Below are 57671 nucleotides of genomic sequence, written 5' to 3'. Positions count from 1 at the left end.
CTTAATATACGGTTGTGATGTGTCATTTAGATGACATTTCAATTAAAAAATAAATAGGATCTGTTGACATTTGCTGTATAAAAAAATAGCGAGATAGTAAAATTCAATCGCCAAACCAAATTCACTACTCGCTATACCTCGTACAATGTTGAATGATCAACACTGGTCTAAGTTAAAAGCTATTCTCGCAATTTTAATATTTATCTCAACTCAAATTTGAGAAATTTTTTTGAGGCAATCCTATATCGTATTAGAACAGGATGCCCTTCGAGAGATTTACCCGAGGTTTTTGGTAATCCAAACTCAATTTTTAAAAAGTACAATCGCTGGTCTAATAAAGATAAGATAATGAAAATATTTAAAATATTCTCAGAGAACGCTGATCGTGAATGGATATTTATTGATGCTACTCATGTTAGAGCACACCAACATTCAGCAGAAATCCCTAATCAGGATATTTCAAAAAGTGTTGGGGGTAATAGTTCTAAAATTCACTTAGCTGTTGACTCTCACGGTAACCCGATCGAATTTATTATTTCAGATGGAACCACCCATGATGTCAAAGTTGCCCCTATTTTAGTCGAACAATTAGATTTAACTGACACTGAAATAGTCTGTATGGATAAAGGCTATGATTCTGAAATATTAAGAGAGCAGATTAAAAATTAAAGTGCTAAAGCGAAACTTTCGAAGCGCAGTTGCCTTAGCTTGTATTTATCTGTGGCTGCCTTTATGAAATGTCAACAGACCCTATTTTTAATTTAAAAATCAAGTATAAATTTTAAACATCCAACGTCTTTGCAGCTTGGTTTAACCTTTCCATTCAAACTCACTAAAAGATTGGTCTTCTTTCAGAGTATTTTCTACCGCTTGCGCCAATTGATTTAATAAACTTTGCTCGGTAATTCGTTCTAGCCAGTCTTGTTCCTCATTTGGGTATGAAGTAATTTCACAAACAAGATGCCCATCTTCACCACGGCTTTGACAGTTTACTGCCAAAGGCAGCGCATGTTGATCTACACTTACAGCGACTTGTGCACCACTCTGCGGCAACGTTTGAAAGCCATAATGAGATAAGTTTTGTGAAAGTAAATTCGCCACATAATTCTGTGCCAGAGTGCAATCTTGTAACTCTTGTTTATTTTCACAATTCGCCATAAATTTTAATTTGCGCATGCTCGAACCCAAAGGCTTTTTTCTTGTATGGGTTTAGCATAAGCAATAAAACGCAAACAGCCAAGCAAAAGCTTGGCTGTTTCAGCATAAAGTCTAGGCTTTGCGACTCTTCATCGCAGCCCCTATCGTTTTGGCTTATTCTGTCACTTGAATATTCAGACCTGCCACACCTGCAAGCTCAGTAAAGGTAGGGAAACTTGTTGCTACTGTTTCTGTACCTACAATTTTAATTTCACCAGAAGTACGCAAGCCTGCCATAGAGAAACTCATGGCGATACGATGGTCATGATGTGATTCAATCTCGCCGCCTGTAAATATCGCTGACCAGTCGCCTGCTTTGCCTTTACCCTGAATGATGATGCCATCGTCAGTTGGTGTGCAGTCAATGCCCATGGTTTTTAAACCATCTGCCATCACTTGAATACGGTCTGATTCTTTTACGCGCAATTCTGCAGCACCTGTCAGTACAGTTTGACCTTCAGCACAAGCTGCAGCAATGAACAATGCAGGAAATTCATCAATCGCCAATGGCACTTGATCTTCAGGAACATGAATCCCTTTTAAAGTACGTGAACCACGAATACGAATATCTGCAATTGGTTCACCGCCTGCAATACGTTCATTTTCCACGCTCAGGTCTGCACCCATTTGTTTCAGAATTTCAATCACACCTGTACGGGTTGGGTTAATGCCCACCGCTTCTAAGGTTACATCTGAATTTTCTGTAATGGCTGCACCCACCATGAAGAATGCCGCAGATGAAATATCAGAAGGTACTTGAATATCTGTACCCACCAATTTACCGCCGCCTTGCAATGAAATACGGTTACCTTCAGTTTTCACTTCATAACCAAATGCACGTAACATACGTTCGGTATGGTCACGCGTTGGTTCAGGCTCAGTCACTGAAGTTTCACCTTCTGCCCAAAGCCCTGCCAATAAAATACCTGATTTCACCTGTGCAGATGCCATTGGCAAATCATAGTGAATACCTTTCAGCGCTTGCGCACCTGTAATCGATACTGGCGGTGTGCCACGTTCACCCGTTGTTTGAATTTGTGCCCCCATTTCACGCAATGGTTTAGCAATACGCTCCATTGGACGCTTGGTCAGTGACGCATCACCAGTCATAACAGAGTCAAACTGCTGTGCAGACAACATGCCTGCCAACAAACGCATAGATGTGCCTGAGTTACCCATATAAATTGGGCCTGCAGGTGCTTTTAAACCTTGCATACCTACGCCATAAATGGTGACCTCACCATTTTTAGGGCCTTCAATGCTCACACCCATATCACGGAATGCCTGCAAAGTCGCCAATGCATCCTCACCTTCAAGGAAACCTGTCACATGCGTAGTGCCTTCGGCAATTGCACCAAACATAATGGAACGATGTGACACAGATTTGTCACCCGGTACGGTAAATTTACCTTGGAAAGTCTTAGCACCCGGCAAAATCGTAAATTGTTGTGTCACGTTATTGTTCTCCATAAAAGGTTTCTTGGCGAGCATATGATTAAAATGCTGTCGTGCCGCTTGTGCATGTCCAAGCAAGCCCATTAAAGCACGCGAGTCTTCTTGTTCAATCAGTTGGCGAATAATCGCGAGTTGACTTTCAAAGCCATCCACTGCTTTTAACAGTGCAGTTTTATTGGCAAAGAAAATGTCATGCCACATTTGTGGATCGCTGGCAGCAATACGTGAGAAGTCACGAAAGCCACCTGCAGCATAGCGGAAAATGTCTAAATTATCTTCCCGATTTGCCAATTGTTCGACCAAATTAAAGGCCATTAAATGGGGAAGATGACTGGTATACGCCAATACCTCATCATGTTTTTCCACATCCATGCAAATTACTTCGGCTTTGGCGCTTTCCCACATTTGAATCAGTTTATTGACTGCCCACGGCGCACTGCTTGGCAATGGTGTCAAAATGACTTTGTGATTGGCAAATAAATCAACCTTGCCTGCATGCACGCCTGTATGCTCTGCCCCAGCAATTGGATGCCCAGGTACAAAACCTGCAGGTAAATGTTCTCCAAAAACCGCTTTGGCTGCAGCCACGACACTGCCTTTGGTGCTGCCTACATCGGTCAGAATCACGTGATCTGCCAAATAAGGCTGAATCTGTCGTAAGACTTTTTCTGTCGCTTGTACAGGCAATGCCAACACCACTAAATCTGCGCCTTGTACCGCATCTACAGGATTGTTAAAGCCTTGTTCAATTAATCCTAATTCCAAAGCATCTTGCAGCGTTTTTTCAGAACGGGTCGATGCCACAATATGCCGACTTAAGTTTTCTGCCAGCATTACACGTGCCAAACTCGAGCCTATTAGCCCGAGTCCGATAAATGCAACTTTTTCAAACAATGGTTGCGCCATGTTTTATGCCTTCGCTTCCTTGCCCAATACTTTGGCTAATGCACGCAGGAACTTGGCATTTTCTGCTTCTGTGCCAATTGAAACACGTAAATGGGTCGTAATACCCACAGGACGTACAATTACACCTTCTTTCAATAAGGCATTAAAAGTTTGACCCGGATCGGCTTCTACATCTACCAAAATAAAGTTAGCACGTGAAGGCACATAATTCAGACGCAATGCTTTAAAGCCTGCTTCCAATTGCGCCATGCCTGCTTTGTTGGCAATACGTGATTTTTCGATAAAATCTTCGTCTTTTAATGCCGCAACCGCAGCCACCATTGCCAAGTGATTGACGTTAAATGGTTGACGAATACGGTTTAAATAATCGGTCACTTCTGCAGAAGCTAAAGCAAAACCAACGCGCAGCGCCGCCAAACCATAGCACTTAGATAAAGTACGGCTCACGATTAAGTTTGGATATTGCTCAAGGAATTTAAGGCTATTGAAGTTCTCTGGAAAATATTCCACATAGGCTTCATCTAATACCACAATCACCCGTGCAGGAACTTTTTGCATAAAGGCTTCAAATTCAGCCTCTTCAAACCATGTGCCTGTTGGGTTATTTGGGTTGGCAATAAAGATTAACTTGGTGTTGTCTTGAATTGCTGCCGCCATAGCATCCAAGTCATGTGAAAAACCTTTGGCAGGCACTTCAATCGCTTGAGCATTAATCGCTTGCGTTACCAAAGCATATACTGCAAAGGCATGTTGGCTGTACAACACTGAATCTTGATCTGAAACGAATGCGCGAGCAAACATTTCTAGCAAATCGTTTGAACCATTACCCAAAGTAATACGGTCATGCGCAAAGCCAAATTGTTTTTGAATTTGGTCTTTTAAAATAAAACCACCACCATCTGGATAGCGACCAATTTCAGCAATTTCTGCTGCAACGGCTTCTTTGACTTTGTCTGAACAGCCCAATGGGTTTTCATTTGAAGCAAGTTTGACGATATCTGTAATCCCCAACTCACGCTCAAGTTCACTGATTGGTTTACCTGGTTGATAAGGCTTTAACTTCGAGATGCCTTCATTGGCTGGGACAAACGACATTTTACACTTCCAGTTGACTAGGTGGTGAATGTGGCGCGCATGACAAACATGCACACCACTAAATTAAATACGGTTATAACACGGCAGCAGGATAAGAACCCAAGACACGAATTTCTTTCACCAATGGACGGATTTCTTCAATCGCTGCACGTACATTGTCTTGCTCGACATGCCCTTCTAGGTCAATGAAGAATACATAGGCCCATTTTTCAGGCAAGGCAGGACGTGTTTCAATACTGGTCAAGCTAATATTGTGCTTCGCAAATGGTGCAAGAATCTCAAGCAATGCCCCTGCGCGGTCATGTGCAGACACCAACAATGAAGTTTTATCATTGCCACTTGGTGGAACTTTCTCACGACCAATCACCAAGAAACGTGTGGTATTTTCTGGGTTATCTTCAATATTGCTATGTAAAATTTCGAGTTCGTAAATATTGGCCGCAATTTCAGAAGCAATTGCAGCAGAATGCCATTCATTACGAATACGGCGCGCTGCTTCTGCATTGGAGCTGAGTGCCACACGTTCTACACCCGGATAATGTACATCTAACCATTTACGGCATTGTGCCAAAGTTTGCTGATGCGCATAAATTTGTTTAATGCTGTCTTTACGAGTGTTTTCTGACACAAGGAATTGGTGATGAATACGCAATTCTACTTCACCAATCACATTTAATGGCGATGATTTAAAGCAATCTAAAGTATGGTTCACCACACCTTCAGATGAGTTTTCGACAGGTACTAAACCATAGTGTGCACTGCCTGCTTCCACTTCACGGAAAACTTCATCAATAGTAAGCAAAGGACGCACAATCGCATCTTGACCAAAATGTTTAAGTACTGCGGAATGCGTATAAGTACCAATTGGCCCTAAAAACGCAATACTTTGTGGCGCTTCAAGTGCCAAACATGCCGACATAATTTCACGGAATAAACGTGCCATGGTCACATCAGACAACGGCCCTTCGTTGCGTTCCATAACATTACGTAAAACTTGCGCTTCACGTTCAGGACGGTAAAACAACGGGCTCTCTTCTGCTGCAAATTTTGCTTTCGCCACCGCTTCAGCAAGTCGTGCTCGACGGTTAATCAGCTGCTGAATCTGTTGATCTACAGAGTCAATATCTTCACGGATTTTAGCGAGATCAAGAGAAGTCGTTGTGTTCTGATCGTCTTGGATCATTGTTATGTCGCCCTTCATAAACATTTTGCAAATAGTATAACAATAGTTAGCTTTCAAATGTTGCGCAATACAACTTTCAGTGTTTCAGATTTAAAAACATACAGTTGATCAAAGCATCACCAATCTATACATTTAAGCCGCAACTTTGCACAACGTACCGCTTAAAACTGGGCAACTATGCTTTTCTTTTTTGCATCTCTAATTCTAAGCGGTGTAATTTTATTTTTAAGTGTAATTATCAATCAGCTCATTGCTTTTAAGTCTGATCAAATTCATAAAAAAAGAGCCAGCACTGGGCTGACTCTGGAGATGATCCTTGATCTTTATTCAATTGGACTTTTAGGCATTGTTTTAACGCCCCAATAAACCACGCGCGACAATTTCTTTCATAATTTCATTGGTTCCACCGTAAATTCGCTGGATTCGCGCATCGACAAAGAAACGAGAAATCGGGTATTCCGTCATATAGCCATAACCGCCAAACAGTTGCAGCAATTGATCGGCAATTTTCATTTGCATATCTGTCGCAAAGCTTTTTAAAGCGGCTGCAGTTTCGACGTCCAGTTTGCCCTGCATATACAATTCGACGTTTTGATTATAAAAAGCAGCGGTTGCCAATTCATCAATTTTAGCCTGTGCCAAAACAAAACGGGTATTCTGGAACTGACCAATGGCTTGTCCAAACGCCTGACGCTCTTGCACATATTGTGTGGTCACATCAATTGAACCTCGAATAGCACCCAATGCAGTAGCTGCAATCGCAGTACGTTCACGTGGCAATTCTTGCATTAAATAGGCAAAACCATGCCCTGCCTGTCCTAACAATTGATTTTTCGGCACTTTGACATTGTCAAAGAATAGCTCTGACGTGTCTTGTGAATGCAAACCAATTTTTTCCAAATTGGTGCCTTTTTTAAAGCCATCTAAATGCGTATCGACCAACATGAGCGATACGCCTTTGGCACGTGCTTGCGGATCAGTTTTTACTGCCAAAACCACCAAGTCTGCATGCTGACCATTGGAAATAAAGGTTTTAGAACCATTCAGTACATAATGATCATCTTGCAAAATGGCATTGGTACGCATGGCTTGTAAGTCTGAACCCGCGCCTGGCTCGGTCATGCCAATTGCACCAACCACTTCACCCGATACCATTTTAGGCAGCCAGTATTGTTTTTGTTCTTCTGTACCAATATGCAAAATGTACGGCGCAGCAATTTCAGAATGACAGGAAATACCTGTAGAAAGTGCGCTATAACCTGCACGTGCCGACTCTTCGACCAACATTAGGGAATAATGCGTTGGAACACCATAGCCGCCATATTCTTCAGGCACATCAATACATAAAAAGCCATTTTCACCTAACAGATTCCACACGCTGCGCGGCATGATGCCCTCACGTTCCCACGCAGCATAATGCGGTGCAATATGCTCCTGCATAAAACGTCGAAAGTTATCTCTAAATAATTCTAAATCAGCATCATAAGCCAGCATATCCAATCCTTTATTTTTCAATTGTTGTTTTCAATAGTATCCATGCTATGCATTTTTATACAGGCTGTCATGTGTTATCCCTACAGATTGTCTTACTTTACAGTCAAACTTTAGTCGTCATTTCAGATATGCAATGAAACTTGTGGCAGCTCGTACAAGCTGAAGCTATGAATAGTGCTGCAAACTGTTGCCGAAGTTTATACACTAGTATACTAGGGTCTGTTGACAATTCGTCTATGTTTGCGGCAACGCATATTTTTTAGCTGATATAAGGCATGGGACAGGAAATTTAGTCATTCTAAATGACTGGCACATAACGCAATAGCAGCAAAAATATGCTCGCCCTGAAAGGCTGTGGCTAAAACTTTCTCAGATTGCGTTATGAAGCTTAGCAATAGACCCACTATTCCCTGCGCTTCATGCCTGATCTGCTCAGTTTTAGCCTACAGCGCAAGTCATTTATGAAATGTCATCAGACCCTAATTTAAATTGATGTCGTGTGAACTCGCTTATGCCAAATACAAACCCCAATAAAAGAAATATTTATAAAGATGTAGAACATCCATTTGCACAATTTATTCGAATTATTGGCAAAGGCAAAACAGGCGCACGTTCACTGACCTATGATGAAGCCTATCAAGCTTTTTCTATGATTTTGCGCAATGAAGTCTTGGACGTTCAATTAGGCGCTTTTTTAATGCTGCTGCGTGTGAAGGAAGAATCTGTAGAGGAGTTGGCAGGTTTTGTGCAAGCCACCCGTGATCAACTGCAATTTAAACCGCTTCAGGTCGATTTAGACTGGTCATCTTATGCAGGTAAACGCAGACATTATCCGTGGTTTTTATTGGCAGCGCTGACTTTAGCAAAACATAACTATAAAGTGGTGATGCATGGTGCTTCTGGGCATACCATCAACCGTTTATATACCGAACAAGCACTGCAATATTTAGATTATCCAATTTGCCAAAATGACCTAGACGTTGAACAGCAATTGGCACAGCGTAATTTTGCTTACTTACCATTGGATGTTATTTCACCGATTTTGAGTGAGTTGATTAATTTACGCAATGTGATGGGTTTACGTTCACCCATTCATACCCTTGCCCGTTTAATCAACCCTTTTAATGCCAAAGCCACCATGCAGGCGATTTTTCACCCTGCCTATCGCAGTTCACATCAACAAGCCGCATTTCAGCTGGGTTATCAAAACAGTGCAGTGATTAAAGGCGAAGGTGGCGAGTTTGAACGCAACCCCGATGCCAAAACTTTAATTTGTGGCATCAAAAATGGCGCTTTATATGAACACGAACTGCCTAAACTGACCGATAACCGCAGCCCTATAGAAGAAGAACTGGATTTGGCAGTATTTAAAGCCGTCTGGCTAGATCAGCAAACTCATGAGTATGGTGAAGTCGCCATTACCGAAACCATAGGTATCGCTTTATATACCATGGGCGTTTGTGATGATTATGCAGTAGCGATGCAAAACGCACAGCAGCTTTGGCAAAATCGTCACAACTAAAACGTCATTGAAGATACAAAAAAAGACACCCATCTCAGGTGTCTTTTTCATCTTTCAATTTTCATGAAAGCAGTTTTGCATCATTTAAACAAAACGAATCGGTTTAAATTCTTCATGCTTGTGATGATCGTCATCACACTGCTCGCCTTCTTCTTTAGTGCCACGGTCAATATAGCCACTACGCTCAGTTTCAGGCAGGTTTTTCATTTCCCACGCATACACTGCTTGCATACAAATTTGACGTTGCTCTTGGGTCAGCGCAACACCATTAGGCCACTTGCCAATTTCAATTGCCGTTTTTAAACGTCCAACAATTTCAGGATCGAGTACGGCAAGCATTTGTTCAATATTCATCATTCATCCTGCTGTTGCATTGATTCAAAATCTTGATTCCACCCTAATTTGGTACGACATGCCATATAGAAGTCATAACCTGGTGGATGTAATAAATTTAATTTATAAGGATGTTTGCGTATATGCAAACTATCTCCGACATTTAATGAAACACTATGTTGACCATCGGCACTGACCATTGGCAACACACGGTTTTCACGAATATTGATTTTAATTTCGCTGTGTCCACCCACCACAATTGGGCGTGAAGACAAGGTATGAGGATGCATAGGCACCAATGCAATTGCATCCATGCTCGGATGTACAATTGGGCCACCACCCGACAAAGCATAAGCCGTTGAACCTGTTGGGGTCGAAACGATTAAACCATCACTGTGCTGACGATAGACATATTGCCCATCAATATTCAGTTCAAAGTCAATCATGTGAACCGACTTACCCGAATGTAGCACCACATCATTTAAGGCAATGGCTTCATAAATGATTTCGCCTTTAGAGCGCACTTCCATTTCCAGTAAAAAACGGCGGTCTGACTGAAAATGCCCTTGCAAAACCTGATCAAGTTTAAAGATTACTTCTGTCGGTTTAATATCGGTTAAAAAGCCTAAACGCCCGCGGTTCACACCAATTACAGGGGTATTGTATTTAACCAAAGCGCGTGCTGCATGCAGCAATGAACCATCACCACCCACCACAATCACCAAATCGACCACTTCGCCTAATAAAGCACGGCTAACTGTTTGGGTATTGTTATAAGGTACAAGTTGAGCAGTGTCAGAATCAAAAACGGGATGCAAACCCAATCCTAAAATATGGTCGTGAATCAGACATAATGTTTCTACAACAGAATATTTGTCTGGACGACCAATCAGTCCAATGTTCCGAAAGTTCTTATGTGAAATTTGCACCTGCGATATCGCTCCGCTACGATTCGACGCCTATCATAGCACTAACCTAGTTGATTTAAAAAAACTTTAGTGATTCAAAATTCTAATTTTTTAGTACACTATTTCTCATCATTTATCGTTATATTATCAAACTTTTTCATACACAAATTTTTCGCAAAATAAGATAACTATAAAACGAGAAAAATCAAATATATTTAAAATTTCTAACAAGCTAAAACAATAAAAAATCTGTATGCTACACACTTCTAACCACATCTTTTTTTACTCTTAAATTCTAAAGAATATATCGGTCATTTTTATGAATCTTAATAAATATTTAGCCATTTACGGAGCAGGAATATTTTTTGCTGGACTTATGTTTTTGGCTAAACATGATTACTTAAATTTCTATCAAGAAAAAGCGCAAGAATTTAACACTAATAAACCCGTAAGTTTTGTTCAGCCTATTGAAAACAAGGTTAGTCTTTCTCAAAACACCCTACCAAATCAGTCAGACAAAAATCTTTTGGAACAACTTAAAGTAGATATAGAAGATACAAAACTGTCCTTCCCTTTGCAAAATGAAGATAAATCAACCTTTATAGATGTAATTCTCATAGATAAAGATGTTGCCTATACCATTATTACCCCGCTAACAAAATCTGATTTTACCGCAGAATATATTCGCTTGATTACTGAAACCAATTGTAATGATGAATATTTGCAACCCTATTTAAATTCAGGTTTTAGTTTTACTTATAAATTTTTTGACCTACACATGAATCGTATCTTGGACTTAAGCACCAACCTTAATCACTGCGAAGGTTTACAACAAGCTAATACTATTTAATTAAATTGAGCATAATTTTTCCCTTCAGTCACAGATTAATTATTGCAAATTCAGTAAAAGCTTCGCATGATTAGCAAAATTTATCAGGATCTTATCGCGATTTATGAAGTCTGAGCGTGGCATAGGCATAATTGCATTACTATTTTGCATCATCGTTATTGGTGGATTTATTGCATTTAGTATCTACTTGATTCGTCTGGATAATATTGTCAGAGACAAATTTGAAGGACAGCGTTGGGATATTCCAGCCAAGGTTTTTGCACGCCCATTAGAAGTGTATAACAATGCACCTGTCAGCCAGACCGACTTTACTCAAGAACTAAAACTGCTTGGCTATAAAAATACAGATAATTACGCTAAATCAGGCAGTTATGTCAGCGATGGTAATACTTTATTTGTGCATACCCGTGGTTTTGACTTTGGCGATAGTGTTGAACCTGAACAGGTTTTAAAAGTCAGCTTTGCCAATAATCAAATTAGTGAGGTGAGTGCCACCAAGCCTTCTAATACAGGCATTGCACGTTTAGAACCGATGTTGATTGGCGGAATCTATCCGCAGCACAATGAAGATCGAGTGCTGATTAAACTGAATAAAGTGCCTAAACCACTCATTGAAGCTCTTATTGCCACCGAAGATCGTAATTTCTATCAACACCACGGCGTTTCAATTCGTGGTACTGCACGTGCCATTGTCAGCAACGTCACGGGTGGCAAACGTCAGGGTGGTTCTACCCTTACGCAGCAATTGGTGAAAAACTTTTATTTAAGCCCAGAGCGCACTTTAAAACGTAAAGCCAATGAAGCACTCATGGCTATGCTGATTGAGTTGCATTACAGCAAAGATGAAATTTTAGAAGCCTATTTAAATGAGGTGAATTTAGGTCAAAACGGTAACTATTCTATTAATGGTTATGGTCTAGCTTCACAGTTTTATTTTGGTATGCCGTTGCGTGAGCTAAACATTTCACAACAAGCCTTTTTGGTCGGTTTGGTACAAGGTCCATCATTATATAATCCTTGGCGCAACCCTGAAGCTGCCAAAAAACGTCGTGACATTGTACTAAACAATATGTTGGTGATGGGTTATTTAAACCAAGAACAATATGAAAAAGAAACTGCGCGTCCCTTAAATGTCATTACAAAACCGACCATTGGCCCTGCCCGTTTCCCTGACTTTTTAGATATTGTCCGCCGTCAATTACGTACTGAATATCAAGAAGGAGATTTGACCAATCAGGGTTTGCGTATCTTCACGACGCTTGATCCGATTGCACAAACCAACGTACAAAATGCTTTTAAAGCATCGGTTGAGCGTTTAAGCAAAGCCAATCCAAAGCGTTTAAAAGAATTACAAGGCGCGGTGCTAATTTCTCATCCTGAAAATGGCGAGTTAGTGGCAGCGGTAGGTTCTACGCAAGATTTTACGGGTTTTAACCGTGCCTTGGATGCCAAACGTCAAGTTGGCTCACTGCTCAAACCAATTATTTATTTAAGTGCGATTGAGTCTGGTCGATATAACTGGGCAAGTCCTGTAGAAGACAGCCAAATCAGCATCCCAATTGATGGTAAATCTTGGACACCACGTAATTATAGCGGCAGCGATCATGGGATTGTGTCTATGTCACAAGCCCTATCTCAGTCTTATAACCTATCTGCAGTTCGTTTGGGACAGGAGTTTGGATTATCTACCTTCCGTAATCACCTCATTAAATTTGGTGTACCAAGTGATGCGGTTCCGCAATATCCATCTATTTTCTTGGGTGCAGTAGATTTATCGCCTATGCAGGTGATGGACATTTACGGTAACTTTGCCACAGGTGGTTTTAAATATCCGACCAAAGCGATTCGCACCGTAGTCGATGCCAATGGACGTTTACTGGATCGTTATGGTTTAACCGTACAACAAACTATTGATCCTTCTGCCGCCTATATTTTGAATTATGGCTTACAGCAAGTGATGAGTTCTGGTACAGGTCGTTCAGCTTACAATAGCTTATCGACAGATTTAAAATTGGCAGGCAAATCAGGTACAACCAATGATACTCGTGATTCATGGTTTGCGGGCTATTCAGGCAATTATTTAGCCGTTGTATGGCTTGGTTTGGATGATAACAAAGTCACAGGCTTAACAGGCTCGTCTGGTGCTTTGCCTGTCTGGAGTAATGTGATGCAGCAATTGCGTCAAAAACCTGTCAACTTACGTCAGACCGAACAAATTCAATGGCATTGGATTGACCGCAGTTCTGGGCATTTATCTGCACAAGGCTGTGAAGGTGCGATGTATATTCCAGTGAATCGTAATAATGTACCGCGTCAGGCAACCGCATGTGGTTTTTCACACTATCAAGTTGAACCCGTTTACCAACCCGATACTGAAACTCAGCAAACAGCTCCTGAAACCAGTGACAGTATCGAAAATTATATCCGTGAAACTGAACCCGTAACAGATGACAATACCGATGGTCGTGTCATCTCAAGTGGCAGTTATATCAATTAAACTTGAGGATATCGGTCAGTTACGCTTATGAAATTATCACGTTTAAGACAAGTTTTTTTCACCACATTCGCTATGGGTGCGATGGCAACGATTGTAGCTTGCCAGAGTTTACCTGAACCGCCTGCTCCTCAGCCTGTGCCTGAAAAACCTAAAACTGTGACGACACCAGAAGGTGTGGTGATTCGTCCTTATGAACGTGAAGAAATTAAGCGTCAATCGTTGCAAGTGGTGGTGCCACAACAAACCGTGCAACAAAAATTAGAGGATGGTCGTAGTTTGCCTGCTTTTCAAAAGTTGATGCAGCAAACCCAGACCGCTTATAAACAAGGTCAATTCAATCAGGCCGAAACAGCAGCTTTGCAAGCGCAGCGACTTGCCCCGCAAGCGGCTGAAACCTATTTATATTTGGCTTTAATTGCCAACCAAAAGAAGCAACCCGCTAATGCAGAAGCCTTGGCACGTCGTGGTTTAAGCTATGCACAAAGCGATGCTATGAAACGTCAATTATGGCTAGTCATTCAAAAAGCAGCACAGCAACAAAATAATGCCAAAAGCCTTGCGCAAGCCCAACAAGCTTTGAAAGATTTGTAAGGACGATAATTTAATAAACTAAAAATCGCTGAGTGTAATTACATCAGCGATTTTTTATTTGCGCAAACTAGAAAAAATCAAATAAAACGTACGCCTGCAATGCCATAGGCATGATGCTGCTCTGCCGTAGCAAAATCATCCTGAGTTAAGCCACCCAAAGCAAAAACAGGAATATCGACAAACTCAGCAATCTGCTGGAATTTTTCCCATCCTAAAGGTGTGGCATCATGATGCGTGGTGGTTACTAAAACAGGACTGAGTAAAATTGCTTCACAACCAATTTGCTGTGCATGTTGTGCCGAAACAATATCATGACACGCTGCAATATAACGCTGCCCAACTTTTAAATCGCCCTTTTGTAATTGCATCAGTTGCGATTGTTTTAAATGAATTGCTGCAATGGCGTGTTGCTGAATCGTATTTAATTGCTTCCACAATTCCAAATTGACAATCACTTGCCCCAGTTGCTCAATGCAATATTCTGACAATTCGACCTTGCATGCAGCATTGGGTTCAACCCGCCAATACAGCAGTTTTTGCTTAGGCAAATTTGCTAAATGTTTTAAATCTTCACTGACTTTAATTGCCTGTTGCCACACTAGTCGTTGCACAATTGCACGATTGGCTTGTGGAAAATTCAGCTCTAAAAGTTGCGGACGGCTAAACCATGTCCAAGGCACTTGAATATCTTTTAATAAAGCTGCGGGTACAGCAGCCTGAAAAATATGCAGATTGACAATCACATCATCATATTCATGGCAAATAATATCAAAAGCATGCCAATGCTGTATGCCAACACCAACTTCTTCAAACACTTCACGGCGGCAAGCATCTACAGGAGTTTCGCCTGCTTCCACTTTCCCACCTGGAAATTCGTGTTTATTGCCCTGATGTTGTTTGGCTTCGCGCCAACCCACCAACACTTTGTTTTGATGAAATAACAGCGCAATTGCCACATGAATATTTGGCTTGGACATGAACCCGTTTCCTTTTCTGCAATGTACGTTTAACTGCAAATTGTAGACTTTTATAAAATCAAAAATAATCCGTTGACAGGCTTATATGATAATGATTATCATTTAAAACAATTCTTACACACCACGGAGTAACTCAAAATGAACGCCCCATTTAACTTATTTTCACGTCATTCAGACACTCAGCATGCCCTACCTATGTTACATTCAAATAACTTGTTTGCGCTAGGACGCGAAATTCGTATTTTGCATGCAGGCGAAGAATATCGTTTACGCTTAACCCGTAACAATCGTCTTATTCTCACAAAATAATTAAAATAATCAACACAATAATAAACGTGGAAACAGCAGTATGAATCAGCGCATACTGCTTTTAAGTTCTGACTTGTTTAATTTTAACTTGCTTCCTAAAACCAATCATATTTACAACTGGGCTTTAGGCAACAAAATACGCACTTTTAAACCACCTTGTTCAGCACGTGAAAATTCAATTTTTCCTGCATGCAACTCTATAATTTTCTTACAAATCGACAGTCCTAAACCAGAACCTTGAGTTTTACTGCCTAAAGCACGGTAAAAGCGTTCGCCCAAACGTGCCAAAACGTCATCAGTCACTGCATGACCATTGTCGGCGATGCAAATTTCCTGCATCAATTCATGCGGTTTCGCTTCAATCCAAATACGTCCTTGAGGTGCTGCATAACGCACTGCGTTGTCAATCAAGTTGCGCAGGCAGCTAAATAGCAATTCAGGATTGCCTTGCACTTGTATCGGTTGAATATCTGACTGAATCTGAATGGCTTTTTCCTGAATAAACGGCGTCAGACTTTGTAAAACTTCCTGCACCAAGTCTGCTATAGATACCGCACTTTTATTTAACGATGCCGCATCTGTCGGGTCTAAACGTGCCAATAACAGCAAGTTTTCCAATACTTGTGTGCCACGGCTGACATCACGCTGAATTTGCTCTAAATCTTGTGCCAACTCAGGTTGTTGTTGGTATTTACGTTTTAGCACCTGCAAACGCAATTGAATGGCAGATAAAGGAGAGCGTAACTCATGCGAAGCATCTGCTGTAAATCGCTGTTCTGCAATTAAAGACTGCTCTACTCGCCCCAACAATTTATTCAATTGCTGCAGCATGGGTTGCAGTTCTTTCAATTCAGGTTGTGTGGGGATAATTGGCGTCAAATCATGTTGATTTTTTTCTGCAATTTGTTGGGAGAGTTGCTGAATCCGCTTAAATTGACGACCAATCATAAAATGCACAATGGCCCATTGCAGCAACCACAACAGCAATAAAATAGCGGCATAGCCCAAACTGGTTGCAGCAATTTCCTTAAAGCGATATTTAAGCGGCTGCACGACAATCACATGCAAGCCATCTTCCTCTGCCACATAGCTGCGCCAAATTTGTCCATCTTGCCAGTGAAATGAAAAACCATGCTCAGATACCACGGCAAGCTGAGGCAAGTGAAGCGGAGGTATGTCTTGTTCATCTTCAGAGGTAGTCAAAATCAGATCATCTAATCCCAATTGATAGGCAATATGAAATTGCTCGCTCAACTCATCGACCTGATTGCCTGCATGGTCACGCAAGTCTGCTCGCAGCAACATATCGGCTATTTCATCCATAATGTCATCATGCACGCGCATGGTTTGGTAACTGGCAACCGCCAATAATAAAATCAGGGCGAGTCCACCCGCCAAGACCGAACTTAAAACGGAGCTTTTAACCAGTTTGGACTGTAAAGAAATGACCTGTTTAGACATGCGGAGATCAAACTGAATTAGTTATCTTGCTGCATACGATAGCCTAAACCTCGTATGGTTTTAATGCGGCTACTGCCAATTTTTTTGCGTAATTGATAAATAAATACTTCAATCGCATTACTTTCAATTTCATCGCCCCATGCATATAAAGACTCTTCGAGCTGTTCACGAGTCACCACATGCTGCGGGTTTTGCATCAGTTTATGTAAAATCTGGAATTCCTTAGCCGTTAAATTGACCTGTTGATCATCCACTTTCACTTGTTTGCTTTGCGTGTCTAAAACCAAGTTGGCAAATTCAAGCTGCTGTGTCGGATGACTTTGCGCATTGCGTAACTGACTGCGTACCCGCGCCGAGAGTTCTTCAAGGCTAAACGGTTTAACCAAATAATCATTGGCGCCCAAATCAAGTCCCTGTACCCGATCTTGAATACTATCGCGCGCAGTAATGAAAATAACAGGAGTATCCTGTTGCTGCTGTCGTAAAGCGTGCAGAATTTCATCACCGCTATTTTTAGGCAACCCACGGTCTAACAACACACAATCATAATGATGCTGCTGAATGGCTAAAATGGCGTGATCGCCACGCTCGACCCAATCGACATTATAACCATCCATTTCCAGCCAGGTTTTAATACTTTCTGCTTGTGATACATCATCTTCAGCCAAGAGTAGTCGCATGCCATCCTCTGTTATTTTTGATGTACTTCAATTAAGAATCTAAGAATTATAAAACCACATCCCTCCTGTGAGGTATGTGGTTTTTCAGTGATGAATGCTGCTTGAAGTAAATCATGCGCACGCATTGAATGTTAGAAACGAACCTGATCGACATCTATTTCAATACGTTTTGCAGGCTTATGATCAATATCCACTTCACCAATTAAGGTAACAGGCGTTTTGGCAGAAACGGCTTTGCCATTCCATAAGTCATCATCAATATCGACCGTAATAGTGCCTGTGTTATCACGGAACTGATATTTTTCATCACCAATAGATTTCACCACATAACCTTTTAACTGCACTTTGCTGTCATCTTTCAGGCTTAAAGCTTGTTTTACAGTTACATTTTGATGTAGTGCTTGGGTGTTAATGCTGTCGTTTGCCATGGTGATTGAAGCCATTGCCATTAAACCTGCCATCAACATTGCTTTCATTGTAAATTTCATTGCTTCACCTTTTTGTGTTGCTCATTTCGTTATGGTGATTAAAACAAAGCAAGATGAGCTGAATCTTAAGATTTCCATTTTTTAAAATTCATCGTAAAAAGTTTGAATCTGCTAATTTAATGGCACGACTCGCAACACTTCCTCTAAAGTGGTCATGCCTTCTAAAACTTTGCGTGCGCCTGCAATACGCAACGGTTCAATGCCCTCTTTTTTAGCTTGCTGACGTAATTCATTTAAATTGGCATTGGCGCTGATGAGCTGTTTGGTATCTAAACTTAACGGCATAAACTCATAAATTCCGACCCGACCTTTATAGCCCGTTTGACGGCATTCATCGCATCCAACAGGTTTAAACACTTGTGCAGGCATTTCCATAATGTAATCGAAGGTCAAATGTTCCCAATCTTTTTCATTTATTGAGCCTTCTTGCTTACAATGCGGACACAGTTTACGCACCAAACGCTGTGCCAAAACGCCTAAAATTGTGGCAGCTGTCAAAAATGGCTGTACGCCCAAATCATGCAAACGAGTCAAACTTGAAGGCGCATCATTAGTATGCAGTGTCGATAAAACTAAATGCCCCGTCAGTGCCGCTTGAATCGCCATATTTGCGGTATCCTGATCTCGAATTTCTCCGACCATAATAATGTCAGGGTCTTGACGCATTAAGGCACGCACACCATCGGCAAAACCTAAATCAATTGCAGTATTCACCTGCATTTGGTTAAAACTCGGTTCTAACATTTCAATCGGGTCTTCAATGGTGCAGACATTGACTTCATCGGTAGCCAATTGCTTTAGCGATGAATACAGCGTGGTGGTTTTACCCGAACCTGTAGGGCCTGTAACCAAAATAATGCCGTGACTATGTGCAGTCAGGGCATGCCATTCATTCAACAAACGACTATCAAAACCCAATTGCTGAAAACTGCGTACCAATACTTCTGGGTCAAAAATACGCATCACCAGTTTTTCGCCAAACGCCGTTGGTAAGGTCGATAAACGCAGTTCAGTTTCTTGTCCTTTTGGAGTTCGGGTTTTTAAACGTCCATCTTGCGGTTTACGTTTTTCGGCTACATTCATACGCCCTAAAATTTTAATCCGTGAGATGACTGCGGTAAGCGTATTGGCAGGCATGTTATAGATGGTGTGCAACACGCCATCAATACGAAAACGTACTTTGCCTGTGTCTTTACGTGGTTCGAGGTGAATATCACTTGCGCCTTGTTCAAAGGCAAATTGCAGCACCCAATCCACCAACTTCACAATATGTTGATCATTGGCATCTGGGTTTTGGGTATCGCCCAATTGCAATAAAGCCTCGACCCCTTTATTTTCACGGTCATGTGCAGAAGATTTTTGTGATGAGTGTACTGCGCGACTCACTTGGTAATATTCGATCAAATAACGCTGTAATTGATCTGGGCTGAGTAAAACTCGCTGAATTTTTTTGGGCAATAAACTATGTTCTAAGTTGGCAACCCATTCTTTTTTATAAGGTTGATCTGTCGCAATTAACACCGCATCTGCAGTCACTTCCACCGCTAAAATACGGTTACGCAGTGCAAATTCCTGCGACATCACAGCTGTTAAAGCAGCAACATCGGCTTTTAACGGATCAATAATATAGAATGGCAAGCCTGATTTATCAGCCAGCCATTGGCATAAACGGTTTAAAGTTAAAGTGGTTTGGGGATGACTTTGATCGACCAAATTAAAGTTGGCAATCCATTGTAACGGATGCCATTTTAATTGATCACGTTGACGATGCGTGGTTTGTACCAAAGCCTGATCACGTTCGGTAATTTTACCATCTTTGACTAATTGTTCTAAGCACCAAGTACTGTCTATTTCAAAATTAAAATTCATTGTTATATGCCCCAAAATCTGGGTTTACTATAGCAGAGTTTGCTTTCAGGGCTGAATGACTTCTTTAATACAGTAATCTTGTATGGTTCGATTAAGCCATAATTTTAGAGTGAAAATAGATTCATAAATGGCGATAAACACAATTCAAATATATGATGTTTAAAATAACACCTTGTATTTGGAATGTTGCTGTGGATTTTCTGACTCCTCCATCTTTGGTTACAACCAATTTTCCCGAACTGCTCACCATGTTTGCAGCAGCACTTGGCTGTGGCTTACTGATTGGATTAGAGCGTGAACGCAGTAAAAAAAATGGACAACATCACCGTTTTGCAGGCGTACGTACCTTTGGAATTTGCGCATTATTAGGTGCCATTTGCTTCTTATTGGGCACGAGCATTGCCATTGTGGGTGCGTTGATTGTTGGGGGAATTGGCTTATATTCCCTCAAAAATCAAGCGGAAGATGACCCAGGTGCAACCACAGAACTGGCCTTCGTCATGACCTATTTTATTGGTGCCTTGTGTTTATGGAATATTCCATTGGCAGCAGGTTTATCGGTCATTTTGACAGGTTTACTCATGACCAAGCACACCATGCATGGCATTGTCAGTCAGTGGATTACCGAAGCTGAACTACGTGATGGCTTGTTTTTACTGGCTTTGGTGTTAATTGCCTTGCCACTGACGCCTAATACTGCACTATGGGGCAATGTGCTTAATCCTTATGTGATTTTAAAATTATTGATTTTAATTCTAAGTGTGCAGGCTTTGGCGCATATCGCCAAGCGTTTACTCTCAAGCAGCAATGCCCTCATGTTGTCTGCGATTGCTTCAGGTTTTGTATCAAGCACAGCAACCATTGCCAGTTTAGGCATGGAAGTACGCGCAGGTCGTGGTGAAGCACGTGCCAACGCAGGTGCAGCGCTGATGTCTTGCGTGGCAACTTTAGCGCAAATGTTGATTATTGTGGCGGGTGTCAATCTGGCGTGGTTTAAGCTATTAATTATGCCCAGTCTGGCAGGCATTGGCATTTTAATTTTGGTCGGCGTATGCTTGCTTAAAAAGCATAAAAATACGACAACAGCAAAACCTGAAGCCGACACCCGTATGTTTAGCCTTAAAGAAGCCGCTATTATTGTGGCGACCTTAACCGCAATTCAAGCCATGGTCTACGGCTTAGAGCAAATGCTTGGCGACGCAGGCTTAATCATTGGTACCTTACTCGCCTCTTTATTTGAGGTGCATGCCGCCATTGCTACTGTGGTGATGCAAGGTCCACCCAGTCAGCAAATGTTGCTGTACGCCTTAATTTTAGGTCTTGTTGCTCATGCAATTTCTAAATGTATCAATGCCGCACTCATTGGCGGCTTACGTTTTGCACTTTATTTCGCACCTACCCAAATTTTGCACATGCTGGCGTTGGTGGCTATTTTATATATGATGGTTTAATCGACAGCGATTAAAACAATTTTTAGGATGTGTACTGCGTGCTGATCGACACGGAAACTGACATCAAAATCTGCAAAATTCATGGTGTAAATTCGTTCAGCATCATCCTGATATGCAGGTCGTGGATCTAAAGACAAGACCTGTTCCAATTCCTGCGCAATCTGTGGCTGTAATACGCCAGATTCGAGCAACTGATTTTTTTGCGCTTCGGCTGTGTCCATCCATAGCACTGTTTTTCTTATGGGTTCATCTTGCGCATAACCACTTTGTGCATCAGGCACAGCATCTGAATATTGAATATAAGGTTTAATATCCAAAATAGGCGTGCCATGCAACAAATCTGCTCCTGTCACATAAACTCGCAGTGACTTACCCACTTTTTTGACCTGTTTAAATTGCACTACAGATAAACCAATGGGTGCAGGTCGATACATGCTGCGCGTCGCAAACACACCTATTTTTTGATTACCACCCAAACGTGGCGGACGCACTTGTGCACGAAAACAGGGGTTTTGCTGTTTCTGTACGGTTGGATGAGCATCGGTTTGGTTTTTATTGTCGTGAAATTGCCAGATTAACCATAAGTGACTAAACGCTTCGATCCCTTGAAATGCCAACACATCGTTATAAGGCGCTTGCATTTCAATATACGATTCGACCTGTACCAGATTTGGTTGACGAGGAATACCAAATTTTTCTCGGTAGGGAGAGTGCATAAATCCGATTATTGGCATTTTTAGATCAGTCTTCATCACTTTTTCTGATAAGCTCAATTAAATATATTCAGTTTATAGAGAATGATTTTAGATTAGAATAGCAAGCTGTTCTAATTTGATAATTTATTGAGACCTTTAATGGCTGCTTTCAACGTCGAAAAGATTACTCACGTACACCACTGGAATGACACTTTATTCAGTTTTAAAACGACTCGCGATACCGCACTACGTTTTAAAAACGGTCAATTTGTGATGATTGGTCTGGAAGTAAATGGCAAGCCTTTAATGCGCGCTTACTCGATTGCCAGTGCTAACTATGAAGAAGAGCTAGAATTCTTCTCAATTAAAGTACCTGATGGCCCTTTAACGTCTATTTTACAAAAAGTAAAAGTGGGCGATGAATTGCTGGTTTCTAAAAAACCTACAGGCACTTTGGTACTGGATGATTTAAATCCTGGTAAAAACCTATACTTACTTTCTTCAGGTACAGGTCTAGCTCCATTTTTGGCAACCATCCGCGACCCTGAAACTTATGAACGCTTTGAAAAAGTGATTGTGGTTCACGGTACACGTTTCATTTCTGAATTGGCTTATCAAGATTTAATTCTAAATGAATTACCAAATCACGAGTTTTTCCAAGAACTTGGTATTCGTGAAAAACTGGTATATTACCCAACCGTTACACGTGAAGAATATCCAAACCAAGGACGTGTGACCACGGCAATTGAATCGGGTGAAATCTTTGAAAAAATTGGTTTACCACGTTTTAACCCTGAAACTGACCGTGCCATGTTATGTGGTAGCCCTGCATTCTTAAAAGATGTTGCAGCATTACTTGACCAACATGGTTTAAAAGAATCACCACGTATGGGTGAATTGGGCGATTACGTGATTGAACGTGCTTTCGTTGAAAAATAAAAGCTGTTGAATCTAAAAAAACCGAGCTAAATAGCTCGGTTTTTTGTCATTAGCATCAATTAACGTACACTGCGACCTTCTTGGTTAGCACGTCCTTCACAGTGTGCACCACCACCAATTACAAACCCACGCTCTGCCTGACATGAACCAATCATACGACCACTCGAATCATAAGTTGTCACTTTTGAAGCACAACCTGTCATCAAAATAGCCGCTGTTAATGCGATTAAACTAGAAATTTTCATTGTATTACCCCTCTAAAAAATTAGTCTTGTTGCAGTGAAATCTGCGAATTATTTGGTATGGTTGGCAATAAACCCGTGCGCTCATCTACTTTAGAATAGTTAATGCCTTGTATGTTGGCACCACCATAACACACAGCTTTAGCCCCCAAAATAAAGCCCTGTGTAGCGACACATGAACCAATCACTTGCCCTGCAGTATCATAAGTCACTACTTTAGAACTACAGCCAGCCAAAGCAATCAGGCTTGCTATAGAAAATAATTTAATTAGTTTCATTTAACCCTCAATTTAAAAAAAATTAAATATTATTCATCGTGTAAATTATTTTTAAATACATCAATTTATTTTTAATTTTAGTTATATATTATTTTTTGTAAATAACAATTTGGAATAACTTATCGTTATTTTTACTTCAAATTTTAAAATTATTGCGACTACAAAAAATTAAAAGCACTCCATCTAAATCACTCAAATCAGATGGAGTGCTTTTTACGTTTATTCTTTATTCTGGTACATTCATTCTTCGTTCAGCCAAAGCTTGCTGAATCACATGATACCCGGCTGTTAAGCCCAAACTCGCCATAATCACGGCTACCACAAGATCTGGAATCAAACTACCCGTACCAAATACACCCACTGCCGCCAAAATAACTGCGAAATTACCAATCGCATCATTACGGCTACATAACCACACCGATTTCATATTCGAATCACCATCTCGAAATGCATATAAAATCAATGCAGTAACCACATTGGCTAATAAGGCGATGATCCCAATAATACCCATGGTTATGGCTTCAGGTGGAATACCCTGTATATAGGCATAGATAACCTTGCCCATCACCACCACACCAAACAAGGCCATCGTGATGCCTTTGACCAAAGCCACAGTAGCACGCCAATACAAACTTGCACTTAACACCGCAAGTGAAATCCCGTAATTGACAGCATCTCCAAAGAAATCCAGTGAATCTGCCCATAGGGATGATGAATGGGCATAGGCACCACCTATCAACTCGATAAAAAACATGCTGAGATTGATCACCAATGCAATCCATAACGCGGTTCTAAATTTACTATTCGGTTTGATTGGCGCAGGTTCATGACTACACGTACATGCCATAGACACACCTTCTTTCAAAATGAAATTGTTTCGATTATGCTCATTTAAAACTATAGACTTAGTCCAAGGTCAAGCATGGCACAATATTTAATTCATGAATTAGCTAAAAAAGTTGGTGTCAGCACAGATACCATTCGTTTTTATGAAAAGAAGCACTTACTCACCCCAAGCTTTCGTGCCGAAAATAATTATCGCTATTACAATGATGAGGCACTCAAACGTTTGATTTTTATTAAGCGTTGCCGTGCTTTAGATATGAACTTAAAAGAAATTGAAGCTTTGATTGAATTAGAAAAACAGCCAAAGCAAAACTGCTGCGCCGTGAATGAATTGATTGATGAACATTTAAGGCATGTAGAAGATAAAATTGCCGAGTTGCAGCATTTTCAGCTACAACTTCAGCAACTTAGACAAGCCTGCATCACACAAACAACTATTGATGATTGTCAGATTTTAAAACGGCTCGAAGCCGAATAATCACTCTCTCAGCCTTTTCTCATGCGGTTTTGCTTATCTAAAATTGAATTATCAAGACTTCTGATTAACACGTTGCGACAACTGCTCGGCAGTTTCCACACGTTCAGAATAACGATCTACCAAATATGCAGATTGCCCGCGAGTCAGCAAAGTAAATTTATATAACTCCTCCATGACATCGACAATACGGTCGTAATAGCTAGACGCTTTCATGCGGCCATCTTCCTCAAACTCTAAAAAGGCTTTAGGAATAGAAGACTGATTGGGGATGGTGATCATCCGCATCCAACGTCCTAAAATACGTAATTGATTGACACTGTTAAATGACTGCGACCCGCCACACACCTGCATTAAAGCAAGCGTTTTACCTTGTGTGGCACGAATTGCACCTGCAGCAAGAGGAATCCAGTCAATTTGTGCTTTAAAAATTGAGCTCATCGAACCATGACGTTCTGGGCTACACCAAACCATGCCTTCTGCCCACGCCAGCAATTCATGTAACTCTTGGACTTTGGGATGTGAAGCATCGCCATCTTCTGGTAAAGGCAAACCTTTAGGATGGAAAATTTTTACCTCAGCACCAAAGTGCTCCAAAATTCTGCCTGCTTCTTGTACCGCCAAACGACTATAAGAACGCTCACGGTTTGAACCGTACATCAATAAAATACGTGGCGGATGGTTCAACGGCTTTGCCTGCACCTGTTCAAAACTTGGTGTAGGCAATAAATCTAAATCAATATTGGGTAATACCATGCTGCATACTCTTAAAACTAAAATGGGCAACGCATGCCCATGTTTTTATCTTAAACCTCAAAATGAAGAAAATTACTTTGAACTGACAATCGACTCATTTTGATAAAACTTTTTACGCAGCCATAAAGACACACTCACCAAAGCAATCAACACAGGCACTTCAACCAAAGGGCCAATAATCGTGGTAAATGCAACGGGAGAAGCCAAGCCAAACGTTGCAATGGCAACAGCAAGTGCTAATTCAAAATTATTCCCTGCTGCGGTAAAGGAAATGGCGGTCGTCCGTGGATAATCATTGCCCATCCATTTGCTCATAAAGAAGCTAATAAAGAACATGGCAACGAAGTAAATAATCAATGGAATGGAAATGCGTAAAACATCCATCGGCAAGCTCAGTACTTCTGCGCCTTTTAGTGCGAACATCGCCACAATGGTAAATAGCAATGCCAACAGACTAAATGGGCTAATTTTGGGTAAAAAAGACGTTTGATACCAATCTAAGCCTTTGCTTTTCACTAAAATCAAGCGTGTTAAAAAGCCCATCAAAAAAGGAATACCCAAATAGATTAAAACAGCTTGGGTGATTGTCCAAAAACCAACATCAATCACTTGTCCTGCCACGCCAAAATACGGCGGCAAGAAACTCAGAAACAGCCATGCATAAGTACTAAAGAATACAATCTGAAAAATACTGTTAAACGCAACTAATGCAGCCACGTATTGGTTATCACCACAAGCCAAGTTGTTCCAGACCAAGACCATCGCGATACAGCGTGCCAGACCAATTAAAATCAAACCTGTCATATATTCAGGATAGTTTTGCAAGAAAATAATCGCCAAAGCGAACATCAAACACGGAGCAATCAACCAGTTTTGTACCAAAGACAACAACAAGGTTCGGCGGTCTTTAAACACTTCTGGCAAAGCTGCGTAATCGACTTTTGCCAATGGTGGATACATCATCAAAATCAAACCAATCACAATGGGAAGATTGACTGTTCCCACACTCATTTGATCTAAGCTTGCCGATACTGCAGGAAATACCACGCCAATCGCAACACCTAGCCCCATGGCAATAAAAATCCATAAGGTCAGATTACGATCTAAAAAAGAAAGTTTGGACTGTGCCATGTGCTTACTCGCAATGTGTTGCAATTGTAGGGTTGATGTGCGTCATCGGGCTGACATCTTGCTGCGCGATAATATTTAAAACAGCAAACGCCCATTCGGGTAAATCTGGGTTCAAACGGTAATACACCCACTGCCCCTGACGTTGATCTAGCAAAATAGATAAATTCCGTAACAACGCCAAATGACGTGATATTTTCGGTTGATTTAACTGCAATTGTTCTGTCAATTCGCATACACAAATATTGTGTTGAGCCATCACCAATTTCAGAATGTCCAGTCGGGTTGGGTCTGACAAACATTTAAAAAAATCAGTTTGATTCATTTTTTATCTGCACTTCAATATTAACTATTGCGAATATACGCATATCCATATATAAATGCAATATTGAAATTTTATCGACCTAAAACGAGTCATTACGCATGAGCAACACCATCAAAATTTTTCATAACCCTGCCTGTGGAACGTCACGCAATACTTTAGAATTAATTCGTAATACAGGACAAGAACCTGAAATTATTGAATATTTAAAAACCCCACCTACACAAGCTGAACTTACTAGCATGATTCAACAAGCAGGTTTAAGCGTGCGCGATGCAATCCGCAAAAATGTAGAACCATACGAACAGTTGCAACTTGAAGGTAGCTCACACAGCGATGCGGAATTAATTGCATTGATGGTCGAGCATCCGATTTTAATTAATCGTCCATTTGTCGTGACCGAGTTAGGTGTGAAACTGTGCCGCCCTTCTGAACTGGTCTTAGACTTGCTCACTCAACCACAATTAAAAAGCTTCAGCAAAGAAGATGGTGAAGTGGTGATTGATAAACATGGGCAACGTGTACGTTAACACGCTTTCATCCATCAGAAATTGATTATAAGCAATCTGTCAAATTGGTATTGAAAGTCCCTTCTCGTGCGTTTTGTATAGCTCAGGATGAGGAACTTTCTATATCAAGATTAGCCCCAGCGTTTCAGCACGAGTTTTCTTCTGAATCCCGAGCTATTTACTAGGTTGAATCCTAAATTTAGATTCATACAATAAAGCCATATTTCTGCTATTGCTTTTTGATCATGACTATTTCCCACGTCACCGAACTTCTCTCTCCTGCTGGTTCTTTAAAAAACATGCGCTATGCCTTTGCTTATGGTGCAGATGCAGTCTATGCAGGTCAGCCGCGTTATAGTTTGCGCGTGCGTAATAACGAATTTGATCATGACAATTTGGCAATTGGTATTCAAGAAGCGCATGAATTAGGCAAAAAGTTTTATGTGGTGGTGAACATCCAGCCGCATAACAGCAAACTCAAAAACTTTATTCGTGACCTAGAGCCAGTGGTTGCTATGCAACCCGATGCACTGATCATGTCTGACCCCGGTCTGATTATGATGGTGCGTGAAAATTTCCCCGACATGCCTGTACATTTATCGGTACAAGCCAATGCGGTGAACTGGGCAACGGTGAAATTCTGGCAAAATATGGGTTTAACCCGTGTCATTCTTTCGCGTGAATTGTCGATTGATGAAATTGAAGAAATTAAAAACAACGTGCCTGGCATGGAAATTGAAGTATTTGTGCATGGTGCGCTGTGCATGGCCTATTCAGGTCGTTGCATGCTTTCAGGCTATATGAATAAACGTGATGCCAACCAAGGCGCATGTACCAATGCCTGCCGTTGGGAATATAAAATTCACGATGCAAAAGAAGATGAAACAGGTGACGTAATTCCTGTCAAAAATCTTTCTGAAACTGCCGATGCAGATGAACAACACATGCAGGCACAGCATCAATTTAACGAGCCTGTGTTATTACAACGTAATGACGAAGATATGTTTGCTGCCGAAGAAGATGAACACGGCACTTACTTTATGAATTCTAAAGATTTACGTGCAGTGCAGCACGTTGACCGTTTAACTAAAATGGGCATCCATTCACTAAAAATTGAAGGTCGCACCAAATCTTATTTCTACTGCGCACGTACTGCACAAATTTACCGTAAAGCCATTGATGATGCACTTGCAGGCAAACCATTTGACCCTGCATTAATGACTCAATTAGAAGGCCTAGCTAACCGTGGTTATACCGAAGGTTTCTTGCGTCGTCATGTGCACAGCGAATACCAAAACTACGAAACAGGTTCATCAAGTTTTGATCATCAGCAATTTTGTGGTGAAGTCTTAGAACGTAATGGTGACTACATTAAAATTGATGTAAAAAACCGTTTTGTAGTGGGCGATTCTCTAGAATTGATGACGCCACAAGGCAATATCTATTTCACTTTAACTGAAATTAAAGATAAAAAAGGCAATCTGATTGAAGATGCCAAAGGTTCAGGGCATATTGTAGAAATCCCTATACCTGCAGATGTCGATATGCGTTATGCCCTGCTGATTCGCAACTTACCAAATTCGACTGCAGATATTTCTGCCTCATCGTTGGCTTATCAAGCCAACTAAGTGGCAATAAACTAAGCGAGTATTGCGATGGCACTCCTGATTACCGACCAATGCATCAATTGCGATATGTGCTTACCCGAATGCCCGAATGAAGCAATTTATGAGGGTGAAAAGGTGTATGAAATTGATGTGGCGCGTTGCACAGAATGTGTTGGGTTTTATGACTATCAAACCTGCGTTTCAGTCTGCCCAATTGAATGTATTATTCCGCATCCTGAGCATGTCGAAACCAAAGAGCAGCTACAGGAAAAGTTTAATCAGTTGAATTTATTTGGACAAAATAATAAGGCTAATTAGACTGAAATGAATCTAACTGCTGTAAATCAAACTGGATGTTAAAAATAAAAAAAGAACTGAGTTGTTAGCCGACTCAGTTCTTAAAACCAAAAATAGAATAAATAAACTTTTAATACTGTGCGATAACGCACTTTACTGAACATAGCGCCTGAGTATTGGGGAACTCAGGCGCTATCTTTTTAGCGAATACAATTTAAGGATGGTTAATCCGCGTATTCAGATGTATTCGTTCAGACTTATTGACCTGAACGGATGATGTAATCAAATGCTGAAAGTGATGCTTTCGCGCCTTCACCTGTTGCAATGATGATTTGCTTGTACGGTACAGTTGTACAGTCACCTGCCGCAAATACACCTTTTACATTGGTTTCATTGCGCTCATTTATCACAATCTCACCACGATTCGTCAGCTCTACTTTTGACTCTTTTAAGAAGTCCGTATTTGGCAATAAACCAATTTGTACGAAAATCCCTGCAAGTTCAACCGTATGCTCTTCATCTGTTGCGCGGTCTTTGTATTTCAATGCAGTCACTTGTGCGCCATCACCAATCACCTCAGTCGATAATGCATTGGTAATTACAGTAGTATTTGGCAAGCTGTTCAATTTGTTTTGCAAGACTTGGTCTGCACGTAATTTAGTATCAAACTCTACCAAAGTCACATGCTCTACAATCCCTGCAAGGTCAATCGCTGCTTCTACACCTGAGTTACCACCACCAATCACTGCAACACGTTTGCCTTTAAACAACGGGCCATCACAGTGTGGGCAGTATGCCACGCCGCGGGTACGGTATTCTGCTTCACCAGGTACATTCATCTCTCTCCAACGTGCACCTGTAGACAAGATCACCGTTTTCGATTCAAGTGTTGCGCCATTTTCCAAAGTCACTTCGACCAAACCATTGGCAGTTTCATCAGCACCTTTAATGGCAGATACTTTTTGTAGATTCATAATATCGACATCGTATTCACGCACATGCGCTTCCATTTCTGCCGCAAACTTTGGACCTTGTGTTTTTTGGATAGAAGTGAAGTTTTCAATATCCATGGTATCCATCACCTGACCGCCCATCCGCTCAGCCACAATACCTGTACGAATACCTTTACGTGCTGCATAGATTGCAGATGTATTCCCTGCAGGGCCGCCACCAATTACCAAGACATCAAACGCCTCTTTGGCATTCAGTTTCGCTGCATCTTTGCTCGCAGAATCTGTATCTAATTTCGCTACAATTTCTTCCAAAGTCATACGACCTTGACCAATGTGGTTGCCATCTTGGAATACCATCGGCACAGCCATAATTTTGCGCTGCTCAACTTCTTCTTGGAAGAATGCACCATCAATCATGGTTGCTGTTGTGCCAGGGTTGTAAATCGCAATGAGGTTCAAAGCTTGTACTACATCTGGACAGTTGTGGCAGCTCAACGATACAAACACATCAAAGTGAGATGAAAGATTCAATTCTTTGATTTGCGTTAATACTTCATCCGATACTTTTGGTGCATAACCAGAAGTTTGCAATAAAGCCAAAATTAATGAAGTGAACTCGTGCCCCATTGGTAAACCTGCGAAGAATACGCGCGGTTGCTCACCTACTTTTGCAATCCCAAAACTTGGTGCACGTGCGTTATTACCGTCAAAACGTGCAGTAACTTGTGGCGAAAGTGCTGCAATTTCTTCAACCAATTCTTTAATTTTGGCAGATTTATCAGAACCATCTAAAGTCGCGACAAGCTCGATTGGGCTTTCAAGACGTTCTAATAAAGTTTTAAGTTGTGTAGAAGTATTTTGGTCTAACATGGCTAACGTCTCCAAGGGAGTAAATTTATTTGTTGATGTCATCTTACGAAAAATAGTTACATAGGGGAAACGGTTTATTTTTATATTTATGATCGTTTTTTTAAATGATAGTGAGTTTCAAGCTTACTATTTCATTTAAAATACCTAAAGCTATTCAATTTAGACATTAACATAAAAACTGAATGTCTGCCTTAAGCAATTGAGCCTAATCATTTTTTATTCAAGTTGTTGTTGAATCCGCAGAATACGCTGCTGTAAATGTCGCGATAAAAACCAGAGTACCACAGACAGTATTAACATAAGCGCCATAACCGCGAGATTCATATAATAAACCAGCGTATTTAATTGCTGTGCTTGCTGCACTTGCTTATGTACGCTTTGCGCCATAGGCGTTAAAGCTTTGCCATAAACTTGCTGCTGCATCGTCCATAATTGTTCAGGTTTAAATCCATAATGTAAAAATTGCGGATCTTGCTGCTCTGCTTTGACCAAGGTCAACACTTGCGGAATGGCTGCATCTTTATCTGCGGGATGATGCATCAATGCCGTTTGCGCCAACAAATAGGCTTTAACAGGCGCTGCCATTTCTGCATTTTGTAAATAACGCGCCAATTCACTTTCTTGAATGTGCTTTTCATAATGCACAATTTTGGCATATACCTGCTGCGTATCATCTTGTCGGTCATGCTGAACATAACTCAATGCCGACCAAAGTAAAATAAAACTCAGCAACCAAGCTACAAATTTCAAAACAAAGGACTGAAAGCGAATATAAAAAAAACGAATTTTCTTGAGTAGATGAACTAGAACGAATGCACCAATAAATGACACCGACAGTTTTAAAATCAACCAACCCAACCAGTTCAACAAACTGAAAAAATAATCAGGTTGCTGCCCTAAATTTGCCAAAGTCGCATCGACACTTGCAGGCATGTGTAATTGCTGAACTTCAGTGCTTAAACCAAAGAAGCTATAAATCACATCTTGCTGAATAAAAAAGCCAATTGCCGATATAAGCACCACCGTCATAGACAGCACAGCCAAAAAACTGAGCTTTTTTTGACGCTGCTGTAATGCCACAACACCTGTTTTTAGCTGCTGTGGCTGAATGGCATATTCATCAAGTGGGGGCAAATCCGACTCCTTATCAGTTAAATTTCAGATTAAATGAAGTCATTGTCAAAATGCATTTATTGACCAGACTGTTGACTTGAACCAATCACCAATTGATTCAGATTCTCCTGTAAGGCTCGCAAACGCGTAGTCGCTTCTGCACGTTTTTGCATGCCTTCTTTTTGTACCTGGATCACATCGTTCACTGTTTTAATGAGGGTATTTTGTACGTGTTCAAGGGTTTCAATATCAATCACCGAACGCTGATTGGCTTTGGCAGTATCAACCGAGTTTTGATGCAATAAATCTGCATTACGGCGCAGCAATTCATTGGTGGCATCATCAATACTGTTGGCCAGTTGCACACTGTTTTTCTGCTCATTTAAAGAAATCGCCAAACTAATCTGGTTTTTCCACGCAGGTAAGGTAATGTTTTTAATCGCATAAAATTTATCGACCAACATTAAATTATTGGACTGGATAATCCGAATCATCGGCAAAGTTTGCATGGCAGATTGTTGCAACACCTGCAAATCACTCACCCGCTTTTCTAAATTATTAGCAAGATGATTGAGATCATAAATTTTTTGAGTCGTGGTCTGATCCTGCGGCTGCGCGGAAAATTCAGAAATTTGCTGCTGAATTTCCTGCTGTTTTAACTTACCTGCTGCAATATAAATCCCCAATTGTTTATATTCATCTTGCACACCATGAAACATTTTATCCAGTGTATCTACACGGTTTTTTAAACCATTTTGTGAGCTTTCAATTTCTGTGACCAGACTATCAATTTGCGCTTTGGTGCTGTTAAAGTTTTGATCAAAACTTTGTTTAGCGCCTTTTAACTTATTGAATAAACCACCCAAAAAGCCACTGCTTTTGTTTGGATTTAAAATACTGTTGGTATTTAACTGCTGTGCAACCTGCACCACCTGATTCAGCTTTTGCCCTGTGACATCCAAATCCTTATTTTGCACCAAACCTAAAAGCTCATCGGTATAACTTGACGTTTTAGTGGCGATATTTTTGCCATATTCTGCAACCGAATGATGGCTAAGATCGCTTAATTCTTTACGCGCAGCCAGCACCTCCTGAAAGTCATCAGGCTGTAAGCCAATTTCCTGCAAATTGAGTTGCTGAAATTGTTGCTGAGTCTGTTCATCACTCACTTGCACAGCGACGCTGCGTTGTTCAGAAGTTGTCATATTTCGCCTCTATCTAATCAAAACCATGCCTTATGATTGCGCAGGTTTTTCTAAGGATTTTCTTAATGTCTTAATTAAATGCTCACGACTTTGATCCAGCTTTTCTAGCTGACTGTGTGAGCCACTTTGCTGACTTTGTTTGACATGATATTGCCATGCAGGAATGAGTACCTGCTGCGCTTCTTTAAAGCGATCTAACAAACTAAAAGAGAGTTGCTGTGAAAGTTGCATTTGAGTAATCGCAATATCATTACTACTTTGCAAAGTCTTTAAACTATAAATTTTCTTGGCCAGTCGTTCGCTAAAATTATCCAAAGGATGCTGATTGCGCACAAATCGTGGATATTCCACTAAAAACTCATCGGCAGCTTGAATGTATTTCGCCATTTGCTCACGCAAACCAACCAACTGCTGAAAACGTGATTGTGATTTCTGAATTTCGATTTGCAGCTTTTGGCTTAAACGATCTGCTTGTCCTAATAAATGATCTAGGTTTTTATAATATTGCACTTGCCCCGCGCCATATTCCAAATCTATGCCTAGCCACTTTTGTAGTGCATTAAACTTACGTTGCTTTAACACTTTTTTAGATTTGCCAAGCGCCTGAATCAACTGCTCAATGGTCACACTCAATTGCTGAGTTAAATGTGGATCCACCCCATCCAATAAAACTGACTGCGCTTGAATCACCTGATCTGCATAATGATTTAGACGATATTGATCATTCAACAACGGAACTAAATCATTGCGTTGAATCGCCAAAAGCTCTGCACGATCCACCGTAATCTCTTGCAAAGGCAGTAACACTTCAAACTGAGCCATAGACCATAACAACCCTCTTTACATGATTTTATAGTACGTGTTTTTCGGCTAAGGTCATGTAATATTTTGCAATTTTTTATTTCGATCTGCTTAAATGCTTTTTTATAGATTCGCATAACATCAGTCACAAGATGCCTGATTCAAAACACCAGTGCATAAAAAAGCCATGATCAACATGGCTTTCAATGTTCCTAACGCAGGATGATAAACAGATTATAAATAATCGCCTTCACGCTCTGGCTGATACAAAATCTTCTCAATTTTGACTTTCATCATATGACCATCGGGCTGTGGCCATTCAATTTCCTGACCTTCAGCTAAACCTAAAATGGCAGTCCCGACAGGTGCAACCACATTCACCTGCCCTTTCTCACCTTTAAAGTCATGCGGATAAACCAAGGTAATTTCAGTCGGTTCTTTTGCAGGTGCAATGGTAATCAATGCGCGGGCATTCATGCTCACCACATTATTCGGTACATCTTGTGGCGCAACCACTTCAGCACGTGCCAATTCATCTTCTAGATGTTGCATCGTTGGCGTCAATTTAGGTTGATGCTCAAGCATCGTTTCCAAACGGTGCAAATCTTGTTCTGAAATAATAATCTTTGGTCTAATCATTTACTTTTATTCCTGTCATTCCGACAATACTGTCATCATCAGTTTGCCTACAATCATATTCAATACGCTTAAGTTATAACAGAAATTCAGCTTATTGAACGAAAAATCAATTTTTTACATCCATAAAAAAAGCCCCCTTGAGTTCTTTATAGTACCTAAAAGTGTGTAACTTTGATAATAACCTCCTGTAAAGGGGGTTATTTTTTGCTTGAAATGTAGGAGTACTTATAGTATATTGTGTGTAATATGTGTAAGGAATCGAGATGATAGCGACCAAAGTTACTGCAAAAATAGTCGAGGACAGTAGTGGCATCGCCACAGAAATACCTGTCATTTTGACTGATGAAGGCGTGCTGGAATCAGTAGCCGACTATGTGCTGAGTTTGCATGTGAACGGTACTTCTCAATCGACTATTTCCAAGCACATTCGATCTATTATCTTGCTGATCGAATTCATGGACGCCAACAAGTCCATGTTCAACGATCCCGAAGATTTATTCAGAGTGTTCGTCCGTCGATTATATAGCGGAACAGTTGGCGATGACGGACTTGATCCGTCAGGTCTGTACTGGATTCCAGCAACGACAAGCACCATTTCCCGACATATATCGCATCTCACTAGCTTCACTCAGTGGATGAGTGATCAGGGACTGGGCAAAGAGCTTAACGCGCTCAGAACTGCCACCAAGCATGAAGAGCGCATTCAGTATGCCGCGTGGTTCCGCAAAAATAGAAATGACTTCTTAGGACACATCAAGGACAAGTCGTTCAACACCACGGTCAAAAGGGCGCGCTCCATCAAAGGAAGAACGCCCCTCGCCAAGACGGAAGATGATGCTATCGCCTTTCCAGCAAAGCATTTCGAGAACTTTTACCTGAATGGTGTCGGTGGCGCTAGCGATCCTCGTGTTGCTCTGCGTGACAAGCTTATCCTGTTACTGATGCAAGGCGCTGGATTCAGGGCCAGTGAGGCTCTGTTGCTGTGGGTGACTGACGTTTTTGAAGATCCACATGACAATGATGCGGTGATTGTCCGAATCTACAACGAGATCGATGGTAAGGCTCCTGATAACTGGAAATCACGCAAAGGCGTGAGTACGCGCAAAGCCTATTTGCAGGAAAAATACGGAAGAATCCCACGACAAGAGATGCTAGGCACTCAGCGCCTTGGGTGGAAGTCGAGAATGGTAGACCACAAGGATAGTTACCTAGAAGGTTACTTTTTCCCTAACGAATACCGCTATGTGTTCATGAAACTGTGGCGTGAATATCTGGTTTACCGAGCCGCTGTACCCTGCAATCACCCGTATGCATTTATCAGCTTCGATTCGCGCTACTTGGGTAATCCATACACCCAGAATGCCTTTAACCAGAGCTATGCAGCGGGTCTGAGACGAATCGGCTTAGAGCCCAATAAAGCAGAGGGTCTTGACCCTCACGGACATCGACATCGCTTTGGTCGTGAACTGACTAGCGCAGGGGTTGATCCGCTGGTTATCAAAAAGTGCCTGCATCATAAAAGCCTAGCGTCTCAAGACCCGTATACGATGCCGTCCAGTCAGCAAGTTTCGAATGCCCTTTCCAACGCTTCTGATCAGCTCAAGCTGGAATCGGACACGCCAAAACTGGCTAACTCATTTGACTGGAAAACACTGGCAGAACATGGCTTTGAAGATATAGACCCCGATGGGTATTTCACGGGCAAGAATCCACGATTAGGGAAGAAGTAACGATGGTTAAGAAATCAAAAGCGAAAGGTTATAGCACCGATCTAACGCTGAACTGGATCACTGAAGATTTAGGGCCAGACTGGCTACAGTGGCAGCAGTATGGGACTGAATGGCTTGCTCAAGAACAGGCAGGTATTGGTCATAAACTCAAAGGTATCAGACACTTCTTAAACTATCTTGCGACCCACGCTCCGTATGCGGTTGATGTCGTCTCCATGTTTCAAGGACACCCTCAGGGGCACAAGGTCTCAAGCGAAGAGTTTAATAACTACCTCAAATCCAAAGGGGTAAATTCAGATAATCACAAGTATGTTACTTACACTGTTGAGTTGTCGGATTACATTCTAAAGACACATTTGTGCGCCGAAGCTGATAATGGAACTTCTATTCCTCTGTATCAGAACCCTTTTGATAGAATTGCCAGCTCGCGCTCAAATACTGAAACCGTCCACAGCCCACTACCTTACCGTTACATCCAGCAGTTACGCCAGATTGTCTGTCCTTATCCTCCCGAATCCAATACTCAGAAGCCGTGGATAGGTCGTCATTTCAGCGATTGGCACTGGTCAATTGAACACCTTCAAAGTGGAAATCTTGCGTGGATGGAGGTTTCGCCTGAGGTGATTGACCCTGACGATCCAGACTGTATCTCCCTCACTCGAACTGTTTCACGCAAAGTCGGTAAAAACTATGAACCGATAGAGATTCACGAAATCTGGTCGCCTGTTATGGCGATGTTTATGTTTACCAAACTTCACCTGCCGCTGCGCTCGTTTCAGGTGCGTTTTCTGGACTCTGGTGAAGGCGATACGTGGCGTTACGAACAGGGTCAGTGGGTGGAAAACACCAAGCACGCGTTTAAGTACGGCACCGCTAAACGCCCTTATCAGAAAGGTGTGTTCAAGCGTATTTTCGACTCGATGAGCGAGAGCTATTCAACGGGTCTGTACATCTCCACAAACAAAACAGCCGACCAGAATAAAGATGAAATCCAACGCGGCTACACCGTCCCGTGGGAGCACGAAGAACTGCTGTATTGGCTGGAAAAACTTCGTAATTGGCAAGAGAAGTACAATCCAATAGATCGTCTAGCCAAAGGCACAGAGCTTAAGCGTAACGACTTCGGAAACACTAAATCCGAAGCGCAAAAAAAGGCATTAGGAGAGTTTGCATTCTTGTTCCGTGCACCAAACTCTCAGTTTTGCATTAGCGGTAACGAAATATCGAACCCTTGGTATCGCCTCTTATCTAAACTTGAGGATGATGTGTTTGCCAGTGGTCAAACGATGTCGAACGGTGACCGCCTGCGCTTCGTTAAGGATTACGGAGAGGATTACGCTGGTAACGAAACAAGTAAGGTATCAACAGAATATCCCCTACACAGCTTGAGGGTGTCGCTGATCACCTGTTACACGATGGATACGGATCTGCCACTGCCCGTCATATCTAAGCTCTTAGCTGGCCATACACGCCTTCTTATGACGATCTACTACAACAAGATCACGCCTTCAGTCATGGCTGAAAAAATGAAAGAAGCCAACGCAGCACTCATAGAAAAAGGTGAAGCGTCACTTAAGAATTTTCTGGTCGATGCTGAGATGAATCAGATCGAACTACGTGCCGCTTATCATTCGGATACTCATAACTCAATCGAGGCAGTATTGGCGAATCGCAATCCGATTGGTTGGGAAGAGCGTGCAACGGGACTCTGTTTGGTCGGCGGTAATACCGTGCGTTCCGATGAGCTTTCAACCGTGGGCGGCTGCTGGAATGGTGGCCCGATTATCAAGGATTCGGCGGAGTATTCCAAAATGCGCGTTTATGCCCCTGTACCTCATGGCCCCGAAAACTGCCCACGTTGCCGCTGGTTTATCACCGATGCCAGTTACCTCCCTGCACTTAACTCGCACTTCAACCAGATCAGCTACAAAGCGCATCAGGCGGCAAAACTGGCGACTGAGCTTGAGGGCGATCTGGAGGCGCTTAAAGACGAGCTGTATATGGCTGAAGAGCAGGGTCACCCCTTCCTCAAACTTGAGCAACTGCAAGCCCTTGAGCGCCGTTATGATAAGCAGCGAGTTGAGGCTGACGAATACGCGAAGGACTACATCGCAACCTTCAATCTGATCAACCGCATCATCCAGATTGAGAATCAGCGTGAAGATGATGATGAAGGTCAGAAGCTGATTGCGGTGGGTTCTGGTGACGACCTCAGTGTAAGCATGAAGTTCATCGAAACCGAGTCTGAACTGCTGCACTTGTCGCTGCTATGTGACGATGCTGAGTTCTATCCCGACCTGCACGATGACCTGCGTAAAACCCCTGCCATCGCGAAGCGTACCAACGCTCTTAGCCGCATGATGGCACGCTATGGCTACCAGCCCATTTTCCTTGAAATGGATGAGCAAACCCAACTCATTGCGGGTAATGCGATCATGCGAAAAATGGCGATGATTGCGAACCCCGATGATAAGCTTGAGGGGTATAGAATCGCATCCAATTACATAGAAGCTCAGCAATACCTAACGGATGCACGCTTGCTAGAATCAGGCTTTGAGGAGCTATGCAATATTAAACCGCTTACCTTGACGAATAATAACGCCAAGCGAATTTCACTGATGGAGGTGGTCTGATGCAGATAGATATAAACGCTGTTTTAGAGACGTTGAAAGTAGGTAAATCTGCAAAAACGCAAGCATCATTGGATAAGCTGAACGAGACGCTCAAAACCTATTTTGAGTTAGGTAGGCGCGACTTTTCAATTACAACAATTGGGCGTGTTTCAGAGGAAGCAAGAGGCGTTGGTTATCAGTCAATTCGTGCAACTGCCAACAAGCATTACCGCGATTTGATTGAAGCTTGGGCAGCGAAGGCTCAGACCACAACCAAGAAGCCGCCTTCAGTCGCTGCTCGCAAATCGGGGCAGGATTATCAGTTGCTAGAGCGCATCGATGACACGGCAGTCCGTGCTCTTTTTGGTCAGATAATTCGTGAGCGTGATCGCTACAAGAGCGAAGTGAACATGCTCAAAAACAAGACGCAGATCGTGATTGATAAGCGCCCGACAACGTACACCGCGCCTCAGTCTGAATCCACGGTTGAGCTACTTCCGTCACTGAAAGGTATCTGCTCCGAGAACGAGATTAAAGCTCTTCAATCAGTCTGCACGGATGAATGGCTAGAAGCGCTGGATTTTAAGGCTACAGCTCATGGACGGGTGACGGATGAGTATGGTCAAGAAATCCTGCCTCGCGGCTTTTTGACGGGTCTAAAGAAGCTCTTGGGTGAGATCAATGAGTAATGGGGTTCAGAAGGGCAAAGACAATGCTCTGGCTGTCCAGCAGTGGATTGCTGAGCGCGATGCTACGGGTGACTACGGTGAATACGAACGCCGTGGAATCATCAATCGTTCTGCACTGTTCGATGAGCTAGGTATTCCACGTTCCTCAATGGGTTCGAATAATAAAATTCGCCAGATGATTGAGGCAGCAGATGTTCGATGGTTTGGGGAGAAAGAGGCTGACATTAAGGCTCAAAAAGCCGCTCGTGAACGATCAGAAAAACGTGTCGCATCAACCAATGCAGAAGTCAGCAAGCTGATGGATCAGATCGTCAAGCTTAAAGCAGAAAATGCCCAACTCAAGCGTGAAAACGAAAAGTATGCAGCGATGAAAGAGGTGCTACTGGAAACAGGTTATCAACCACGATGATTAAGGTTCAGATCGCTAAAATACGTCCTAAAGGAGTCCGCACAGCATGGGAGATCGCTGAGGACGGATCGATCATCAGACGCATGACTACGCTATGTTTGGTTTTTCCTGAGAAATGCAGAGATGCCGCTGAGGTAGGCACTGTTTGGAAGGTAGCAGGCGGTACGAGGAATCATAGGTTCAAAGCGGGCAATCAGGATATTACTGAGCGCTACATGAAGGTCAAAGAGGCTGAGTTCCTTCGTCCATCAGGCGAACTGTTGGCAAGATGGATTGCTGCGAACATCGAAGGGGTCGGCGAAGTAAAAGCAAAGCGCTTGGTACGTCAATATCCCGACCTTGACAGTAGAGTCCGTCAGAGGGACGTAGAGGCGCTTACAAGCGTTGCTGGCGTATCAACTCAGTCAGCACAGGCAATCATTGATAAATGGCCGTCAGAGAGCTTCTACGCAGCGTTAGAGTGGCTTCAAGGTTCAAAACTTCCCCTGTCCCTTGCTCAAGCCCTTGCCAGAGTTTATGACGATCCCGTAAAAACCATCAGTGATGACCCTCTAATTCTCACCGCGTTCGGGGTGTCTTTTGATGACACGCTCAAACTGATCAAGCGCATGAAGTTAGATGTCACAAAGAGTCGAATAAAATCTGCAATAGCAGAGCAAATCGCTACCCAATATTGTTTTTCAACGGGTTCGACTGTCATACCTGAATGCGAACTTTCTGAGCGATCAAAGTTATTATGCAAAGGGCTAGAACTTGATTCTAATGGTGTTGCAGACGCAGCGATAAAGCATGGTTCACTCCTACAAGTTGAAGGTGGATTTCAGAGCCTCGGCGCAGCGATTCAGGAACGCACGGTAGGTCGTTTCTTAGAGAAGTGCCATCAACGTCCTCAAGGTTCGGGATCATTGTTGGCTGTGTGGGAGAACGACCTTACAAACGACAAAATTGAGTCAGCGCTCCAATCATTTGAAAGCACCTTACCCTTTAATATGACCTCCGAACAACGAGAGGCTGTTGTAGGTGCAGTGAAGTCTTCGGTGTCCATCATTTCAGGAGGCGCTGGAACAGGAAAAACGACCATTCTTCTAGCTATGTTGGCTGTTTACGAGAAACTGTCATCAGGCATGGCGATTCATCAACTGGCATTGTCAGGAAGAGCTGCAAAGCGCATGGAGGAAAGCACAGGACGATCAGCCCAAACGATTGCCAAGTTTATATCCGACCAACTTGGCGAGAAGAAGCCAGATGTAGAAGAACATATTCTCCTTGTAGTCGATGAAGCCTCCATGGTTGATCTGGTCTCAGCATACAGGGTTGTTGGACTGCTGCCCTACGCCACACGTATTGTCATGGTTGGAGATGTATCACAGCTCCCTCCAGTTGGAGGAGGTCTCATTTTTCATGCAGCGATGAACAGCGCACTGCCTGTTTTCGAGTTGACACAGGTTAAGCGTCAAGGCGAACAAAGTGGCATCCATCAACTGGCGACTTCAATCCGAACTGGAAAGCTAGATACCAATCTGCTTAATAGTTCAACAGGTGATACTCGATATTTGCCAGAATCCACACATGAAGCCCTCGTTTCAGAGTACAAGAAAACCAAAGAAGCCGCAGACTGCATTGTGCTGACCCCTACACGCAAAGGGCCATTGGGTGTAGAAGAGATCAACAAACTCATTCAAGCACAGTATGACGAGTATGCGCCTAATGAACTTCACCATAAGCACCCTTGTTATGGGTGGATTCCTTGGGTTACCCATAGCGGAGCGAAGCTTCGATTGGGTGACCGTATTATGGTCACACGAAACGACTATGATGCTGATATTCGAAACGGCGACTTAGGTGAAATCGTTGAGGTCTACGATAGTCCTCATATGGGTGAGTATGGAGTGATGAATATCGATGGGAATCACATTGATATAACAGACGACACCATCGAGAATATCGACCTCGGCTACGCAATCACGATTCACAAATCACAGGGATCACAATGGCCTAAGTGCATACTCATGCTGCCAAGCTACGCCTCAAGAATGACTGACCAATCATTGCTATACACGGCGGTTACTCGCCCGACTAGTGAGCTGGTGATGATGGGAGATTCAAGTTTGATTCAAAGCGCTATCGACATGGGAAACTCAGCTACCAAACGAATCACTAACATCGCGCCGTTCCTTCTTCCTAGCAAGCTTGTGGGGGAATGATGCTAAAATGGCACCGAATTTAGCAAAATGAGAAACCTTACCAGCCGATTGAAACAAGCTGGCTTAGACGTAGATAAAATTTGAGGATCTAAGATGCCAATTTTGAACTGGCTTAACAAAGACGAAGCTATAACAATGTCTAAAAAATGCACTTACAGGCTCTTGGAAGAAATACCTGAACTATCTTATGGCTGCGAAGATAATGAGAATTTAATAATTCAAGGAGATAACCTAGAGGCATTAAAATCTCTAATTCCTCATTACGCAGGAAAGATCAAGTGCATTTACATCGACCCTCCTTATAACATTGGTAGCGCATTTGAGCACTACGATGATAATTTGGAACATAGTCTATGGTTGACTCTTATTTACCCAAGGCTTGAGTTGCTATGGGAGTTACTGGCAGATAATGGTTCCATTTGGATTTCTTGCGATGACAGGGAATCTCATTATCTTAAAGTAATTTGCGACGAGCTTTTTGGTCGCAGTAACTTCATTGCTTCGAATGTATGGCAAAAGCGATATTCGCGAGAAAATCGTGAAGCGATTGGGGATGTCCATGAGTACATTTTTGTTTATGCCAAAAAGCCGCAACTGTTCAAGCAACTAAGAAATAAAGTTCCACTAACCGAAGAACAAGCAAAAGTTTATAAAAACCCCAACAATGACCCTAAGGGCCGCTGGCGTGGAATACCAATGACTGCACAAGCAGGGCACGCAACAGCTGAGCAATTCTATCCAATTACAGCTCCAAGCGGCAAAGTACATTACCCACCAGAAGGACGTTGCTGGGGATTGGCAGAAGCTACTTTTAAGAAATTGCTGGCAGAAGGTCGTATTTATTTTGGAAAAAAGGGAGACAGTCAGCCAAACGTCATTAGATACCTGTCAGAGGTTGAAGGTGTAACCCCCTGGACTTGGTGGCCTAGTGATGAAGTTGGACACACTGATGAGTCCAAAAAAGAAATTCATGCAATCTTTGGCAAAAAAAATGCGTTTGACACACCAAAACCTGAAAGACTGTTAGAACGTATCCTTCATATAGCCACCAATAAGGGGGACTTAGTTCTAGACTCTTTTCTTGGCTCAGGAACTACTGCTGCCGTAGCTCATAAAATGGGGCGTAAATTCATTGGCGTGGAGATTGGTGAACACGCACAAACACATTGCCAAAGTAGATTAAAGCAGGTTGTAGATGGACAACAGGTTGGTGTGTCTGAGAGCAATAACTGGCAAGGTGGTGGCGGATTCAGATTCTATAAGCTGGGTGAAGCTGTATTCGACGAATATGGCTGCCTCAATACCGACATTAAGTTTCCAACCTTGGCGTCGCATATCTGGTATTTAGAAACAAAAACACCACTTGGTAACAAAGCCGATACTCCATTACTGGGTGTTCATAACGATACCGCATACTACTTGCTCTATAACGGTATCTTAGGTGATCGCCGACCAGCAGGTGGCAATGTACTAACAAGCAAAGTACTCAACAACTTACCAGATATCGGTAAACATGAACGCATCGTGATCTACGGTGAATCAAGCCGTTTGGGTGAGGCTCGCTTGAAACAAGCGAACATCACGTTCAAGCAGATCCCATACGACGTCGGCACTCATTGATAAGGAACCCACAGTATGTTTAAGTTAAAAGGTTATCAACAACGTGCCGTTGATGTGATGCAATCTTTCCTCTCTCACTGCCTCAGTAGTGACAGTGTTGAAGAAGCGTATAAGTTAGCTCTGGAAGAACAAGAACTCCCTTCACACGCTTACCGTGATTATGGTTTCGAGCAAGTCCCGTACTTTTGTATGCGCATTCCAACAGGCGGTGGTAAAACTGTTCTTGGCTCATATGCTATTGAAGTTGCTGCACGTCATCACCTAGAGACCGAAGCTCCTATTGCTCTATGGCTAGTCCCAAGCATCACGATTCGCGAGCAAACAGTAGAAGCGTTGAAAACACCAGGTCACCCTTATCGTGAAAAGCTTGATGCTGCTTTCAATCGACAAGTTCTGGTGCTCGATATTGATGAAGTGACTCAAATACGTCCACAAGACTTAGGTAGCAAGGCGATTGTAGTGGTATCGACTTTAGCTAACTTGAGAGTTTCCGACACCTCTGGACGCAAAGTTTACGCTTATCACGAAAACTTTGAGCCGCACTTTGCCAAGATTCCTGCAAACCACCCTTCCTTGCCGTTGCTGGAGAGGGTTTCTGAGGCTGATGTACAAGAGAACGGTTTGAGCAGTCGTGAAATTGGTAATATCAAATTCTCTTTTGCCAACCTATTGGCCCTATATCGGCCAGTTGTGATCGTGGATGAAGCTCATAATGCTCGTACCAGCTTAACCTTTGATACGTTGAGACGAGTCCATCCTGCCGCTGTCATTGAATTTACCGCTACACCAAACACCACTAGCGCAAACGGTAGTAACGTTCTGTTTCATGTTTCAGCTTCCGAACTGAAAGCCGAAGAGATGATTAAATTGCCGATTGTTTTGACGGAACATCAGAATTGGCAAGATGCTGTTCAGGATGCTGTGATCACTCGTAACAAACTTCAGACGGATGCTCAAAAAGACGAAGACTACATCCGCCCCATAGCCTTGTTCCAAGCTGAAAACAAAAATGGCGAGGTGACTGTCGAGTTACTTAGAGATCATCTTATAAATCAGCTTAACATTGATGAAGATAAGATTGCGGTCGCAACAGGTAGCCAGCGAGAGCTAGATGGAATTAACCTGTTCGAACAAAATTGCCCGGTCGAATACATCATCACTATCGAAGCCCTGAAAGAAGGTTGGGATTGCGCTTTTGCCTACGTATTCTGTTCGGTGAAGCAAGTGTCGTCTAGTAAAGATGCTGAACAGTTACTTGGCCGTGTACTGCGTATGCCTTACGCCCGCCGTCGAACCATTGAAGATTTGAACCGTGCTTATGCGCATCTTGCGACGTCGAAGTTTGCAAAAGCAGCTCAAGAGCTGACGGATAAGCTCATCGCTATGGGTTTTGAGGAAATGGAGATCGCAGCATTTTTACGTGAGCAAGCTCCGACGGGGGGTCAAGGGGATCTATTCGGTGGTGAGCAGGAGCAAACTCAAGTAAAACCGACACCACCTCCTGCTATTGTTGTAGAGGTTGAAGATTTACCAGATCTAACAGAGCTTTCTGAGTCAGAGAAGAAGCAGATCACGATGACTCGTGATGAGCAAACTGACACCGCAGTGGTCAAAGTGTCAGGCGAAGTTTCACCAAGCATACAAAAAGCGCTAACGAAGCACGTAAAAGCGGGTAAAAAGCGTGAAGCCTTTGAACGTGATATTCGAGTGCATAATCAGGCTATTGAAGCTATGAAGGCACCTTCAGAACGTGGGGAAAAATTCGGCTCACTTCCTTATCTGTGCATGATGGAACAAGGCGAGTTGGAGCTTGTTGAATCAGAAGTTTTTCTTCACGCACATAGCTGGAATCTGCTCGACTACTCAGCAGAGTTGACCAACTTTGTAATGAACGAGACTAGCAATAGTTTTGCTATTGACATGGACGGTAAGTCTCTCACTTATAAGGTTGCCGATCAAAAGGAAATCATCGCTTTCAACCAAGGCTTTGTTGACGTAACAGAGCAAGATCTCGTTCGATGGCTAGACAGGGAGCTGAGACAGCCAGATGTCCTACAGCATCAACTTGTTGGCTTCTTGGGCCGTCTAGTCAAAAATTTGCTTCAAAATCCTAACTTGTCCCTTACAGCTTTGGTTCGCAACAAATTTCCATTGGCACGTGCTATACGAGATCTTATCCGTTTATACCGAAAGCAAGCTCAGCAAGCTGGATATCAAGCGTGCTTGTTCAGTGCTGAAAGTACAGCGTGTGTATCCGATGAGTTCATGTACAACTTCGAGCCGAGCCACTACCCATCTCGTCCACCTTACTATTCTGGTCGCTATAAATTCCAGAAGCATTACTTTCCGCAGAACCTTATTGAGGATTTAAAAGCTACAGGGGAGGAATATGAATGTGCCATAGCAATAGACGGCCTACCAGAAGTAAAACACTGGATTCGCAACCTTGTACGCCGAGATCAAGCTTCATTTTGGCTGCCACTGGCTCATAGCAAGTTTTACCCAGACTTTGTATGTGAGCTTAACGATGGTCGCATGCTAGTTGTCGAGTACAAAGGAGAAGCTTATGTAACTAATGACGACTCAGCGGAAAAACGTGCTATCGGTGATAAATGGGCAGAACTAAGCAATGAGAAATGTCTTTTCATTATGGCTGTTGAACAAGACGGGCAAGGCCGTGATGTTCGCCAGCAGATTCAATCGTTAATCTCAAGATGAGCCGAGATAGCTATGGTATTTTGAGGAATCGTTTTGCGCGGTTCCTCAAATTTTGTTACTAAACATACAAGTGAAAAAGATTTGATGAGACTGGCTTTTGCCCAGAAATGAGTTGCAGCTAGTATGATGATGCCTAAGTTCTCAGTTGTGCTCTTATAACTTTATAAGCGGTTAGCAAAATAATACTGCCTCTGATCCTGCAAGACACTTTAATTAGCGCCTCTGATTTTTACACACACCATTACACAGTATGTAATAGTGAAAAGTCCTCTGAAATATAGTATTCAAAGGACTTTCAGTCAGTCACTCAGAGTATTACATAGAATTTACTATATTCTCTAATAAGGGCTTTTCTCAAGGCTGTGCTTATTTTGCGTAAACTGGGAATTTCGCGCAAACAGCTTCAACTTTTGCTTTTACAGTATTAATTACAGCTTCGTCACCTTTGCTGTCAAGAATGTCTGCAATCCAACCTGCAAGATCACGTACTTCTGCTTCACCAAAACCACGTGTAGTTACCGCTGGAGTACCGATACGGATACCAGAAGTTACAAATGGAGAACGTGGATCGTTCGGTACAGAGTTTTTGTTTACAGTAATGTGCGCAGCACCTAACCATGCATCTGCATCTTTACCTGTAATATCTTGCTTGATTAAAGAAAGCAAGAACAAGTGGTTTTTCGTACCACCAGATACTACATCATAACCACGTTCAATAAGAACTTCAGCCATCGCTTGCGCATTTTTAACAACTTGTTGTTGATACGCTTTGTATTCAGGCGCCATTGCTTCTTTAAAACAAATTGCTTTTGCTGCAACTGCGTGTACCAATGGACCACCTTGGTTACCAGGGAACACAGCAGATTGTAATTTTTTCTCGATCTCTTCGTTTGCTTTCGCAAGAATTAGACCAGAACGTGGACCACGCAATGTTTTGTGTGTAGTAGTAGTCGTTACGTCAGCAATTTGCACAGGGTTCGGATATACACCAGCAGCCACTAGACCTGCTACGTGTGCCATATCTACAAATAAATAAGCACCAACTTTGTCTGCGATGTCGCGGAAACGCTGCCAATCTACAATTTGGCTATACGCAGAGAAACCCGCAACAATCATGCGTGGTTTGTGTTCAAGCGCTAAACGCTCAACTTCTTCGTAATCAATTTCGCCAGTTTCTGGGTTTAAACCATATTGGATAGCGTTATATGTTTTACCTGAAAAGCTTACTTTTGCACCGTGAGTCAAGTGACCACCATGTGCCAAGCTCATACCTAACACAGTATCGCCTGGGTTAAGTAAAGCTAAGTAAACTGCAGAGTTTGCTTGTGAACCAGCGTGTGGTTGAACGTTAGCATAATCTGCACCAAAGAGTTCTTTAGCACGGTCAATCGCCAGTTGTTCAATAATATCTACGTATTCGCAACCGCCGTAGTAGCGTTTGCCTGGGTAGCCTTCTGCATATTTATTGGTAAGTTTTGAACCTTGAGCTTCCATTACTGCAGGTGAGCAGTAGTTTTCAGAAGCAATTAACTCAATATGAGCTTCTTGGCGCGCATCTTCATTGGTGATCGCTTGAGCTAATTCTGGATCAAATTCGGCAATAGAAATATTGGCAAACATTAGCGAGGTCCTATTAATTTAGGGCTTTTAAGCCGTGCTAAGATTGGCGCGTATTGTAGCATAAAGTTTGTGAACTGATAGAATGAACTTTGCTCAGTTTTACATAAAAATAGCTCATGTTTCAGATAAAACACGAGCTATTTCAGGTCAAATCAATCTTTATCGTAATTCAATGACTTATTGAATAGGCATTAACGATTGCACATCTTTAACAATCTCATCCAAATTCTTCTCATACACAGTACTATGGTTCCAAGTCATATCTACATGGTATTGAATATTCGATTGCTTAGCTGCTGGACCACTCAATAATAAATCTGTTGCATCTTTAGGTACTACCGCATCAGCCCCACCTTGGTAAATAATAACTGGCTGATTAACTTTGACTTGTAATGGTTGTGAATCTTTCGATAAAAATTGACTCACATCTGGCAAGCTTAAGAAATTCGGTTGCGTCCGCGGATATCCATCGATACTCCACTTATTTCCTGCAGCATATTGCCCCATTGCTGCCCCTAGTGTTGCACCTAAAACATCTGAACATTCCGTGTCTGCAAGTGCTGCAATCCCATCAGTTGGAGATTTAAATACTTGCTGATAACTTAGACTAGGATTTTTATTTCTTAGCCCCGCCGTAATCAATGCGGTATAAGTATCCAACATAGCTAAGGTATTAATTTTGTCTTCTAAATTTGTTAGTTGAGCAGCTCTCTGTTCTCCCACAGTCAAAATTGCAGCTAAATTAGAAGCAGGTGCGATCGCAATCGTACCTTTATAATCCAACTGAACACGTGATGCATACTGCGCAGCCCCTAATGCAGCATGTCCACCTTGTGAATGCCCCACAGTTACCCATTTTTTAGCGGCTTGATTACCCAAATAATTACGCGCTGCAACCACTGCATCTGTAATTGAAAATGCAGCGCTCTGCAAGTTTAAGAAAGGATGAGCTTCATTTGAACTTGGCTCACCTAAACCCTCATAATCTGGTGCGACTACCACATAGCCTGCAGCTAACAGCTTATTAATCATGTCTTCAACATGTAGATTTAATGCTGTTTTACTTGGAGCACACTTATCTGCTACACCTGTTGTACCATGCGCCCAAACCACAATAGGCCAACCTGTGATTGGTGGCGTTGTTTTAGGTGTAAATAACAAAGAAGTCGCTTGTACTTCACTTCCATTTACGCCTAACATCCTATAGGTCATTTTGACACTTTGCCCAGTCACTGCTGTCATATCAGACAATGCATAGTTTTCAGGCGTCACGACTAATGGCTGACTAATATTATATTTCGGAATCCCATCATCAATAACCCCCACATTCGTATCGTCATGATCATCATTACAGGCGGTTAAAAACAAACTGCTACTAGCCAAAGCCACACTTAACCATATTTTTTTCATTTGTTTACCCTTATCTTCATATTCTTATTGATTGCATCCTTCGCAATCTTTATTTGTACGCTTCTTTACCGTATTAGGCAAGATTTGGATAATTAATATGCAAGTGTATTTTATTTAAAATTAAATACTTACGTTAAAAATCAGTAAATTGATCACATATACAGTTGTCTATTAAATTTCAATTCAATTTGTCATACGCAGCGGCTAATGTTAGATTGCATTTTTATTGAATGACGCAAGCGAATCAGGACATGCAGGCTATTATTCTCGACACAGAAACCCATACTTTAAATGGACAACCCATTGAGATTGCCTACGCCCCCATTCAAATTCAAGATGGCAAAATCAGTCTAGATAAAAGTAAAATTTTCGATCAGTTGTATCAAGTTGATGAGCCTATTTCATTCGCAGCGATGGCGGTGCATCATATTTTAGAATCGGATTTAATTGATCAACCGTATTACAGTAGTTTCGAATTACCTGCCGAAACCACCTATATTATTGGGCATAATATTGATTACGATATTCGCGCTTTAGAAAAATGTGGTGTGGATACTTCTAAAATTAAAGCCATTTGCACTTTAGCACTTGCACGTCGTGTATGGCCGAATGCTGAAGCACACAATATTTCAGCTTTAATTTATATGATTACCAAAGGCAGCGAAAAAGCGCGTGATATGATTAAAAAAGCGCATCGTGCCGATATGGATATTATTTTAACGGCCAATATTTTGATGCACGAAGTTCATCAATTACAAATTCAAAGTATTGAAGAACTCTACACTGCCTCAGAAGAAGCACGTATTCCACAAATTATCAATTTTGGTAAACATCGTGGTACGGCAATTGCTGACCTTCCTGCCGATTATGTGCAATGGTTATTAAGACAAGAAGATTTAGACCCTTACTTACGCAAGGCGCTCGAAAATACCAGTATTTTGACTTTATAAATGTTTCAAGTGAATCTTATTGCATTTACCTGTCATAAATTATTCATATTATTGTAATTTTCAAAGTCTATGCTTTGCCTTAATTTATTGGGGAAATAAATTAAGGCTCATGTTTAATTATCAAAAAACTCAACTCGGTCTAGATGCATTACAACAGCGCACACGTGATTTAAATGCACGTCAACGTCGTTTATTGGTACTGATTGGTACTGAAGATTTTGATTTACTCGGAGATCAGTTCAAGCAGCGTCTTGCACCACCTGAATTGATTGAACAGCTATTAGATATGCAATTAATTGCCCCTGCTGCGCTTGAGCAAGACACATTGCGACACCAAGAGCAAACGGCTGAGATTTTGCTGCAACAAGCGCCAGAGCTATCATCTACCACTTTACACACAGAAATTCATAGCCAACTTGCAAGCAGCACCCCGCAAGCGCATGCTGAAAGTTTGGCAGAACCAATCCACACCCAACATCTTCAAGTAAATTCAGTTCCTGCATATTTAGAAGCACGTGTTGCAGCTGCCATCAATACAGAACAGCCCGCTGAACAACCTGAACCCCAAGCAGAAATACAGCCTGAAATTACCGCTTTGAGTTTTGAAGATGTAAAATTTCTCATGATGGATACTTTGCAGCGTCATTGTGGATTAATGGCAAAACAACTGATTCAGCGAATTTTACAAGCTCAGGATATTCGCAGCTTAAAACTCTGCCAAATGCAATGGATTACCTCTTTGCAAGAAACTCGTTTACCACCGAAAGCACTCAATCAGATTTTGCAGCAAATCAACCACTCTCTGCAAAAGCTTAATCCGACTTAAAGCTTAGATTTTTTTACTTAGTTTTAAGTCTTTTTAACAATTAAAACCATGCTCAGGGACATATGGATTAATTTATTTTTATTACTTTTCAACACCTTAAAAACACATATAAACCTTAGATCCATTATTCCTATAAAAGCTAAGACTTTAGCGGCATAGCCCCGACTGATAAAAATCAGCGATATAGTATTTTCCAGAATTGTTGAGGCACAGGGTCATGATGAATTATGCATTTTTTTTAGCGTTTGATGCTTATGACAATCCAATGCAACTCAGTAAAGTTGGCAATTGGGTGATTACCTTTTTAAGCCCAAAAGATCAGGAAAGCCAAATACAGTTAGCGATTGCCAATGTGTTGCCGCGTCAAATTTCAGCACATTTACAACCGCGACGCATGGTGATTCAACAAAGTACAGATGCCCAGCTCTGGCAAATCTTGCAAATTGAATGTTTTGATAGTCAAACCAATCAAGAGTTGAGTTTTCAACCCGATCATGACATTGGGCAAGCGGTCATTCAAAAAATTATTCAAGAGTTTGATAAATACGATGTAAATATCCAACTTGTAGAAGATCAGACGGTTTAAAGCGATATGTTTTACACTTAATGAGCACTTTATTTACGTGTGCTTTAAAAATCCTGCGCACAAAAAAGCTCATCGAAATGAGCTTTTCTAAAAATAAAGTAGTCTCACAAATATTTACTCCAACACACGGAAAATACTATCAGACTCGCGGCTTTCAAACAAAAGTTCGATGCTTGGTAAAATCACTTCACCTTCCACAATAATGTGTTCAATTTTGTGAAATAGTGCCAAACCCGCTGCCAATGAAGTTTCTGGGATATTACGTAGCAATGCTTTTGCTTCGTAAATATGGCTAAACTGGTCTTTAACTTTAATATCGATGATTTGCGTCATTGTTGTTCCCTTTTTCTTGACGGAAATTTTTTATACCATAGCTTATAAATTTTTTAAAAAAGTGAGTTGTTAGATTGTTTGACAATGTAGTATTTTTTTAAACTAAATTTAAATTATCTAATAAATTCAAACACATATTTTTTAAAATTTTATTTACAACTTACAAAACCACAGTAAATTTGCTTGTTTTTCATTCTAGCACAGAAAAAACTCGCATTGCTGCGAGTTTTTTTATGTTGGAAGGCTAGTGCTGATTTTATTGTTTGAACAAGAGTTACAAACTCAACGAGCTGTCATTGATCCGTCCAACTGCATCGTAGCGTCTATTACATTGAATGACCTACTGTAGTTTTAATATAGTGAAACTTATTTTTTGCTGCAATAGCCCACTACATTTCAACACATTCACACAGCAAAATTTCAATTGATTTAATTTTCAGTTACGGCATAATTTTATGCGGTTAAAAGCTCCAGCTTTGCGATTAGCTTCTGCATAACTTGGCGATACTTTCAAATAATAAGAAGTCGACGATTATTCAATAAACTCAATTTCATAATCAACATCTTGCAGCATATCTTTATTGTATAGCTACACCATTGCTGTTGCTTCAGCATAATCGTAGAACAAACCTTCTGCGACGGCTTTACTGCGAAATTCCGTGGTACCAATTTCATTATCATGCGGAACAAAATATAAGTTTTCTGGAATGAGTTTAACGATATAGCCCACGAAGCTGCCCTCAGATTTTTCAGTTTTAAAATATGTGAGTTTTATATGCTGAAAAACGTGATCAGGCTATGGCAAATAAGATCGAATGTTTATCTTAATTTTTTATATACTTTTCAACTATTTTTTATATTACAGTTCAATGCTTATATACTAATTTGGTGCGCTCAGCGGGACTCGAACCCACGCCACAGGCTTCGGAGACCTGTACTCTATCCAGTTGAGCTATGAGCGCGCGCTGCACATCATAACAAAAAATTGCTGAAGGTAAAGCAACTATATATAAGTTACGTATTTTTATGCTTATGCTTTAAACAATGTTCCAAACTTGCAACATAGAATTCCATCTAACTTACTTGGTTTATTGGCGCAGATCGCTCACAATAGTGGCTCTATTCCTCAAGTGAGAATTTCATGACTGATGCATTGACGTTAAGGGACGTGTCAAAGACCTATCGAAATGGTTTCCAAGCACTGAAAGGAATTAATTTGACCGTTCCTGAAGGCGAGTTTTATGCCCTACTTGGACCCAATGGTGCAGGTAAATCTACAACCATTAGCATCATCAGTTCTCTTACCAAAAAAACTGCAGGTACTGTCGAAATTTTTGGGCATAATCTAGATACCCAACCATCCCAAGCCAAGCAATGTTTAGGGGTAGTACCGCAAGAATTTAACTTTGGTCAGTTTGAAAAGACCTTTGATATTTTGGTCACACAAGCAGGCTATTACGGTATCCCTAAAAAAATTGCCGAACAACGTGCCGAAGAATATTTAGAAAAACTGGGTTTGTGGGATAAACGTGCCACTCAAGCGCGAATGCTGTCTGGCGGTATGAAACGTCGTTTAATGATTGCACGTGCCATGATGCACGAGCCGAAACTGCTTATTTTGGATGAACCCACTGCAGGTGTAGATATTGAGCTGCGTCGTTCAATGTGGGATTTTTTAACAGAGATGAATGATAAAGGCACCTCAATCATTCTCACTACCCACTATTTAGAAGAAGCGGAAATGTTGTGTCGTCGTATCGCGATTATTGATCGTGGTGTGATTAAAGAAGACACTTCAATGAAAAACTTCTTAAACCAGTTAAGTGAAGAATCTTTTATTTTCGATTTGGCTGAACCTATTCAACCCATTCATCTAGATATTATTGGTGTACGTTTCAACTTAATTGATGCAGTGACCCTAGAAGTCACTATGGATAAAGCTCACACCTTAAATGATTTATTCCAACTTTTAGAAGCACAAGGCATTCGCGTGCGCAGTATGCGTAATAAGTCCAACCGTCTAGAAGAGTTATTTGTCAAAATGGTCGAAAAGAATTTAGATGGAGCTGCGCAATGAATTTTACCCAACTACGGATTGCACTCTATACCTTAGTACATAAAGAAGTTCGTCGTTTTATGCGCATATGGCCTCAAACCTTGCTCCCGCCAGCCATCACCATGAGTTTGTACTTTGTGATTTTTGGTAATTTGGTCGGTTCGCGTATTGGTGAAATGGGCGGCTTTAGCTATATGCAATTTATTGTGCCCGGCTTAATTATGATGGCAGTCATTACCAACAGCTATGCCAACGTATCTTCAAGTTTTTTTAGTGCAAAATTCCAGAAAAGCATTGAAGAACTAATCATGAGCCCTGTACCTTTGCATGCCATTTTATGGGGCTATGTTTTGGGTGGTGTTAGTCGTGGCGTATTGGTCGGTATTATTGTCACCACCATGAGTCTATTCTTTACCGACCTTTATATTACCAATTGGTTTGTTACCATTTATACCGTATTAATTACGTCCTTTTTATTTTCATTAGGCGGTTTTATTAATGCTGTTTATGCCAAATCATTTGATGATATTTCTATTATTCCAACTTTTGTACTGACTCCACTGACTTATTTAGGTGGTGTATTCTATGCCATTAGTGCCTTAAGCCCTTTTTGGCAAAATCTCTCTTTAATTAACCCTGTGGTGTATATGGTTAATGCTTTCCGTTACGGCATTTTAGGACATAGTGATGTCAACGTGACGATTTCATTATCTGTGATTACACTATGCTGTGCAGTGCTTTATGGTATTGCCTATCATTTACTTTCTCGTGGTTCAGGAATGCGTGAATAATGAGTGTTGAACAATCTCTTCTTGGTAAAGACACCAATTATCCTACAGAATATCAACCCGATATTTTGTTCCCTATTTCACGTGCTGCTGCACGTGAAAAATATGCAGATGTTGAGGGAATTCAACTCGGGCAAGACTGGTGGCACGTTTTTGAAATTTCGTGGTTGAATGCCGCAGGTGTTCCACAGGTTGCGATTGGTCGGATTACGCTACCTGCTTCATCACCTAACCTGATCGAATCAAAATCATTAAAGCTCTACTTTAATAGTATGAACTTTACTCGCTTTCAGTCTGAAGCCAATTTCATTGAAACTGTTGAGCATGATTTAACGGCTGCAGCACAAGCACCTGTTACGCTAACTTTATTTAAGGTTGATGATTTGGCAATTAGCCAACCTGAAGGTATTTGTATTGATCAGCTCACGCCTGAGCGTTTAGAGCAGCATCCTGACCCAAGTTTATTGCAATTCGATTTAGAACAAGCGGAAGATATAGAGGTACAACTTTTCTCACATTTATTACGCAGCAATTGTCCTGTCACAGGACAACCTGACTGGGGCACGGTTTTTATCCGTTATCAAGGCAAAAAACCTTGTTATCGCAGTATTTTGGCTTATATTATTTCTTATCGTCAGCATAATGGTTTCCATGAACAATGTGTGGAACAGATGTTTGCAGACATCTGGCAAAAATTCGCACCAGAAAAACTGATGGTATATGCAACCTATACACGTCGTGGTGGTTTAGACATTAATCCTTGCCGTGTATCGGACTTAACATGGATGCCTCGCCCTATTCGTTTAGCGCGACAATAACAACATTGAGGTTGAACAATGCCATTTTTTGGATTCATTCCATCTGCAGAATTATTAAATACGATTGAAACTGCACAACAGAAAAAAAATTCAAGTGAGCCGCTGTACCCACTGCGCGACAAAACCGCATTAATGATTAATGAAGAAATCATTGATGCCATTTTAACCGAGTTGGTACGTCGTTTTCCTGCCAGCGATAAACGCGACACTGCCGAAAAACTTGCGGGCTATGTCAAATCTACCGTTGCAGTACTCCTAAAACAATTATTAAGCAAAGCGCCAAATGATGTCGTGAAACAATCGATTGAATTTTCTGAGCGCAGTAGCTTTAAAGATGCAGCAGGCAATGCACGTGTAGGTGAAACGCTCGATGCAAGTTTAGTGACCAACCTGAAACACAACTATGCCGAAATTCAAGCAGGCAATGAAGTGAACAAAGCTGCTTTAACCGAACTATATAAACAGTTTGCAGAAGCGACGGTACGCCACTTTATGAGCGACTTTAACAAAACCCTCGATTTGGGCATGATTAAGCGTAAAGCAGCAGATATTGGCGCAGCAGCGGTAATTAAAGCTGTCCATATTGCGGTGGATAAAATCATCCCAAATTTAACCAAAGAGGAACTCTTGGTTTTAGCGGAATATCACGACACCTTATTCCATCATTAATATCAGTGGGTTTAACTCATAATGCGTTTTAAGCCCTTTTGTTGCATGTTAAGTGCAAAATGCCTGATTTTGATCAGGCATTTTTATATGCAATGCAATATCAGGATATGTCTGCAACTTTTGCACAATCAAGAATAACTTTTTGCACCTAGATTGAATTTTGTTACAAATCCTGCGCGCTTTTTACACATTCTTTGTCTATTTTTGTATAAGTTTTTGCAAACCAGTCACGCATGAATGCTATCTTAGCCGCTTACTTCGCTTTCGCAGTTTGGCCCCAATAGCGGCTTATTCTTCATATATAAGTAGCAACTTATTTACTGCATATAAATAAGTTGTGTAAATCATCAATTTGGAATTTTCCTCAATATGTTCAAACTTGATTTTTATAACAAACTAAAACGTCTTTCTTTACTCATTGGTGCATTTTCTATCACCAGTTTTTGTCAGGCCAATGATTTCCAAAATCATCCGTCTTATGCCAGTTTTAAACAAAAAACCATGCAGACCTATGGCTTGAGTGCAGCACAAGTCGATTGGGCGATGGAAGGCTCTAAAAACTTACCCAATATCATCAACATCATGAACCGCCCAGGCGAAAGTAAGCCTTGGTACGACTATAAAACCAATTTCCTTGCAGAAAGCACTATTCAGCGCGGTGTGCGCTTTAAACAACAATATGCAGACACGCT

General features: G+C 41.6%; 54 protein-coding genes, 1 tRNA gene and 1 pseudogene (1 of these 56 only partly in view). 27 read left to right on the top strand and 29 right to left on the bottom strand.

From position 1 onward, the window contains the following. Window positions 1-133 precede the first annotated feature (133 nt). Window positions 134-736: pseudogene (locus FTU66_RS06630) on the top strand (IS5 family transposase). Window positions 737-810: 74 nt separating this feature from the next. Here FTU66_RS06630 and FTU66_RS06625 read toward each other — a convergent pair. From FTU66_RS06625 to FTU66_RS06605, 5 genes are all read right to left on the bottom strand, one after another. Further along, on the bottom strand, window positions 811-1176 hold the full coding sequence (locus FTU66_RS06625; RefSeq protein ID WP_004972981.1) for a hypothetical protein: 366 nt from the start codon (window positions 1174-1176) through the stop codon (window positions 811-813). Window positions 1177-1311: 135 nt separating this feature from the next. Beyond that, on the bottom strand, window positions 1312-3558 hold the full coding sequence (locus FTU66_RS06620) for a bifunctional prephenate dehydrogenase/3-phosphoshikimate 1-carboxyvinyltransferase (protein WP_180112513.1): 2247 nt from the start codon (window positions 3556-3558) through the stop codon (window positions 1312-1314). A 3-nt stretch (window positions 3559-3561) separates the two neighbouring features. Continuing rightward, entirely contained in the window at window positions 3562-4653 is a 1092-nt protein-coding gene (gene hisC / locus FTU66_RS06615; protein WP_180112512.1) for a histidinol-phosphate transaminase, read from the bottom strand. 73 nt (window positions 4654-4726) lie between these two features. Beyond that, window positions 4727-5836 (bottom strand): prephenate dehydratase, encoded by a 1110-nt coding sequence (pheA, locus tag FTU66_RS06610; protein ID WP_180112511.1) that lies wholly within the window; start codon window positions 5834-5836, stop codon window positions 4727-4729. Window positions 5837-6187: 351 nt separating this feature from the next. After that, window positions 6188-7330, bottom strand: a complete 1143-nt coding sequence (locus FTU66_RS06605; protein WP_180112510.1) for an acyl-CoA dehydrogenase family protein — start codon at window positions 7328-7330, stop codon at window positions 6188-6190. Window positions 7331-7841: 511 nt separating this feature from the next. On the opposite strand from FTU66_RS06605, the gene FTU66_RS06600 reads away from it, so the two are divergent. Then, window positions 7842-8852, top strand: coding sequence for a glycosyl transferase family protein (locus FTU66_RS06600; protein ID WP_167846106.1), 1011 nt, complete (start codon window positions 7842-7844; stop codon window positions 8850-8852). Between the two features lie 84 nt (window positions 8853-8936). Here FTU66_RS06600 and FTU66_RS06595 read toward each other — a convergent pair whose 3' ends face one another. Both FTU66_RS06595 and FTU66_RS06590 read right to left on the bottom strand, forming a co-directional pair. Continuing rightward, window positions 8937-9206 (bottom strand): YeaC family protein, encoded by a 270-nt coding sequence (locus FTU66_RS06595; protein WP_004972971.1) that lies wholly within the window; start codon window positions 9204-9206, stop codon window positions 8937-8939. Then, window positions 9206-10123, bottom strand: a complete 918-nt coding sequence (locus tag FTU66_RS06590; RefSeq protein WP_207973958.1) for an NAD(+) kinase — start codon at window positions 10121-10123, stop codon at window positions 9206-9208. The genes FTU66_RS06595 and FTU66_RS06590 overlap by 1 nt, the downstream gene beginning before the upstream one ends. A gap of 289 nt (window positions 10124-10412) precedes the next feature. Here FTU66_RS06590 and FTU66_RS06585 point away from each other — a divergent pair, with 289 nt between their 5' ends. The 3 genes from FTU66_RS06585 to FTU66_RS06575 all read left to right on the top strand — a co-directional run bounded on the left by FTU66_RS06585 (window position 10413) and on the right by FTU66_RS06575 (window position 14031). Further along, complete coding sequence (locus FTU66_RS06585) at window positions 10413-10943, top strand: hypothetical protein (protein ID WP_180112509.1); 531 nt, start codon at window positions 10413-10415, stop codon at window positions 10941-10943. Window positions 10944-11046: 103 nt separating this feature from the next. After that, window positions 11047-13440, top strand: a complete 2394-nt coding sequence (gene mrcB / locus FTU66_RS06580) for a penicillin-binding protein 1B (RefSeq protein ID WP_180112508.1) — start codon at window positions 11047-11049, stop codon at window positions 13438-13440. Window positions 13441-13512: 72 nt separating this feature from the next. Next, window positions 13513-14031 (top strand): hypothetical protein, encoded by a 519-nt coding sequence (locus FTU66_RS06575; protein ID WP_096901888.1) that lies wholly within the window; start codon window positions 13513-13515, stop codon window positions 14029-14031. A 77-nt stretch (window positions 14032-14108) separates the two neighbouring features. Here the strand turns inward: FTU66_RS06575 and FTU66_RS06570 are convergent, their stop codons facing one another. Continuing rightward, complete coding sequence (locus FTU66_RS06570) at window positions 14109-15008, bottom strand: NUDIX domain-containing protein (protein ID WP_179993726.1); 900 nt, start codon at window positions 15006-15008, stop codon at window positions 14109-14111. Between the two features lie 138 nt (window positions 15009-15146). On the opposite strand from FTU66_RS06570, the gene hemP reads away from it, so the two are divergent. Further along, window positions 15147-15317, top strand: a complete 171-nt coding sequence (hemP, locus tag FTU66_RS06565) for a hemin uptake protein HemP (RefSeq protein WP_004972965.1) — start codon at window positions 15147-15149, stop codon at window positions 15315-15317. Between the two features lie 111 nt (window positions 15318-15428). Here hemP and FTU66_RS06560 read toward each other — a convergent pair whose 3' ends face one another. The 4 genes from FTU66_RS06560 to FTU66_RS06545 form a co-directional block, all read right to left on the bottom strand. Further along, complete coding sequence (locus FTU66_RS06560; protein WP_180112507.1) at window positions 15429-16778, bottom strand: HAMP domain-containing sensor histidine kinase; 1350 nt, start codon at window positions 16776-16778, stop codon at window positions 15429-15431. Window positions 16779-16795: 17 nt separating this feature from the next. Beyond that, window positions 16796-17458: a response regulator transcription factor gene (locus FTU66_RS06555; protein ID WP_096901847.1), complete on the bottom strand. Its 663-nt coding sequence runs from the start codon at window positions 17456-17458 to the stop codon at window positions 16796-16798. 131 nt (window positions 17459-17589) lie between these two features. After that, window positions 17590-17946: a NirD/YgiW/YdeI family stress tolerance protein gene (locus FTU66_RS06550; protein WP_096901845.1), complete on the bottom strand. Its 357-nt coding sequence runs from the start codon at window positions 17944-17946 to the stop codon at window positions 17590-17592. 111 nt (window positions 17947-18057) lie between these two features. Continuing rightward, the gene (locus tag FTU66_RS06545; RefSeq protein WP_004972956.1) at window positions 18058-19815 is read right to left on the bottom strand and encodes a GspE/PulE family protein; all 1758 of its coding nucleotides are present in this window, start codon (window positions 19813-19815) and stop codon (window positions 18058-18060) included. A 248-nt stretch (window positions 19816-20063) separates the two neighbouring features. On the opposite strand from FTU66_RS06545, the gene FTU66_RS06540 reads away from it, so the two are divergent. Next, window positions 20064-21266, top strand: a complete 1203-nt coding sequence (locus tag FTU66_RS06540; RefSeq protein WP_180112525.1) for a DUF4010 domain-containing protein — start codon at window positions 20064-20066, stop codon at window positions 21264-21266. Here FTU66_RS06540 and tsaA read toward each other — a convergent pair. Continuing rightward, window positions 21263-22000, bottom strand: coding sequence for a tRNA (N6-threonylcarbamoyladenosine(37)-N6)-methyltransferase TrmO (gene tsaA, locus FTU66_RS06535; protein WP_207973603.1), 738 nt, complete (start codon window positions 21998-22000; stop codon window positions 21263-21265). The two genes, FTU66_RS06540 and tsaA, sit on opposite strands and share 4 nt — an antisense overlap. Window positions 22001-22120: 120 nt before the next feature. Between tsaA and FTU66_RS06530 the strand changes: the two genes are divergently transcribed. Next, on the top strand, window positions 22121-22900 hold the full coding sequence (locus FTU66_RS06530) for a ferredoxin--NADP reductase (RefSeq protein WP_004972950.1): 780 nt from the start codon (window positions 22121-22123) through the stop codon (window positions 22898-22900). A gap of 59 nt (window positions 22901-22959) precedes the next feature. On the opposite strand, the gene FTU66_RS06525 is transcribed toward FTU66_RS06530, so the two are convergent. The 3 genes from FTU66_RS06525 to FTU66_RS06515 form a co-directional block, all read right to left on the bottom strand. Then, window positions 22960-23145, bottom strand: coding sequence for a hypothetical protein (locus FTU66_RS06525; protein ID WP_004972947.1), 186 nt, complete (start codon window positions 23143-23145; stop codon window positions 22960-22962). Window positions 23146-23165: 20 nt separating this feature from the next. Then, window positions 23166-23420, bottom strand: a complete 255-nt coding sequence (locus tag FTU66_RS06520) for a hypothetical protein (RefSeq protein ID WP_004972946.1) — start codon at window positions 23418-23420, stop codon at window positions 23166-23168. A 226-nt stretch (window positions 23421-23646) separates the two neighbouring features. After that, window positions 23647-24267, bottom strand: coding sequence for a cation transporter (locus tag FTU66_RS06515; protein ID WP_096901843.1), 621 nt, complete (start codon window positions 24265-24267; stop codon window positions 23647-23649). Window positions 24268-24342: 75 nt separating this feature from the next. On the opposite strand from FTU66_RS06515, the gene FTU66_RS06510 reads away from it, so the two are divergent. After that, a complete protein-coding gene (locus tag FTU66_RS06510) occupies window positions 24343-24744 on the top strand; it encodes a MerR family transcriptional regulator (RefSeq protein ID WP_136144351.1) in 402 nt (133 codons plus the stop codon). A 51-nt stretch (window positions 24745-24795) separates the two neighbouring features. On the opposite strand, the gene arsH is transcribed toward FTU66_RS06510, so the two are convergent. From arsH to FTU66_RS06495, 3 genes are all read right to left on the bottom strand, one after another. Then, window positions 24796-25497 carry an arsenical resistance protein ArsH gene (gene arsH, locus FTU66_RS06505; RefSeq protein WP_136144350.1) on the bottom strand — a complete coding sequence of 234 codons (702 nt, stop codon included), beginning with the start codon at window positions 25495-25497 and terminating at the stop codon, window positions 24796-24798. 72 nt (window positions 25498-25569) lie between these two features. Then, complete coding sequence (arsB, locus tag FTU66_RS06500; protein ID WP_179991050.1) at window positions 25570-26628, bottom strand: ACR3 family arsenite efflux transporter; 1059 nt, start codon at window positions 26626-26628, stop codon at window positions 25570-25572. A gap of 4 nt (window positions 26629-26632) precedes the next feature. Continuing rightward, window positions 26633-26950 carry a metalloregulator ArsR/SmtB family transcription factor gene (locus FTU66_RS06495; protein WP_004972936.1) on the bottom strand — a complete coding sequence of 106 codons (318 nt, stop codon included), beginning with the start codon at window positions 26948-26950 and terminating at the stop codon, window positions 26633-26635. Window positions 26951-27048: 98 nt separating this feature from the next. On the opposite strand from FTU66_RS06495, the gene arsC reads away from it, so the two are divergent. From arsC to FTU66_RS06480, 3 genes are all read left to right on the top strand, one after another. Then, a complete protein-coding gene (gene arsC / locus FTU66_RS06490; protein ID WP_004972934.1) occupies window positions 27049-27477 on the top strand; it encodes an arsenate reductase (glutaredoxin) in 429 nt (142 codons plus the stop codon). Between the two features lie 224 nt (window positions 27478-27701). Further along, on the top strand, window positions 27702-29084 hold the full coding sequence (yegQ, locus tag FTU66_RS06485; RefSeq protein WP_136144203.1) for a tRNA 5-hydroxyuridine modification protein YegQ: 1383 nt from the start codon (window positions 27702-27704) through the stop codon (window positions 29082-29084). 27 nt (window positions 29085-29111) lie between these two features. Next, entirely contained in the window at window positions 29112-29381 is a 270-nt protein-coding gene (locus FTU66_RS06480; protein ID WP_004972931.1) for a YfhL family 4Fe-4S dicluster ferredoxin, read from the top strand. A 236-nt stretch (window positions 29382-29617) separates the two neighbouring features. Here the strand turns inward: FTU66_RS06480 and ahpF are convergent, their stop codons facing one another. From ahpF to rnk, 5 genes are all read right to left on the bottom strand, one after another. Next, entirely contained in the window at window positions 29618-31183 is a 1566-nt protein-coding gene (ahpF, locus tag FTU66_RS06475; protein WP_180112506.1) for an alkyl hydroperoxide reductase subunit F, read from the bottom strand. Window positions 31184-31399: 216 nt separating this feature from the next. Continuing rightward, window positions 31400-32317, bottom strand: a complete 918-nt coding sequence (locus FTU66_RS06470) for a hypothetical protein (protein WP_180112505.1) — start codon at window positions 32315-32317, stop codon at window positions 31400-31402. Window positions 32318-32373: 56 nt separating this feature from the next. After that, window positions 32374-33501 carry a toxic anion resistance protein gene (locus FTU66_RS06465; RefSeq protein ID WP_180112504.1) on the bottom strand — a complete coding sequence of 376 codons (1128 nt, stop codon included), beginning with the start codon at window positions 33499-33501 and terminating at the stop codon, window positions 32374-32376. A 30-nt stretch (window positions 33502-33531) separates the two neighbouring features. Then, window positions 33532-34323, bottom strand: a complete 792-nt coding sequence (locus FTU66_RS06460; RefSeq protein WP_004972923.1) for a hypothetical protein — start codon at window positions 34321-34323, stop codon at window positions 33532-33534. Window positions 34324-34536: 213 nt separating this feature from the next. After that, entirely contained in the window at window positions 34537-34941 is a 405-nt protein-coding gene (gene rnk / locus FTU66_RS06455) for a nucleoside diphosphate kinase regulator (protein WP_004972920.1), read from the bottom strand. Between the two features lie 263 nt (window positions 34942-35204). Here rnk and gmtY point away from each other — a divergent pair, with 263 nt between their 5' ends. From gmtY to FTU66_RS06420, 7 genes are all read left to right on the top strand, one after another. Next, window positions 35205-36671: a gamma-mobile-trio recombinase GmtY gene (gmtY, locus tag FTU66_RS06450; protein WP_180112503.1), complete on the top strand. Its 1467-nt coding sequence runs from the start codon at window positions 35205-35207 to the stop codon at window positions 36669-36671. 2 nt (window positions 36672-36673) lie between these two features. Further along, entirely contained in the window at window positions 36674-39304 is a 2631-nt protein-coding gene (locus tag FTU66_RS06445; RefSeq protein WP_180112502.1) for a VPA1269 family protein, read from the top strand. Beyond that, window positions 39304-39972, top strand: a complete 669-nt coding sequence (gene gmtX / locus FTU66_RS06440; RefSeq protein WP_180112501.1) for a gamma-mobile-trio protein GmtX — start codon at window positions 39304-39306, stop codon at window positions 39970-39972. The genes FTU66_RS06445 and gmtX overlap by 1 nt, the downstream gene beginning before the upstream one ends. After that, on the top strand, window positions 39965-40381 hold the full coding sequence (locus FTU66_RS06435) for a hypothetical protein (protein WP_180112500.1): 417 nt from the start codon (window positions 39965-39967) through the stop codon (window positions 40379-40381). Before gmtX ends, FTU66_RS06435 begins: the two co-directional genes overlap by 8 nt. Then, window positions 40378-42585, top strand: a complete 2208-nt coding sequence (locus FTU66_RS06430) for an ATP-dependent RecD-like DNA helicase (protein WP_180112499.1) — start codon at window positions 40378-40380, stop codon at window positions 42583-42585. Before FTU66_RS06435 ends, FTU66_RS06430 begins: the two co-directional genes overlap by 4 nt. 93 nt (window positions 42586-42678) lie before the next feature. Further along, window positions 42679-44205, top strand: a complete 1527-nt coding sequence (locus FTU66_RS06425) for a site-specific DNA-methyltransferase (RefSeq protein ID WP_180112498.1) — start codon at window positions 42679-42681, stop codon at window positions 44203-44205. Window positions 44206-44220: 15 nt separating this feature from the next. Then, complete coding sequence (locus tag FTU66_RS06420) at window positions 44221-46923, top strand: DEAD/DEAH box helicase (protein WP_180112497.1); 2703 nt, start codon at window positions 44221-44223, stop codon at window positions 46921-46923. Between the two features lie 366 nt (window positions 46924-47289). Here FTU66_RS06420 and glyA read toward each other — a convergent pair whose 3' ends face one another. Together glyA and FTU66_RS06410 are read right to left on the bottom strand one after the other, a co-directional pair. Continuing rightward, window positions 47290-48543, bottom strand: coding sequence for a serine hydroxymethyltransferase (gene glyA, locus FTU66_RS06415; protein WP_019836649.1), 1254 nt, complete (start codon window positions 48541-48543; stop codon window positions 47290-47292). Window positions 48544-48720: 177 nt separating this feature from the next. After that, window positions 48721-49953 carry an alpha/beta fold hydrolase gene (locus FTU66_RS06410; protein WP_180112496.1) on the bottom strand — a complete coding sequence of 411 codons (1233 nt, stop codon included), beginning with the start codon at window positions 49951-49953 and terminating at the stop codon, window positions 48721-48723. Window positions 49954-50204: 251 nt separating this feature from the next. Between FTU66_RS06410 and FTU66_RS06405 the strand changes: the two genes are divergently transcribed. From FTU66_RS06405 to FTU66_RS06395, 3 genes are all read left to right on the top strand, one after another. Further along, a complete protein-coding gene (locus FTU66_RS06405; protein WP_180112524.1) occupies window positions 50205-50903 on the top strand; it encodes an exonuclease domain-containing protein in 699 nt (232 codons plus the stop codon). Window positions 50904-51012: 109 nt separating this feature from the next. Then, the gene (locus FTU66_RS06400; protein ID WP_180112495.1) at window positions 51013-51729 is read left to right on the top strand and encodes a hypothetical protein; all 717 of its coding nucleotides are present in this window, start codon (window positions 51013-51015) and stop codon (window positions 51727-51729) included. Window positions 51730-51946: 217 nt separating this feature from the next. Next, window positions 51947-52315: a hypothetical protein gene (locus tag FTU66_RS06395; protein WP_180112494.1), complete on the top strand. Its 369-nt coding sequence runs from the start codon at window positions 51947-51949 to the stop codon at window positions 52313-52315. 114 nt (window positions 52316-52429) lie between these two features. Here FTU66_RS06395 and FTU66_RS06390 read toward each other — a convergent pair whose 3' ends face one another. From FTU66_RS06390 to FTU66_RS06380, 3 genes are all read right to left on the bottom strand, one after another. Further along, entirely contained in the window at window positions 52430-52648 is a 219-nt protein-coding gene (locus FTU66_RS06390) for a hypothetical protein (protein WP_004972907.1), read from the bottom strand. Between the two features lie 589 nt (window positions 52649-53237). Continuing rightward, the gene (locus tag FTU66_RS06385) at window positions 53238-53378 is read right to left on the bottom strand and encodes a hypothetical protein (RefSeq protein WP_180112493.1); all 141 of its coding nucleotides are present in this window, start codon (window positions 53376-53378) and stop codon (window positions 53238-53240) included. Window positions 53379-53534: 156 nt separating this feature from the next. Further along, a tRNA-Arg gene (locus tag FTU66_RS06380) sits at window positions 53535-53610 on the bottom strand. Between the two features lie 179 nt (window positions 53611-53789). Between FTU66_RS06380 and FTU66_RS06375 the strand changes: the two genes are divergently transcribed. From FTU66_RS06375 to mltB, 5 genes are all read left to right on the top strand, one after another. Continuing rightward, window positions 53790-54725, top strand: coding sequence for an ABC transporter ATP-binding protein (locus tag FTU66_RS06375; protein WP_154320519.1), 936 nt, complete (start codon window positions 53790-53792; stop codon window positions 54723-54725). Continuing rightward, window positions 54722-55495, top strand: a complete 774-nt coding sequence (locus FTU66_RS06370) for an ABC transporter permease (RefSeq protein ID WP_096902393.1) — start codon at window positions 54722-54724, stop codon at window positions 55493-55495. Before FTU66_RS06375 ends, FTU66_RS06370 begins: the two co-directional genes overlap by 4 nt. Next, window positions 55495-56310, top strand: coding sequence for an NADPH-dependent 7-cyano-7-deazaguanine reductase QueF (queF, locus tag FTU66_RS06365; protein ID WP_004972810.1), 816 nt, complete (start codon window positions 55495-55497; stop codon window positions 56308-56310). Before FTU66_RS06370 ends, queF begins: the two co-directional genes overlap by 1 nt. 18 nt (window positions 56311-56328) lie before the next feature. Further along, complete coding sequence (locus FTU66_RS06360; RefSeq protein WP_070152374.1) at window positions 56329-56979, top strand: hypothetical protein; 651 nt, start codon at window positions 56329-56331, stop codon at window positions 56977-56979. A 369-nt stretch (window positions 56980-57348) separates the two neighbouring features. After that, window positions 57349-57671: the beginning of a lytic murein transglycosylase B gene (mltB, locus tag FTU66_RS06355; RefSeq protein WP_096902392.1), read on the top strand. It continues 679 nt past the right edge of the window; 323 of the gene's 1002 nt are visible here — the first part of the coding sequence; its start codon is at window positions 57349-57351; the stop codon falls past the right edge of the window.

The sequence above is a fragment of the Acinetobacter sp. YH12131 genome (assembly GCF_013418635.1).
GTDB classification, from domain to species: Bacteria; Pseudomonadota; Gammaproteobacteria; order Pseudomonadales; family Moraxellaceae; genus Acinetobacter; species Acinetobacter towneri.
Note: the sequence above shows the minus strand (reverse complement) of the source record. Positions and strands in the feature narration are given on the sequence as shown.

Coding starts and splice junctions, on each gene's coding strand:
- FTU66_RS06625 (WP_004972981.1), bottom strand. CDS start 1,176: ATGCGCAAATTAAAATTTATGGCGAATTGTGAAAATAAACAAGAGTTA.
- FTU66_RS06620 (WP_180112513.1), bottom strand. CDS start 3,558: ATGGCGCAACCATTGTTTGAAAAAGTTGCATTTATCGGACTCGGGCTA.
- hisC (WP_180112512.1), bottom strand. CDS start 4,653: ATGTCGTTTGTCCCAGCCAATGAAGGCATCTCGAAGTTAAAGCCTTAT.
- pheA (WP_180112511.1), bottom strand. CDS start 5,836: ATGATCCAAGACGATCAGAACACAACGACTTCTCTTGATCTCGCTAAA.
- FTU66_RS06605 (WP_180112510.1), bottom strand. CDS start 7,330: ATGCTGGCTTATGATGCTGATTTAGAATTATTTAGAGATAACTTTCGA.
- FTU66_RS06600 (WP_167846106.1), top strand. CDS start 7,842: ATGCCAAATACAAACCCCAATAAAAGAAATATTTATAAAGATGTAGAA.
- FTU66_RS06595 (WP_004972971.1), bottom strand. CDS start 9,206: ATGAATATTGAACAAATGCTTGCCGTACTCGATCCTGAAATTGTTGGA.
- FTU66_RS06585 (WP_180112509.1), top strand. CDS start 10,413: ATGAATCTTAATAAATATTTAGCCATTTACGGAGCAGGAATATTTTTT.
- mrcB (WP_180112508.1), top strand. CDS start 11,047: ATGAAGTCTGAGCGTGGCATAGGCATAATTGCATTACTATTTTGCATC.
- FTU66_RS06575 (WP_096901888.1), top strand. CDS start 13,513: ATGGGTGCGATGGCAACGATTGTAGCTTGCCAGAGTTTACCTGAACCG.
- FTU66_RS06570 (WP_179993726.1), bottom strand. CDS start 15,008: ATGTCCAAGCCAAATATTCATGTGGCAATTGCGCTGTTATTTCATCAA.
- hemP (WP_004972965.1), top strand. CDS start 15,147: ATGAACGCCCCATTTAACTTATTTTCACGTCATTCAGACACTCAGCAT.
- FTU66_RS06560 (WP_180112507.1), bottom strand. CDS start 16,778: ATGTCTAAACAGGTCATTTCTTTACAGTCCAAACTGGTTAAAAGCTCC.
- FTU66_RS06555 (WP_096901847.1), bottom strand. CDS start 17,458: ATGCGACTACTCTTGGCTGAAGATGATGTATCACAAGCAGAAAGTATT.
- FTU66_RS06550 (WP_096901845.1), bottom strand. CDS start 17,946: ATGAAATTTACAATGAAAGCAATGTTGATGGCAGGTTTAATGGCAATG.
- FTU66_RS06545 (WP_004972956.1), bottom strand. CDS start 19,815: ATGAATTTTAATTTTGAAATAGACAGTACTTGGTGCTTAGAACAATTA.
- FTU66_RS06540 (WP_180112525.1), top strand. CDS start 20,064: ATGTTTGCAGCAGCACTTGGCTGTGGCTTACTGATTGGATTAGAGCGT.
- tsaA (WP_207973603.1), bottom strand. CDS start 22,000: ATGCCAATAATCGGATTTATGCACTCTCCCTACCGAGAAAAATTTGGT.
- FTU66_RS06530 (WP_004972950.1), top strand. CDS start 22,121: ATGGCTGCTTTCAACGTCGAAAAGATTACTCACGTACACCACTGGAAT.
- FTU66_RS06525 (WP_004972947.1), bottom strand. CDS start 23,145: ATGAAAATTTCTAGTTTAATCGCATTAACAGCGGCTATTTTGATGACA.
- FTU66_RS06520 (WP_004972946.1), bottom strand. CDS start 23,420: ATGAAACTAATTAAATTATTTTCTATAGCAAGCCTGATTGCTTTGGCT.
- FTU66_RS06515 (WP_096901843.1), bottom strand. CDS start 24,267: ATGGCATGTACGTGTAGTCATGAACCTGCGCCAATCAAACCGAATAGT.
- FTU66_RS06510 (WP_136144351.1), top strand. CDS start 24,343: ATGGCACAATATTTAATTCATGAATTAGCTAAAAAAGTTGGTGTCAGC.
- arsH (WP_136144350.1), bottom strand. CDS start 25,497: ATGGTATTACCCAATATTGATTTAGATTTATTGCCTACACCAAGTTTT.
- arsB (WP_179991050.1), bottom strand. CDS start 26,628: ATGGCACAGTCCAAACTTTCTTTTTTAGATCGTAATCTGACCTTATGG.
- FTU66_RS06495 (WP_004972936.1), bottom strand. CDS start 26,950: ATGAATCAAACTGATTTTTTTAAATGTTTGTCAGACCCAACCCGACTG.
- arsC (WP_004972934.1), top strand. CDS start 27,049: ATGAGCAACACCATCAAAATTTTTCATAACCCTGCCTGTGGAACGTCA.
- yegQ (WP_136144203.1), top strand. CDS start 27,702: ATGACTATTTCCCACGTCACCGAACTTCTCTCTCCTGCTGGTTCTTTA.
- FTU66_RS06480 (WP_004972931.1), top strand. CDS start 29,112: ATGGCACTCCTGATTACCGACCAATGCATCAATTGCGATATGTGCTTA.
- ahpF (WP_180112506.1), bottom strand. CDS start 31,183: ATGTTAGACCAAAATACTTCTACACAACTTAAAACTTTATTAGAACGT.
- FTU66_RS06465 (WP_180112504.1), bottom strand. CDS start 33,501: ATGACAACTTCTGAACAACGCAGCGTCGCTGTGCAAGTGAGTGATGAA.
- FTU66_RS06460 (WP_004972923.1), bottom strand. CDS start 34,323: ATGGCTCAGTTTGAAGTGTTACTGCCTTTGCAAGAGATTACGGTGGAT.
- rnk (WP_004972920.1), bottom strand. CDS start 34,941: ATGATTAGACCAAAGATTATTATTTCAGAACAAGATTTGCACCGTTTG.
- gmtY (WP_180112503.1), top strand. CDS start 35,205: ATGATAGCGACCAAAGTTACTGCAAAAATAGTCGAGGACAGTAGTGGC.
- FTU66_RS06445 (WP_180112502.1), top strand. CDS start 36,674: ATGGTTAAGAAATCAAAAGCGAAAGGTTATAGCACCGATCTAACGCTG.
- gmtX (WP_180112501.1), top strand. CDS start 39,304: ATGCAGATAGATATAAACGCTGTTTTAGAGACGTTGAAAGTAGGTAAA.
- FTU66_RS06435 (WP_180112500.1), top strand. CDS start 39,965: ATGAGTAATGGGGTTCAGAAGGGCAAAGACAATGCTCTGGCTGTCCAG.
- FTU66_RS06430 (WP_180112499.1), top strand. CDS start 40,378: ATGATTAAGGTTCAGATCGCTAAAATACGTCCTAAAGGAGTCCGCACA.
- FTU66_RS06425 (WP_180112498.1), top strand. CDS start 42,679: ATGCCAATTTTGAACTGGCTTAACAAAGACGAAGCTATAACAATGTCT.
- FTU66_RS06420 (WP_180112497.1), top strand. CDS start 44,221: ATGTTTAAGTTAAAAGGTTATCAACAACGTGCCGTTGATGTGATGCAA.
- glyA (WP_019836649.1), bottom strand. CDS start 48,543: ATGTTTGCCAATATTTCTATTGCCGAATTTGATCCAGAATTAGCTCAA.
- FTU66_RS06410 (WP_180112496.1), bottom strand. CDS start 49,953: ATGAAAAAAATATGGTTAAGTGTGGCTTTGGCTAGTAGCAGTTTGTTT.
- FTU66_RS06405 (WP_180112524.1), top strand. CDS start 50,205: ATGCAGGCTATTATTCTCGACACAGAAACCCATACTTTAAATGGACAA.
- FTU66_RS06400 (WP_180112495.1), top strand. CDS start 51,013: ATGTTTAATTATCAAAAAACTCAACTCGGTCTAGATGCATTACAACAG.
- FTU66_RS06395 (WP_180112494.1), top strand. CDS start 51,947: ATGATGAATTATGCATTTTTTTTAGCGTTTGATGCTTATGACAATCCA.
- FTU66_RS06390 (WP_004972907.1), bottom strand. CDS start 52,648: ATGACGCAAATCATCGATATTAAAGTTAAAGACCAGTTTAGCCATATT.
- FTU66_RS06375 (WP_154320519.1), top strand. CDS start 53,790: ATGACTGATGCATTGACGTTAAGGGACGTGTCAAAGACCTATCGAAAT.
- FTU66_RS06370 (WP_096902393.1), top strand. CDS start 54,722: ATGAATTTTACCCAACTACGGATTGCACTCTATACCTTAGTACATAAA.
- queF (WP_004972810.1), top strand. CDS start 55,495: ATGAGTGTTGAACAATCTCTTCTTGGTAAAGACACCAATTATCCTACA.
- FTU66_RS06360 (WP_070152374.1), top strand. CDS start 56,329: ATGCCATTTTTTGGATTCATTCCATCTGCAGAATTATTAAATACGATT.